This window comes from Pseudomonas neustonica, assembly GCF_003797945.1.
In the GTDB taxonomy this organism is placed as follows: Bacteria; Pseudomonadota; Gammaproteobacteria; order Pseudomonadales; family Pseudomonadaceae; genus Halopseudomonas; species Halopseudomonas neustonica.
Map to the genome: position 1 here is coordinate 1 of NZ_RKKU01000031.1, position 43,495 is coordinate 43,495.

At 55.6% G+C, this 43,495-nt stretch carries 33 protein-coding genes, 1 pseudogene and 1 other annotated feature; of the genes and pseudogenes, 19 read left to right on the forward strand and 15 right to left on the reverse strand.

The genetic code is table 11. The features are described from left to right. Positions 1-169, reverse strand: a pseudogene (locus EF096_RS17540) (electron transfer flavoprotein subunit beta/FixA family protein); the annotation flags it as partial. Between the two features lie 291 nt (positions 170-460). Here EF096_RS17540 and EF096_RS17545 point away from each other — a divergent pair. After that, positions 461-2,125, forward strand: coding sequence for an electron transfer flavoprotein-ubiquinone oxidoreductase (locus EF096_RS17545; RefSeq protein ID WP_123891086.1), 1,665 nt, complete (start codon positions 461-463; stop codon positions 2,123-2,125). Between the two features lie 257 nt (positions 2,126-2,382). On the opposite strand, the gene EF096_RS17550 is transcribed toward EF096_RS17545, so the two are convergent. From EF096_RS17550 to EF096_RS17565, 4 genes are all read right to left on the reverse strand, one after another. After that, entirely contained in the window at positions 2,383-4,521 is a 2,139-nt protein-coding gene (locus EF096_RS17550) for a TonB-dependent receptor family protein (protein ID WP_123891087.1), read from the reverse strand. Between the two features lie 332 nt (positions 4,522-4,853). Continuing rightward, complete coding sequence (locus EF096_RS17555) at positions 4,854-5,756, reverse strand: transglutaminase family protein (RefSeq protein WP_123891088.1); 903 nt, start codon at positions 5,754-5,756, stop codon at positions 4,854-4,856. Between the two features lie 11 nt (positions 5,757-5,767). Beyond that, a complete protein-coding gene (locus EF096_RS17560; RefSeq protein WP_123891089.1) occupies positions 5,768-8,359 on the reverse strand; it encodes a circularly permuted type 2 ATP-grasp protein in 2,592 nt (863 codons plus the stop codon). Between the two features lie 60 nt (positions 8,360-8,419). Beyond that, positions 8,420-11,755 carry a transglutaminase family protein gene (locus tag EF096_RS17565; protein ID WP_123891090.1) on the reverse strand — a complete coding sequence of 1,112 codons (3,336 nt, stop codon included), beginning with the start codon at positions 11,753-11,755 and terminating at the stop codon, positions 8,420-8,422. 241 nt (positions 11,756-11,996) lie between these two features. Between EF096_RS17565 and EF096_RS17570 the strand changes: the two genes are divergently transcribed. From EF096_RS17570 to EF096_RS17580, 3 genes are read left to right on the forward strand one after another with little or no spacing between them, the layout of a single operon-like run. Then, on the forward strand, positions 11,997-13,451 hold the full coding sequence (locus EF096_RS17570) for a circularly permuted type 2 ATP-grasp protein (RefSeq protein WP_123891091.1): 1,455 nt from the start codon (positions 11,997-11,999) through the stop codon (positions 13,449-13,451). A 3-nt stretch (positions 13,452-13,454) separates the two neighbouring features. Further along, complete coding sequence (locus EF096_RS17575) at positions 13,455-14,423, forward strand: alpha-E domain-containing protein (RefSeq protein WP_123891092.1); 969 nt, start codon at positions 13,455-13,457, stop codon at positions 14,421-14,423. A gap of 37 nt (positions 14,424-14,460) precedes the next feature. Further along, the gene (locus tag EF096_RS17580; protein ID WP_123891093.1) at positions 14,461-15,621 is read left to right on the forward strand and encodes a zinc-binding metallopeptidase family protein; all 1,161 of its coding nucleotides are present in this window, start codon (positions 14,461-14,463) and stop codon (positions 15,619-15,621) included. Positions 15,622-15,640: 19 nt separating this feature from the next. On the opposite strand, the gene EF096_RS17585 is transcribed toward EF096_RS17580, so the two are convergent. Next, the gene (locus tag EF096_RS17585; protein ID WP_123891094.1) at positions 15,641-16,018 is read right to left on the reverse strand and encodes a YkgJ family cysteine cluster protein; all 378 of its coding nucleotides are present in this window, start codon (positions 16,016-16,018) and stop codon (positions 15,641-15,643) included. A gap of 205 nt (positions 16,019-16,223) precedes the next feature. On the opposite strand from EF096_RS17585, the gene EF096_RS17590 reads away from it, so the two are divergent. The 4 genes from EF096_RS17590 (at position 16,224) to EF096_RS17605 (ending at position 22,106) form a co-directional block, all read left to right on the forward strand. Beyond that, positions 16,224-17,441 carry a serine hydrolase domain-containing protein gene (locus tag EF096_RS17590; RefSeq protein ID WP_123891095.1) on the forward strand — a complete coding sequence of 406 codons (1,218 nt, stop codon included), beginning with the start codon at positions 16,224-16,226 and terminating at the stop codon, positions 17,439-17,441. Between the two features lie 803 nt (positions 17,442-18,244). After that, positions 18,245-19,291: a DUF2817 domain-containing protein gene (locus EF096_RS17595; protein ID WP_123891096.1), complete on the forward strand. Its 1,047-nt coding sequence runs from the start codon at positions 18,245-18,247 to the stop codon at positions 19,289-19,291. A gap of 104 nt (positions 19,292-19,395) precedes the next feature. After that, positions 19,396-21,156, forward strand: a complete 1,761-nt coding sequence (locus tag EF096_RS17600; protein ID WP_123891097.1) for an alkaline phosphatase D family protein — start codon at positions 19,396-19,398, stop codon at positions 21,154-21,156. A gap of 92 nt (positions 21,157-21,248) precedes the next feature. Continuing rightward, the gene (locus tag EF096_RS17605; protein ID WP_123891098.1) at positions 21,249-22,106 is read left to right on the forward strand and encodes a PA4780 family RIO1-like protein kinase; all 858 of its coding nucleotides are present in this window, start codon (positions 21,249-21,251) and stop codon (positions 22,104-22,106) included. A 50-nt stretch (positions 22,107-22,156) separates the two neighbouring features. Here EF096_RS17605 and arfB read toward each other — a convergent pair whose 3' ends face one another. The 4 genes from arfB to EF096_RS17625 all read right to left on the reverse strand — a co-directional run bounded on the left by arfB (position 22,157) and on the right by EF096_RS17625 (position 24,865). Then, positions 22,157-22,570: an alternative ribosome rescue aminoacyl-tRNA hydrolase ArfB gene (arfB, locus tag EF096_RS17610; protein WP_123891099.1), complete on the reverse strand. Its 414-nt coding sequence runs from the start codon at positions 22,568-22,570 to the stop codon at positions 22,157-22,159. Between the two features lie 97 nt (positions 22,571-22,667). After that, positions 22,668-23,375 (reverse strand): glutamine amidotransferase-related protein, encoded by a 708-nt coding sequence (locus EF096_RS17615; RefSeq protein ID WP_123891100.1) that lies wholly within the window; start codon positions 23,373-23,375, stop codon positions 22,668-22,670. Positions 23,376-23,439: 64 nt separating this feature from the next. After that, positions 23,440-23,835, reverse strand: coding sequence for a hypothetical protein (locus EF096_RS17620; protein ID WP_123891101.1), 396 nt, complete (start codon positions 23,833-23,835; stop codon positions 23,440-23,442). 49 nt (positions 23,836-23,884) lie between these two features. After that, entirely contained in the window at positions 23,885-24,865 is a 981-nt protein-coding gene (locus EF096_RS17625; RefSeq protein ID WP_123891102.1) for an Lnb N-terminal periplasmic domain-containing protein, read from the reverse strand. A gap of 243 nt (positions 24,866-25,108) precedes the next feature. Between EF096_RS17625 and EF096_RS17630 the strand changes: the two genes are divergently transcribed. The 6 genes from EF096_RS17630 (at position 25,109) to EF096_RS17655 (ending at position 34,232) form a co-directional block, all read left to right on the forward strand. Beyond that, positions 25,109-26,188, forward strand: coding sequence for a cache domain-containing protein (locus EF096_RS17630; protein WP_123891103.1), 1,080 nt, complete (start codon positions 25,109-25,111; stop codon positions 26,186-26,188). Beyond that, positions 26,148-27,299 carry a sensor histidine kinase gene (locus EF096_RS17635; protein WP_124014365.1) on the forward strand — a complete coding sequence of 384 codons (1,152 nt, stop codon included), beginning with the start codon at positions 26,148-26,150 and terminating at the stop codon, positions 27,297-27,299. Before EF096_RS17630 ends, EF096_RS17635 begins: the two co-directional genes overlap by 41 nt. Next, entirely contained in the window at positions 27,296-27,721 is a 426-nt protein-coding gene (locus EF096_RS17640) for a response regulator (protein WP_123891105.1), read from the forward strand. The genes EF096_RS17635 and EF096_RS17640 overlap by 4 nt, the downstream gene beginning before the upstream one ends. Positions 27,722-27,734: 13 nt before the next feature. Beyond that, positions 27,735-30,200, forward strand: coding sequence for an EAL domain-containing protein (locus EF096_RS17645; protein WP_123891106.1), 2,466 nt, complete (start codon positions 27,735-27,737; stop codon positions 30,198-30,200). A 100-nt stretch (positions 30,201-30,300) separates the two neighbouring features. After that, positions 30,301-31,953 carry a VRR-NUC domain-containing protein gene (locus EF096_RS17650; RefSeq protein WP_123891107.1) on the forward strand — a complete coding sequence of 551 codons (1,653 nt, stop codon included), beginning with the start codon at positions 30,301-30,303 and terminating at the stop codon, positions 31,951-31,953. Then, positions 31,950-34,232, forward strand: a complete 2,283-nt coding sequence (locus EF096_RS17655; RefSeq protein WP_123891108.1) for an ATP-dependent DNA helicase — start codon at positions 31,950-31,952, stop codon at positions 34,230-34,232. Before EF096_RS17650 ends, EF096_RS17655 begins: the two co-directional genes overlap by 4 nt. A gap of 75 nt (positions 34,233-34,307) precedes the next feature. Here EF096_RS17655 and uraH read toward each other — a convergent pair whose 3' ends face one another. Together uraH and EF096_RS17665 are read right to left on the reverse strand one after the other, a co-directional pair. Then, complete coding sequence (gene uraH, locus EF096_RS17660) at positions 34,308-34,718, reverse strand: hydroxyisourate hydrolase (RefSeq protein WP_123891109.1); 411 nt, start codon at positions 34,716-34,718, stop codon at positions 34,308-34,310. A 17-nt stretch (positions 34,719-34,735) separates the two neighbouring features. Then, entirely contained in the window at positions 34,736-35,233 is a 498-nt protein-coding gene (locus tag EF096_RS17665; RefSeq protein ID WP_123891110.1) for a GlcG/HbpS family heme-binding protein, read from the reverse strand. Between the two features lie 141 nt (positions 35,234-35,374). Here EF096_RS17665 and EF096_RS17670 point away from each other — a divergent pair, with 141 nt between their 5' ends. Continuing rightward, positions 35,375-36,046 carry a heavy metal response regulator transcription factor gene (locus EF096_RS17670; protein WP_123891111.1) on the forward strand — a complete coding sequence of 224 codons (672 nt, stop codon included), beginning with the start codon at positions 35,375-35,377 and terminating at the stop codon, positions 36,044-36,046. Further along, positions 36,043-37,422 carry a heavy metal sensor histidine kinase gene (locus tag EF096_RS17675; RefSeq protein ID WP_123891112.1) on the forward strand — a complete coding sequence of 460 codons (1,380 nt, stop codon included), beginning with the start codon at positions 36,043-36,045 and terminating at the stop codon, positions 37,420-37,422. The genes EF096_RS17670 and EF096_RS17675 overlap by 4 nt, the downstream gene beginning before the upstream one ends. A 133-nt stretch (positions 37,423-37,555) precedes the next feature. On the opposite strand, the gene EF096_RS20475 is transcribed toward EF096_RS17675, so the two are convergent. Continuing rightward, on the reverse strand, positions 37,556-37,702 hold the full coding sequence (locus EF096_RS20475; RefSeq protein ID WP_182249812.1) for a hypothetical protein: 147 nt from the start codon (positions 37,700-37,702) through the stop codon (positions 37,556-37,558). A 116-nt stretch (positions 37,703-37,818) separates the two neighbouring features. Here EF096_RS20475 and yghU point away from each other — a divergent pair, with 116 nt between their 5' ends. Continuing rightward, entirely contained in the window at positions 37,819-38,670 is an 852-nt protein-coding gene (gene yghU / locus EF096_RS17680; RefSeq protein WP_123891113.1) for a glutathione-dependent disulfide-bond oxidoreductase, read from the forward strand. Positions 38,671-38,819: 149 nt separating this feature from the next. Further along, positions 38,820-40,655: a putative bifunctional diguanylate cyclase/phosphodiesterase gene (locus EF096_RS17685; RefSeq protein WP_123891114.1), complete on the forward strand. Its 1,836-nt coding sequence runs from the start codon at positions 38,820-38,822 to the stop codon at positions 40,653-40,655. Here EF096_RS17685 and EF096_RS17690 read toward each other — a convergent pair. After that, a protein-coding gene (locus tag EF096_RS17690; protein WP_123891115.1) for an IS3 family transposase occupies positions 40,631-41,859 on the reverse strand; the annotation gives its coding sequence in 2 pieces (ribosomal slippage) (positions 40,631-41,571 and positions 41,571-41,859; 1,230 coding nt in all). The two genes, EF096_RS17685 and EF096_RS17690, sit on opposite strands and share 25 nt — an antisense overlap. Continuing rightward, positions 41,465-41,581, reverse strand: a sequence feature (AL1L pseudoknot). It overlaps the preceding gene by 117 nt. Between EF096_RS17690 and EF096_RS17695 the strand changes: the two genes are divergently transcribed. Beyond that, entirely contained in the window at positions 41,794-42,306 is a 513-nt protein-coding gene (locus tag EF096_RS17695) for an EAL domain-containing protein (RefSeq protein ID WP_123891116.1), read from the forward strand. The two genes, EF096_RS17690 and EF096_RS17695, sit on opposite strands and share 66 nt — an antisense overlap. Here EF096_RS17695 and EF096_RS17700 read toward each other — a convergent pair. Next, positions 42,301-43,433, reverse strand: a protein-coding gene (locus EF096_RS17700; protein WP_123891117.1) for an IS3 family transposase whose coding sequence is annotated in 2 segments (ribosomal slippage) — positions 42,301-43,193 and positions 43,193-43,433 — 1,134 coding nt in all. Because the reading frame shifts where the segments join, the coding sequence is not laid out codon by codon here. The two genes, EF096_RS17695 and EF096_RS17700, sit on opposite strands and share 6 nt — an antisense overlap. Positions 43,434-43,495: the final 62 nt, after the last annotated feature.

A 43,495-nucleotide genomic window follows, 5' to 3' on the forward strand; every position in this document is an offset into this window, starting at 1 on the left:
CAGTCGCGATGCCTTTTTCTTTCAGGCGAACGGCCTCTTCTACAGCGATTTCGCAGAAGGGGTTCATCGACATTTTGACGTTGGCGAGATCGACGCCGGAGTTATCCGCTTTGACGCGAACCTTGACATTGTAATCGACCACGCGCTTAACCGCTACAAGTACCTTCATGATTGCCTCATTTTTGGATGTATCCAAACCAAACCCACCAGAACGTGACTTTAATATGTGCTTCGTTCACGTTTAGACTAAAGTGAGCAAGTCATTCAAAAGCCCCTTATGATGACTCTCAGCCCAGAGACGGTCAACAGTTGCAAGTCGACCATAGCCGCAAAGGCGAGACAAATAGCCATCTTTGCATTGGAGCCGAAACAACTGGCTGATATACTTCGCGGCTGATCGATCATGGAAGATCATACGAAAATCGATACTTGTGACCGGCCTAAAAGTAGGAGATAAAAAGTGGAACGCGAATTCATGGAGTTTGACGTTGTCATCGTAGGTGCTGGCCCTTCCGGCTTGGCAGCTGCATGTCGAATCAAGAAGCAAGCAGCTGAATCCGGCCAGGAAGTCAGCGTTTGCGTGGTAGAAAAAGGCTCTGAAGTTGGCGCCCACATTCTCTCTGGTGCCGTATTCGAGCCCCGCGCATTGGAAGAGTTGTTTCCTGATTGGAAAGAACTCGGCGCGCCACTGAATACACCGGTTACGCGTGATGACATCTACATGCTCACCAGTGCCGAAAAAGGTACCAAGATACCTGACCTTTTTGTGCCCAAGACCATGCACAACGAAGGTAACTACATTATTTCTCTGGGTAACCTGTGCCGCTGGCTTGCCGAGCAGGCTGAAGCGCTTGAAGTTGAAGTTTATCCCGGCTTTGCAGCGCAAGAAGCCCTGATTGATGAAAATGGCGTGGTACGGGGCATCCTCACCGGCGACCTGGGTGTCGACCGCGAAGGCAACCCGAAAGAAGGCTTCTACACCCCCGGGATGGAGCTGCGTGCCAAGTACACCTTGTTCGCGGAAGGCTGCCGTGGCCACATTGGCAAGCAGCTGATCAAGCGCTTCAACCTGGATTCAGAAGCAGATGCCCAACATTACGGTATCGGCATCAAGGAAATCTGGGATATCGATCCTGCGAAGCATGAAGAAGGTCTGGTCGTGCACACCGCTGGCTGGCCGCTGGAAGTCTCCGGCACTGAGAACACCGGTGGTTCGTTCCTCTACCATATTGAGAACAACCAGGCTGTGGTTGGTCTGATCATCGATCTGTCCTACGCCAACCCGCATCTTTCGCCCTTCGATGAATTCCAGCGCTACAAGCATCACCCAGTAGTCAAACAGTACCTGGAAGGCGGCAAGCGTGTTTCTTATGGTGCACGTGCGATTTGTAAGGGTGGTCTGAACTCACTGCCGAAGATGGTCTTCCCCGGTGGGGCACTGATCGGCTGCGATCTGGGTACACTGAACTTCGCCAAGATCAAGGGCAGCCACACCGCCATGAAATCGGGCATGCTCGCCGCTGACGCCGTCGTTGAGGCGCTCAAAGCTGGACGCGAAGGTGGTGACGAACTGACCGGTTACGTCGATGGCTTCAAGGCCAGCTGGTTGTATGACGAGCTGTTTGCAGCACGTAACTTCGGCCCCGCCATTCACAAATTCGGACCTCTGTTCGGTGGCGCGTTCAACTACATCGATCAGAATTGGTTCGGCGGCAAGATTCCGCTGACGCTGCACGACAACAAGCCTGATTACGCGTGCATGAAGAAAGCGTCCGAAGCGCCCAAGATCGACTATCCCAAGCCCGATGGTGTGCTCAGCTTTGACAAGCTGTCTTCCGTGTTTATCTCCAACACCAACCACGAAGAAGATCAGCCGGTTCACCTGACGCTGAAAGACCCCAGCATCCCGCTGGAGAAGAACTTGCCGATGTACGATGAGCCGGCGCAGCGTTATTGCCCTGCTGGCGTGTATGAGATCGTGACTGAAGACAACGGCGACAAACGCTTCCAGATCAATGCGCAGAACTGCGTGCATTGCAAAACCTGCGACATCAAGGATCCTTCCCAGAATATCAACTGGGTGGCGCCTGAAGGTACTGGCGGCCCGAACTACCCGAACATGTAACGCGCAAGCGCGTTACAGCGGCACGTTTCACGCTGCAAGCGACAAGAAAAACCCGGCCTCTGTGCCGGGTTTTTTGAATGCGGCTGGCAGCTGGAAGCCTTTCCTCGGTGTGATAGTGAAGGTGTCCGGCTGGTCGCGACGCTTTATTTACTCAGAGACGACGCGCGCCAAGCTACAAGAACGAGCCATCCACCAAGAAAAGGACTTCCAGCTTCGAGCCTTAAGCTCAAAGCTACAAGCCCGCTCATCCCCTGCCCTTACAGCCAGCTCCAGGAAAACCCGGTATAAACACCAAAACTCTCGCCGGGTGTTAGGCGCGCGGCCTCAACGCCGTTGTCGTTGTACCCCGGCGTCACCGTGGCAGCATAGTGCTCGTCAGTCAGGTTGCGTAGCTCAAGCCACGCTTGCCAGTCCTGCTGGGGCGCATCGTAGCCCAGGGTCGCACCGAAGGTAGTGTAGGAATCGGCGGACCAGGAGTTGGCGTAATCTACCGGCACCTTGGAGGCATATTGAGTATTCAGCCCGACATAAACACCCGTTGGGTGCTGATAGCGTAGCTCGCCTTGATAATAGTGACGCGGCAGGCCCGGCAACGGGTTACTGCCAAAGGTGTCATCGTCACGATAGTGGAAGTCGCTGAACGTATATGCCTGTCGCAGAGCCAGCGCACCCAACTTATCACCCTGCCACAGGGTGCTGGTCAGGCCCGCCTCAACCCCCTGATGGACGGTGGCGCTGGCATTGGTTTCAGGCGAGAAGCCTGGCTCAACCTCAACGCTTAGCAGCTCATGATTAACCCGCGAGTAGTACCAGGCCAAGTCCCACAGGCCGATTATCGAGTCACCGCGGGCACCAACCTCAAAGGTTGTCGCGGTCTGGTTATCCAGACTGACCGGGGTACTTTGCCGCCGACTCCAAGGTTGGGTGTTTTCTACGAAGCGGATTGGCGAACCCCAGATCATCGACCAAGCATGCGGCGGCTCAACCGAGCGCGACAGGTTGCCGTAGAGCTCTGTACCGGACTCCAGCTGGTAACGCAGGCCAAGGCGTGGTGCGTAATCCCAAGTGCCTTCATTCAGCTTCTGGTCGGTATCTGGCCAGGTTACTTCGACTTCGCGCTCGGTATAGATCAATGCCAGACCACTGGTCAGCCAGAGATTAGGCGCCAGCTCCAGGTCGTTGCTGACATGCAGTACGTTATCCGAGCCCTGGTGGATATATCTGCGCATCAGTGTGCCAATAGGATAGGTGACCGAGGGCTGAGCCCTGTCAGGCGTCCACACTTCATACGCCGTTTCTTTCGCGTCGCTGCTGGGCAGGTTGGTGGTGGTGCGCCAGCCAACGGTGGTGTTCGAATTCAGCCCAAACAGCTGGTGCTCACGCGTGTAGTTGAGGGTGGCACTGATGTCGCTGTAGTCCACCCGAATACGATACGGGCTCTCCATCAGATCCATCGGGTAGTGGTGATAGACCAGCCCCACTTCCAGCGTACTGACGTCGTCCAGACGCAGCGTGGTCTTGTTCGCCAGCCAAGTGCTACCCGGCTGCTCGCGTTTTGCATCGCGGGCAATGTTGGCGGCATTGGCCTGGGTTGGGTCATCATCGATCTGCGACTGGGTCAGACGACCCGGCGTCTGGTGTTCGGTTTCACGGTAACGCAGGTAAAAGCGGGTCTCTAGATCAGGGGTTAGCTGCAGTCCGACATTGGCCACCACGCCCTTGCCGCTACCAGCCGAATGGTCCTGCTGCCCATCATAGTGCAGGTCGGTCAGACCAACGTAGTAATCCAGATTGCCAATCACTTGGCCTGAGGCGATATGGCGCTTAAGGTAGCCATCAGTACCCGCCTCCATGCGCAACTGAAGGCGCGGCGCATCGAATCCGCTGCGAGTGATGTAGTCCACCGCACCGCCCAGTGCCAGCGCACCGCGCTCAAAACCATTGGCGCCCCGTAGCACTTCGGCACGACTGAGCCACAGCGGCTCAAGCAATTCGTAAGGGGTGCCGCCAGAACCGGTCAGCGGTAGGCCATCGAGCATAATATGATTGCCGGAAGCATGCGCGCCGGGGCCGCGGTTGATGCCTGAGCCGCGGATGCTGATTTTTACACCCTCGTTGCCGGGCGACTGGGCGTAAACGCCCGGCTGATAGGCCAGCACATCAGCCACACCGGCCACCCTGCCCTGCGCTACCTGCTGCATGTCGACCACGTTGGTAGCACCCGGCACTTCATTCAGCTGCTCGCGCGCTAGATCAACCTCATCCAGCGTCATACCAGAGATAGTCATGGCATCGAGTTGCACTGCGTCCTGCTCCTGTGCCAGCACAGGAGAGGCGAATAGGCACGCCAGATATAATGGCGCCAAACGGGTCGGCGGGGTTAACAGATGAGACATGCGGCAACTCCAGCATCAGGTAAACAGCACATAGACCTTGGCCTGCGGTGATATAGGACTGGCGCATTTTACTGGATTACCCGGAGCCGACAACCAGCGCGTGGGCTAGCCGTCTGTTCATGGCCTTGTTGGGTATTCAGCCGGTTCAGGCCTGGAGTTTAAGATTGAACGGCAGATAAGACGCGCCCTGGCGCGGGCGAAAACGCCAGCAGACCTTCACCTGCTTGCCCGCTAGCGCCGCTAACTCACGTCCCAGCGCTATCTGCTGGGCAGCGCGGTGCCCGCACCGGCCAGCTGACAGAATGCCCGCAGTCCGATACCGCCCTATGCCGTCAAAGTAGCGAGGCTTCTTCACGCAGCGGTATTACATCTACCGCCACACTAAGCACATGATCTCCGCCACCGGTCATAACTCCTTTCAGCGGCGTGACATCAGCAAAATCTCGGCCCCAGCCCAACACGATATAGCGTTCATCAGGTACGCAGCCGTTGGTAGGATCAATCTCCAACCAGCCCCATCCCGGAATAAACACCGCAGCCCAGGCGTGGGTCGCGTCAGCGCCCAGGAGCTTAACTTCCCCAGGCGGCGGCGAGGTTTCCATATAGCCACTGATATAGCGTGCCGCTAACCCCAACGAGCGGAGGCAGCCAATAATCAGATGAGCAAAGTCCTGACAGACGCCACGCTTGCTACTGAGCACATCAGCCAGCGGTGTGGCTACGGTAGTAAACTCGGGGTCGTAGATAAACTCGTTAAATATCTTGCTGTTGAGCTGCAGCACGGCATCAACCAGATTGCGCCCCGGCGTAAAACAATCGAGTGCATAGTCTGCCAACCAGCCTTGCTGGTGAATAAACGGCGAGCTCAGCACATACAGACGCGCTTCGAGACAGTCCCGGTTAGTCATGCGTGGGTCCTGTTGCAACTCCCCCACAGCCGACTCCCAGGCAATACTGCTGAAAAAATCAGACGCCAGCCGAGGGCGTGTCACGATATCGCTGCTGACGGTGACATCCAGACTGTCATGCAGCGATTCGATAGAGAAGTAAACAACTCGGTTACCAAAGAAATCCGTGCGTTCGCGCAGTCGGTCGGGGGTAGGTGAAATCACCAGGCGCGTGTTATTGCAATCCTGCCAAGGCAAACTGCGCGGCAAAATACGCGCCTCGTTGTGACTTAGGGTGACCGAGCCGCTGTATTCGTAATGGGTGGTGTGGCGTAGCTGGTATTTCATTACTGCCTCGGTCAGTTTTGCCCGCTGTAATGCATACTTACCAGCTGACGTGGGGCTTCAACGTGGCTGAAATGGCTGTGCGAAATAGCATTGGACAGCTCCGACATCGGCTCGATCAGTTGATCCAGCAATTGAGCAAGCGCTTCCCGTGCAGTCTCGGAACCTTCGATATCAGCCAGCACGGCAATATCAACCAAATGCAGTGTACTGGTAGCCTGAATAACCAGGCGCTGCTCGGTATTGCGATAAGGCGAGCTGCCCGGCGAAGGTAACTTGGCAATCTGCTGGCCCAGTCGTTTTAGCATGTACCCAATCGAACGCGGATTGGTTTCATCAAAGAGTAACAGATCGAGAATCGCCAGCGGGTGTAATTGCGAGCGATAGCGACGACGGTAAACCGTCAGGTTGTCGGTAGTTGCCAGCACTACCTCCCACAAGGGTATACCTGGCTCCTCTGCGGTCAGCAGCGCCAGTTTGAGCAATTCCAGCGAACCAAGCGTGCGCTCAATGAAGCGCCCGATATCCAGAAAACGCCAGCCGTAATGGTGCGGCATGGTCTCATTGCACAAACCGAAGAAGGCGGCCAGGTCCAGCACCATGGCTTCCAGGTGTCTTTGGCCAACCACCACACCGCGCGTGCGCGAAATACTGTTGAACTGTTGCCTGAGGCTGTTAATCGCGCGCCAGGTATCGTCTCCGAGATGGTCGCGAACGGCTCTGCTGTTGCGTACAAAATGACCAAAAAGCGCCGGCAGGCCATCCGGCAAATCATCCGCAAACATCTGCAAAAGGCGGTCGCGAGTCACCAGGTATTCGCGGGAGACACGCCCAGGAACGCCCGCCACATCTGCCACTTTCAGGTCTTCCGGATCTAGAGGGATTTCGAGCGCTCTGAGCAAATCCGGTAATAAAGTCGAGCCGCTTTCCTGTCTATCATCTTGCAGCAACCGCGCTAGCGACTCGCGCAATAGGCGCCCCCTGCTGTCCAAACGCTCACCGTAGCGCCCAAGCCAGAATAGACTTTCTGCCACTCGACAAGGCAGATCCTTACCGTCACGAGTGACCACTATGGGCCCCAGCGCCTGACGCAGTAAACTGATGTGTGGTTGCGGAACGGGTGCCAATACCCAGACGTCTTTAACCAGGCGACTTTTCATCAGGGGCGCACCGGCCTCCCCAAGCCAGGCAAGGCCTCCTGGCATAACACGATAGTTACGCTCGACCACAGGCTTCAGCAAATCATCCGGCTCAACCAGGCTAAAAAACCGCAATGTCGTTGTTTGTCGCTCCAGCTTGCGTGTTTGAGTGTTGAAGCCGGGCGTAACCGAACCCGCTATCTGCCGCTGAGCGGTAAATAAATAGGGATGATGTTGCAGGCTCGCACGCAAATCACGCAAGGAATCGAGACCCATTTGATCTGCGCGGTAAACCTTACCGGGACGACTGACGTCACGCAGTATCCAGGCATCCAGTTCACTCTCCACCCTGGCGAGCGCATCAGCCGAGCCGCACCAGAGCGTTTCACGGCACGGCAGCAGCAGCTCTTCACCGAGCAGCGCGCGACACAAATCAGGCAGAAAAGCGGCAAGCCCTGGGTGCTCAAGGATGCCAGCACCCAGCGCATTAGCGATATGCACATTGCCGCAGCGAGCCGCCTGCATCAAACCGGGCACCCCGAGAAGCGAATCAGGGCGCAGCTCAAGCGGGTCACACCATGGATCGTTGATTTGCCGCAAGATGACATCCACTTGCGTAAGTCCGCCCAGAGTGCGCATTGAGACCTGGCCATCACGCACGACGAGATCATCCCCCTCGACCAGGGAAAAGTTCATGTAGTTGGCTAACCAGGCGTGTTCAAAATAACCCGGGCTGCCAGGGCCGGGTGATAGCAGCACAATATTGGGTTGCTCACGCTGTGTCTTGGCCAAGCTGGCAAGACAGCGATGCTGTGCCTGCAAGAATCCCGCGAGCCGCTTAATTGGTGCATCACGGTAGATGCTAGGCAGCGCACGCGCCAGGGTAATACGGTTTTCCAATGCATAGCCAACACCCGCCGGCGATTGCGTCCAGTCGCCTACCACTTGCCAACCGCCCTGCTCATCGCGAATCACATCTGTGCCATGAAAAATCAGCAACGGCCGATCAACCTGCGGCGGATCGTCTGCGGCGGAAAACAGAAAACCGGGATGGGTAAATATTAGCTCGGCCGGCAGCAACCCCTCTTGGATGACCCGACGAGCTCCATAGAGGTCATCGAGCAAATGCTCCAATAAGCGGCTACGCTGCTTTAGCCCCGCTTCCAGCAGTTCCCATTCTTCGGTGCTGATAACCCAAGGCACACAATCCAGCTGCCAAGAGCGGAGTTGGCCCGGATCATCTTCGTAAGGATTAAAGGTAACGCCGTTTTCGTGCAGCAGGTTTTGTGCTTCTTCGCTGCGAGCAACCAGGGTATCCGCCCCCAAGGCGGCGATATCGTCCAACAAGCCCTGCCAGTGCGCACGGGGCTGCCGGTCGGCATCAAGAAGCTCGTCATGGCCGGCATGGCCCGGGTAATCACCCAGCAAGGCTTGAAGCGGGGTTACTGCATTAGCTGCCTGTTGCATGCAAAGCTTCCTGAAGGCCGCTGACAACAGCGGCCCAGCACTAAGGGAAAGAAGCTCCCATTATAAACCAGGGTCGGCGACTCCGGCACGACGCAAATCCAGGGTATGCGGATATTCTTGTCCTGGAGCCTGCCGAATATTGGCCATCGAGCCCTGCGTATGTCCATAGTGCCAGAAACGCGTCATGCGCCGTGCCTCTGCCTCGTTCGCATTAACCGGGAAGGTTTCATAGCCGCGGCCGCCCGGATGAACAACGTGATAGGTGCAGCCACCCACAGAGCGCTGATTCCAATTATCTACCAGGTCAAACACCAGCGGTGCGTGGATAGTAATCATCGGGTGTAAGGCTGAAGGCGGTTGCCACGCGCGGAAGCGCACCGCGGCAACTGCTTCGCCGCTGACGCCGGTTGGCTGTAAGGGCACCTTGAAGCCATTACAGGTAAGGGTATAACGGGCGGCATTGAAGTCACGTACCTTAACTTCCATCCGCTCGACCGATGAATCTACGTAACGCGCAGTCCCGCCGCCGCTTACTTCTTCGCCTAGCACGTGCCATGGCTCAATCGCCTGGCGCAACTCAATACGGGTGTCGCCATACTGTACTTCACCGGCATGCGGAAAACGGAACTCCAAGAAAGGCGCGAACCACTCGTTCTTGAATGCAAAACCGTGAGCGCGTAGATCCTCCAGCACATCACAGAGATCACCCCAGATGTAGTGCGGCATCATCCACTTGTCATGCAGAGCAGTACCCCAACGCGCCAATGGCTGTCGATAGGGCTCAGCGAAGAAGCGAGCGACCAACGCCCGGATCAACAACTGCTGCATCAAGCTCATGCGCGCATGCGGCGGCATTTCAAAGCCGCGCAACTCCAGCAAACCCAGCCGGCCTGTCGCGCTATCCGGCGAATACATTTTATCCACACAGAACTCGGCGCGATGGGTGTTGCCGGTGATATCGGTGAGCAGGTTGCGTACCAGCCGATCGACCAGCCAGGGCTGCGGCACTTCGCCTTTAGGCATTTGCGAAAACGCGATTTCCAGCTCATACAAGGCCTCATATCGCGCCTCGTCAATGCGCGGCGCCTGACTGGTAGGGCCAAGAAACATGCCGGAAAACAGATAAGACAGACTCGGATGGTGCTGCCAGAACGTCAGCATACTGGCCAGCAGATCCGGACGTCGCAGGAAAGGCGAGTCAGCCGGGGTGCGCCCACCCAGGGTTACGTGGTTACCACCGCCCGTGCCGGTATGGCGACCATCAAGCATGAATTTCTCGGTACCCAAGCGAGTCAGGCGCGCTTCTTCGTAGAGGGTTTCGGTGTTCTTGACCAGGTCTTTCCAGTTTTCAGCTGGCATCACGTTAACTTCAATCACCCCCGGGTCGGGTGTGATCATGAACTTCTCAATACGGGTATCCGAGGGTGGCGCGTAACCTTCTATGCAAATAGGCATTTTCAGCTCGGCCGCGGTCTGTTCCAGCGTGGCGAGCAGCGAGAGGTAGCCTTCCAGTTGCGTCAGCGGCGGCATGAATACAAAGAGCTTGCCATCGCGTGGCTCGATACACAGGGCAGTGCCAATAATCCCTTCTTCCTGCAGTGTCGGGATTTGTTCTTGCCATTCCTGCCCGGCAGCGACGTGATGACTCCCTTTTCCGCTTGCGCCCACGTTCTGTTGCTGTGTCGCACTGTACAAGCGCGCGACCTCGCCATGGATATCGGTCAACTCCTTGACTGGCTCGAACAGAGAAGTAGGCTGCGGCTCCTCTCGCCTCCTTTCAGGTAGCGCCGAGAGAGGCAGACGCAGCCCCATTGGCGAGTCGCCGGGAACCAGATACAGATGCTCACGGCGCAGCGGCCAGTCCCCCGTTTGCCACACATTTTTAGCCTTGCCCGCAGCCAGCGGCAGAGCAAACCCGGTTATTTCATCCAGTCCGCGCTCAAGCAGGCGAGCCAGGCGGCGACGGGTTTCCTCGTCTTTCAGGTCCGCCCCGATCAGGTCGACATCTGACGGCAGTGTTTGCTCAATCCAAAGGTAGTAATACGCGTCTTCGTAACAGGGAATCAAATACTGTGCGGACAACCCCAGACGCTTGACCAGTGTCTCGGCGAACAGCTGCGCCTGCGCATTCGAATGGCCATAATCTTTTTCTATATCAGCAAGCCACTGGTCATCCTGCCACATGGGTTTACCATCGCGGCGCCAATAACAGGCTAAAGCCCACCGGGGCAGCGGCTCACCGGGATACCACTTGCCCTGCTGATAATGGATCAACGAGTGTGGTGCATAGTGTGGTTGCAAGCGCCTTAATAGGGCCTCGGAAAGCCCTCTTTTGGTGGGCCCTTGCGCTGCAATGGTCCATTCTGGTGCATCCATATCGTCGATTGAGACAAAAGTAGGCTCGCCGCCGATGGTCAAACGCACGTCTTGCTCATCCAGGCTGGCGTCTACAAGGGCACCCAGAGCGTTAATTTCCTGCCACTGGTCTTCGCTATAGGGCAGCGTCACGCGTGGATCTTCATGCACCCTGGTGACGCTCATCTGGAAATCGAAGGTCACTTCGCATTTATCGGTTGCCCCGGTAATGGGCGCTGCACTGCTGGGCTCAGGCGTGGCTGCCAGCGGCAGGTGGCCTTCACCGGCAAAGAGTCCAGAGGTGGGATCAAGACCAACCCAGCCCGCGCCGGGTAAAAACACCTCAGTCCAGGCATGCAGATCGGTGAAGTCGACGTCCGTGCCAGAGGGACCATCCAGCGCCTTCACATCCGCTGTAAGCTGAATCAAATAACCGGAAGCGAAACGCGCGGCAAGCCCCAGATTCCGCAGTATCTGCACCAGTAACCAAGCCGAGTCACGGCAGGAGCCACGCTTGAGTTTTAGCGTTTCTTCCACGCCCTGCACCCCTGGCTCCATTCGAATCAGGTAATCAATATCCTGCGATAGACGCTGATTGATTTCGACCAGAAAATCGCTGACCGTCATCTCCTTGGTGCTGACACCGGCCAGCCATTTTTTCAATAACGGCCCCGGCTGTTCGGCATCCAGGAAGGGCTCCAGCTCTTTTTTCAGGTCTTTGTCATACTGAAATGGAAAGGTTTCTGCATACTCTTCGACAAAGAAGTCAAAGGGGTTGATAACCGTCATTGGCGCAATCAGCTCAACATCGATATGCAGCTTTTCCATCTTTTCTGGAAACACCAGACGCGCAATATGGTTACCGAAAGGATCCTGTTGCCAATTGATATAGTACTCACCTCCGCTAACCTTGAGGCTATAAGCATCAATCGGTGTGCGACAGTGCGGAGCGGGCTTGAGTCGGATCTGATGAGGAGCAACATTGATCGGTCGATCAAAGTCGTAATGCGTGGAGTGCCTGAGAGCTACGCGGATAGTCATGCTTCATGATCCCGGTTGAGTATTCGGCAAGTGCGTTACCAAAGCAAAGCAATGGCTATGCCAACAGCTTAGGCGATGTCTTGTGTAACGCACAGCATCTGTTATCAGGTTAATGTGACACTATCCTGAAGCGCGGCTTAAAGTAGTGCGAAGCGCGCCTAGCGAAAATTTCAACTAACGTTATCTGGTATGGCAATTGCAGCGTATCGACCATCCCTCCTCTAGCGGACAGAGTAGCTGAATGAGCAAAGTAAACTGGGACCAGTATCTATCCAAAGGCTTCTACGACGAACTCATCAAGGCGCCCGGACAGCCTAGACCGGAAGCTGACTTGCTGTGCCAGTACCTGGCCAATCTTGACGCGCACGAACTGGCCGAACACAAGACGGCGGCTGAGGTTGCTATCCAGTTGATGGGCATCACTTTTACGGTCTATACCGAAGGCAATATGATCGACCGTGCCTGGCCCTTCGATATAGTACCGCGCATCATACCGCTGGCCGAATGGCAGAAGACCGACGCTGGCCTGAAGCAACGCGTCCAAGCGCTGAACATGTTTATTGACGACCTGTATCACGATCAGAAAATCATCAAGGATGGCATTTTTCCCGCCGAGGTTCTCGCCCAGTCAGTTAACTTCAGGCCCCAATGCGTAGGCATCTCGACCCCGCATAACGTATGGGCGCATATCTGTGGTTCAGATCTGGTGCGCGATAATGACGGTACACTTTACGTACTGGAAGACAACCTGCGCGTCCCGTCTGGCGTTTCCTACATGCTGGAGAACCGCAACGTAACCAAGCGCGTGTTACCAGACCTGTTTGCCGGTGGGCGTATTCAGCCGGTAGATGATTACACCTCACAACTTTACGACATGCTCGCTTCGCTATCTCCGCGACCTGGCGACGATCCCAACATCGTTATTCTCACGCCCGGCATTTACAACTCGGCCTACTACGAACACTCCTATCTCGCAGCACAAATGGGCGTGCAGCTGGTGGAGGGACCTGACTTGATGGTGGGCGATGACGATTGCGTCTACATGCGCAAGATCGATGGACTCCAGCGCATCGATGTAATCTATCGACGGGTTGACGACATGTTCATCGATCCAGAAGTATTCAATCCTGATTCGATGCTCGGGGTGCGCGGCTTGATGCGTGCCTGGCGCAAGGGCAATGTTGCTCTGGCCAATGCGCCCGGCGCCGGGGTCGCCGACGACAAGGTCGTGTACGCCTTTGTACCCAAGATTATCGAGTATTATCTCGACCAGAAACCCTTACTTCCCAACGTGCCCAGTTACCTCTGCATGTTTGAGGAGGATCGCAAGTATGTATTGGCCAATCTCGACAAGCTGGTGGTCAAGCCGGCGAACGAATCCGGTGGCTACGGCATGTTGATAGGCCCGCACGCCAGCAACAAGGAGCGCGCGAAGTTTGCCGAATTGATCAAGGCGGATCCGCGCAACTATATGGCCCAGCCTACCCTGAGTCTGTCTACCTCACCGACGCTCTGTGGCAAGGTAATGGAGCCACGCCACGTTGACCTGCGGCCGTTTATTTTATCGGGTGAAAGCAACTGGGTTACCACTGGCGGGCTTACCCGCGTGGCATTAACCAAAGGCTCACTTGTCGTCAACTCTTCGCAGGGCGGCGGCAGTAAAGACACCTGGATCGTCGACCTGGCGGGGAATTGAATCATGCTTTCACGTGTAGCCGAAAATGTGTACTGGCTGGCGCGCTATCTGGAGCGCGCAGAAGACACCGCGCGCCTGCTCAGCGTTAACAGCCACCTGTTGCTTGACCTGCCACGCCCTACTCAGCTTGGCTGGTCTGAAATCATCGCCATCACGGGCAATGATGAACTGTTTGACGAACATTACCCCACAAGAGACGAGGCCAGCGTGCTGTCGTTCATGTGTGGGGATCGCCGCTACCCCGGCTCCATTCTTAGTTCACTGAGTGCTGCGCGCGAGAACCTGCGTACCACACGTGATGTTATTCCAAGAGAGATTTGGGAAGAGGTCAACCAGCTGTACCTGAATGTTAAGGAGCAAGTTGGTTCGGGCATTACACCCCGGCGCCGTGATGCTTTTCTTGGTCGGGTTATCCGTAGCTGTCAAACCGTCAACGGCCTGATCGAAAGCACCCTGAGCTATACGCAAGTGCGGTCGTTTCTGATGCTCGGTCGGCAACTTGAACGCGCCGACATGACCACCCGCATTCTCGATGTGCGTTCTGCCAACCTGCTGCCTCGCACTGCCGAAGACCTCACTCCCTTTGAGACGCTGCAGTGGATGAGCGTGCTCAAATCATTGAGCGGCTATCAGATGTATCGTCAGCACGTTCGGTTACGTATCCGGGGCCCGGATGTGCTCCAGTTTTTGCTTCAGGACCGGCTCTTTCCGCGCAGTGTCGCCTGCGCCCTGGAACGCCTGGCAAACACCCTTTTGACACTACCCCGACACGCTGCCGCACTGGATGAAGTAGAAACCTGTCGCCAGGACCTGGCCAAGGCAGAGATCGCCGTATTGGCGGCAGAACCCGACCGCCTCCATGCCTTCGTCGATGACATCCAGGTCGACTTTGATGATCTGCACGAAGCCATCCGGCAGACCTATTTTGCGCAGTTGGAAGAAAACGCGCAGACTCAGGCCCAATCGCAATAGTTAGGTGGCGCGCAGCGGCGCGCTCAGGCAGGGGTAGATGAGTTACTTTGATCAGTTGGTCCGAGCGACCCAGGGCCAACAGTTATTCGACTACCAGCCAACCGGCCAGGTACAGCGCTGCCAATGTGGGCAAGCGGTCTTTTTCAACAACAGCCGATGCCTGCGCTGTGGCGCTGAGCTGGGCTATCAACCGTTGCAGGGTCGCCTGTTCAGCCTGGAACCAACGCCTGATGCAGATGACCTCTGGTATCTGCAAAAAGACATAGAGCAACCGAAACGCCGCTATCGACGCTGCGGGAACCTGACTGCGCCTGCGGCGTGCAACTGGCTGGTAAACCATGACAGTCCGTCGCATTTTTGCCTCGCCTGCGTATTAAACGAAACCATCCCCGATCTCAGTCTTAACGAGAATGCGGAGCTCTGGCACGAGACTGAAGTAGCCAAGCGACGCCTCGTCGCCCAGCTGCTCATGCTGGGTTTACCCGTCATACCGCGCAGTGCCGATCCGCAGCAAGGGCTCGGTTTCAATTTTCTGCGTCAACAGCCGGGCGCAGAGCCTGTGATGACCGGACACATGGATGGCATCATCACCCTGGATATCGATGAGGCCGACCCTGCACATCGTGAGCGCGTACGCCAAAACATGCACGAACCCTACCGCACATTGTTAGGGCATTTCCGGCATGAAAGCGGACACTACTATTGGGACCGTCTGGTCCGAGACACGCATTGGCTGGAGCCCTGCCGTGTCCTCTTCGGTGATGACCGGCAGGACTATCAAAAGGCCCTGGAACGACACTACCGCGACGGCCCGCCTGCCGACTGGAAAGACCATTTCATCAGCAGCTATGCCGCCACTCATCCCTGGGAAGACTGGGCCGAAACCTGGGCACATTACCTGCATATGACCGACACCCTGAACGCTGCACTGGATTTCGGCTTGCAAATCGACACCCTGGCGCTGCAGACCGACCCATTTGATAGCAGCCAATTAAGTGCACATAAACATAGCGAAGATGACCGGCAGCGATTCCTCGCCTTCATCAACCGCTGGGTACAGCTGAGCAGCGTGCTCAACGTTCTCGCGCGCAGTATGGGTCAGGCTGATATTTACCCCTTCGTGCTGACCATCGACAGCATGCGCAAGTTGTACCTGGTGCACTCTGTGGTTGCCAGCGCAGGACAGGCGGCGAACTGAGATGCCACCTGCCACGACGTTACGCCGCGATAATAGGTATCAACGAGGGCCGGACGGGGCTATCGGGCAGCGGGGGCAAGCCATGTAAGGCTCTGGCGCGCTGGCAACCGGGGCTGTCTTCACCGTTTTCGCCGTGATAAGGAAAGTCACGGCAAGGACTGGAGCGTTTTTCGTAAATACTGCAACGTACGCCCTCACCCACAGTGCCAAGTAGCGCAACGCAGCGCGGCTTGGGCTGATTAGTGCCTTGCATACAGGCGCGGTAAGGGGAGATCTGTTCGGTAAGCTGGGTGGGTACGTCACCGCCGGGCGCACTATCAGTCTCGCCCCAGTAAAAAGAAACCCTGAAAGTGGCGCAGCAGGCACCGCAATTCAGACAGGGCGATTGTTCACTCATTTCATCGCAATCCTCATTTTGCTTGGGTGCTGCTCTTTTACACCTAGTACGGGCACTTCCACAATGAAGTTATGCGTGTACTGCAAAGTATTTTATTACCTAGCGTACCGGGGCCGCCTGCTCTCTCATTCATGACCTGCGGGGGTTTCTGCTCGGCGGCTTTACAGGCTAGTATCAAGTCTTTGATCAACCTATGGAATTTCCAATGGCGCAGAGCAATATTATCGCGGGTATGGACCTGAACCGACTGGATCGTATCGCCGAGCACCTGGATCGGGCGTACCTTCATCCAGGCAAGCTAGCAGGCACCATGACCCTGGTCGCCCGCCGTGGCGAGGTAGTCTACTGCCAGGCTCAGGGGCTGCGTGATGTGGAGCGTCAGTTACCAGTAGAACGCGATACGCTGTTTCGTATCTATTCGATGACCAAGCCGATTACCTCTATTGCCTTGATGCAGCTCTACGAACAGGGCCGTTTTCTACTGGATGAGCCAGTTCACAAGTACATTCCGACCTGGAAAAACCTGCGCGTATATAAAACCGGCAGTCATCCGCAAATGCTGACTACGGCACCGCAGCGTCCGATGACCATTCGTGACCTGTTAACCCACCAGTCCGGCCTTACCTACGGCTTCATGAATCGTACCAATGTGGACGCGGCCTACCGCAGCCTCAAGCTGGATGGCGGCCCGGGGCACACGCTCGATCGCTTGATCGACGAGCTGGCTCGATTGCCTCTGGAGTTTTCACCCGGCACGGCCTGGAATTACTCCGTCGCAACCGACGTGTGTGGCTATCTGGTGCAATTGCTCTCCGGTATGAGTCTGGACGATTATTTCAGCAAGCACATTTTTCAGCCGCTGGGCATGCCAGACACCTTCTTTACCGTGCCAGCAGAAAAACTGAGTCGCTTTGCCGCCTGTTATGAGTATCAACCGGGTGACAGCTTCAGCCTGCAGGATGATCCGCAAGGCTCAGCCTTTGCCAAGGCGCATGGCTATCTGTCTGGCGGCGGCGGCCTGGTCTCGTGTGTCGACGACTACTACCGCTTTGCTCAGGCCCTGGCCAACGGCGGCGAACTCGATGGCGCGCGTATTATCGGCCGCAAGACTCTGGAATTCATGCGCATGAACCATCTCCCCGATAACAAGGGCTTGCCCGACGTCGCCATTGGCTCCTTTAGCGAGACTCCCTACGACGGCACCGGTTTTGGCTTGGGTTTTTCGGTCAAGCTCGACGTTGCCAAATCCCAGACCGTCGGTTCAGTGGGCGAATACGGTTGGGGTGGCATGGCGAGCACCAACTTCTTCATCGATCCAGAAGAAGACCTGTTGATGGTGTTTATGACGCAGCTGATTCCTTCTTCTACCTATGCGGTGCGGCAGGAGTTACGGGCGATCATTAATGGGGCGTTGGTGGATTGAGTTTTTGATTGCGGCATGAATATATGCCGAATGTCGTAGGGCGGAACACGCCGTGGCGGGTGGCTTCAGCCGCCCACCCTGCGGCTAGGATGCAGTGGTTCGGCATTTTCTTCCCAGGCTTCGAGCCTGCGGTGGTTAGCTCACTTTCGTTTTCGCCACTAGGCGAGTCAAGGGGGCATGCTTGCCCATGCCCCCTTGACAATCCCCCAGGGCACCCAGCTGCGCGGCCCTTCGGGTTCGCTGCGTTGCTCGAGCTGCCGGGGACGCGCGCAAACTCGGCGCTACGCACCTCAGACACCGCACGCGCCTTTTTCCCGGCAGCTCTGCACTACTCGCCCGCTCAGATGGGACATTCTAGTCCGTGCAATCGGCTGATTTGTGGTTTTCAAACTTAGACCAAATCACGAGACCTGAAAATCACGCCTTTCTCCGGCCGTTCATCCCCAACCAAGCTGTCGAGTAACGCAGGGGCCGAGCGATAAAGCGTCGCGACTTGTCTGAGCGAAGCGAGTTTTCGTGCGGCCGGCTAGGTGCGGCCGGCTAGGCGACGCCGCTCAACACCGAGTAACGCAGAGAAGCCGAAGGCCAGCAAGGCGAAAAGCGAGCAATTCCGAAGCATAAAAATCTTATATAACAGCGCATTAGCCGAGATTTTTCATCAAAGACAATACAGCATATGTAACTCATGTATTTGAATGGCGAGCCACCCAAAAGAAGGACTCGATAGAGCACCAGCAACACAATCTTCATCCAACTGTCATGAGTTACCTCTATGGTTAAATCACACCTTGGCCGGCCCCATCATGACCGACGCACTACACCAAATCCAACGCCACCTGCCTGAGCACACCCAGCTTGAGCGGCTACTGCATCAAGCAGCACGCCATATTCGGGTGACCACCCCGCTACACGTCCCCATCGGCGATATCAGTATCCCGGTAAGGGTGATTGAGCTGGGCAGCCGCTCAGCCAACGCACCAGTAATAGGTTTTTTTGGTGGTGTGCATGGCGTCGAGCGCATAGGTACGCAGGTGCTGATTTCCTGGCTGCACAGCCTGGTGCACCGTCTTGACTGGGATGATCAGCTACGCGAGCAGCTGGAGCGTGTGCGGCTGCTGTTTATGCCCATGATCAACCCTGGTGGCATCTGGCATCACAGGCGCAGCAATCTTAATGGCGTGGACCTGATGCGTAATGCGCCCGTTGAAGCCATGGGGCCAGCACCGTGGCTGGTTAGCGGGCACCGCGTTAGTAAACGCTTGCCCTGGTATCGCGGCAAACTGGGTGCACCTATGGAGGCCGAGTCTGCCGCCGTATTGCGGGTAGTTAAGGAGCGCATGCACCAATCGCCCTTCGCTATCAGCGTAGATTGCCACAGCGGCTTTGGCCGCCGTGACCGACTCTGGTGCGGCTATGCACGCAGCCACAAACCCATCGCCAATATCGCTGAAGTGCTAAGTCTAAAACGGCTGTTCGAGCAGACATACCCCAATCACCATCCTTACATCATCGAGCCGCAGTCGATCAATTACACTACCCACGGTGACCTCTGGGATCACCTTTACGACAGCTCTCTGGATAGCCATCCCGAGAACCTGTTCATCCCTTTCACATTAGAGATGGGATCCTGGCTCTGGGTACGCAAGAACCCTCGCCAGATGTTTGACTACTTCGGCTATTTCAATCCGGTCATCGACCACCGCAAGCAACGGGTGCTACGCCAGCATCTCCCGTTGTTCGAGTTCCTGACCCATGCCACGCGCTGCTGGCGAAACTGGGCGCCCCGTCCAGAACAACGTGAAGAGCTTACGCGACAGGCTATTGAGCAGTGGTTTGTTGATAAAAACTAGCCTGTAATGCCCGTCCTTAAGCTGTAACACAGTCTTGCCATCATCCTTAGCATTCTTCTCAACCATGGACCGTCTCAATTCGAGGTCAGCAAAGGAGTAATAGCATGGCTGGTTTTACTCGGCGGGATTTTTTACGCGCATCGGGATTGGCGCTCGGTGGGATCGTTGTCTCTACCGGCTTACAGGGATGTTTGAGCAGCGGCTCTTCATCATCACCGTCAGCAGAGAACCGGAGTCTCGCGTTCGAGCATGGAGTAGCCAGTGGTGATCCGCTGGCTGACCGTATCATGGTCTGGACCCGGGTGACCCCAAAAGACGCAAACGCTGCGAACGTTGAGGTCAGCTGGGAAGTAGCCAGCGACGCTGCTTTCACCCAACTCCTGCATAGCGGGAGTGCCAGTACCGGGCCGGAACGCGACTATACGCTCAAGGTAGACGTACAGAACCTGCTACCCGGCGAGACCTATTTCTATCGATTCAAGGCGGGCAATACCGTATCGGCAACCGGCAAAATGAAAACGCTGCCAAGTGCGGGCGTTCAACAGGTTCGCTTTGCCGTGATGTCCTGCGCTAATTTCCCGGCCGGCTACTTTCACGCTTATGCCGAAGCGGCTCGTGAATCAGAGCTGGATGCGGTGCTGCATCTGGGTGATTACATCTATGAATACGGTACCGGCGGTTACGCCACGGAGGATGCCGCAGCGCTAGGTCGCAGCCTGTCCAGCGACAACAACACTGAACTGCTGAACCTGAGCGATTACCGCAAACGCTATGCCTTGTATAGAACCGATACCGACCTGCAGTCCTTGCACGCCGCAGCGCCCTTTATCGCCGTATGGGATGACCATGAAGTCGCCAACGATACCTGGAAGGACGGCGCCGAGAACCACAACGAGGGCGAAGGCGATTTCACCGAACGTAAACTGGCGGCGCTGCAAGCCTATTTTGAGTGGTTACCCGTTCGTCCTGCCAGCGCAGACGATGAACTGACCATTTATCGCAGCTTCGACTTCGGCGACCTCGTCAGCCTGCATATGCTCGATACCCGCATCATTGGTCGTGATGAGCAGCTTGATTACGCCGACTACACCAGCCAAAGCGGCTTTGATGCGGTTGGGTTTACCGCGGATGTAAGCTCCAGCAGTCGCAGTCTGCTCGGCCAGACGCAAATGAACTGGCTGCAAACCCAGCTGGCAGTTTCAACCGCTACATGGCAAGTGCTGGGGCAACAGGTATTGATGGGCCGCATGCTATTACCGGCCGAAATGCTGACAGCACTGTCGAACCCTGCCGCGGCAGACCTGGGTACGCTCCTTGGTGAACTGGTGCAGCTTAAAATACGTGTCCAGCAAAAAGACCCCTCCCTCACCAGCGAAGAGATCGCGCGAATCACCACAGTCATCCCCTACAACCTTGACGCCTGGGATGGGTATGTCTATGAGCGCGAGGTGATATTCGGATTGGCCCGCAGTCTCGACAAAAACCTGGTTGTGCTGGCAGGCGATACGCACAATGCGTGGGCCAACAACCTGAAAACCCAAGACGGTGAAGCTGTGGGTGTCGAGTTTGCCACCGCCGGTATTACCTCACCTGGTTTGGAAAGCTACCTTGGGTTACCCGCTGAAGCCATGCCGCAGGCAGAACAAGCGATCACGTTGCTGGTCGATGAACTCAAGTACCTTAACGCCAACCAGCGCGGTTACTTGCTGGTGACCTTTACGCCGGACGAGGCAACGGCTGACTGGCGCTATGTCAGCACCGTAAAGGCGCGCGACTATACAGTGGATGCTGCGCGCGGGCTGACCCTGAGCACCTTGCCCGGCAGCGCGAACCGTACTCTGATTGAAGATATGGTAATCGGCTAATCCGGCCCGTTTTATTAGTTAATTCAACACCGTAAGGGCTACATTTACAGTGCCACTTAACACCCCGTATGCATTTAGGGTATAACGGCGCTATGAAGATCCCTAAGCGTTTGCAACCTCTGGTAGAAGACGGCCTCATCGATGAGGTCATACGTCCCTTGATGAGCGGCAAGGAAGCCGCCGTCTTTGTCGTGCGCTGCGGAAATGAGATCCGCTGCGCCAAAGTCTATAAGGAAGCAACCAAGCGTAGTTTCAAACAGGCAGTGCTCTATCAGGAAGGCCGCAAGGTGCGCAACTCCAGACGTGCACGTGCGATGGAGAAAGGCTCCAAGTTTGGCCGTGACCAGCAGGAGTCTGCTTGGCAGAACGCCGAAGTGGACGCGCTTTACCGCCTCGCTGCTATCGGCGCCCGGGTGCCGACACCTTACGGCTGCTTCGACGGCGTCCTGCTGATGGAGCTGGTAACCGATGACGAAGGAAACGTTGCGCCGCGCCTTAATGATGTCTCCATGTCCGCAGAACAGGCCCTTGAAGACCATGCCGTGGTTATGGAGTATGTAAAGCTGATGTTATGCGCCGGCCTGGTCCACGGCGACTTGTCGGAGTTTAACGTGCTAGTCGATGCCTACGGCCCGGTAATCATCGACCTGCCTCAGGCGGTGGATGCCGCTGCCAACAACAACGCCCGCAAGATGCTTGATCGTGATGTGCGCAATATGACCGAATATTACGCGCAATATGCGCCCGAACTGCTGGAAACGCGTTACGCAGCAGAAATGTGGTCACTCTATGAAGAAGGCAAGCTTACCCCTGAGAGCGAGCTGACGGGCCATTTTGCTGACCCTGAGGGCGAAGCGGATGTAGACAGTGTGGTGGCCGAGATTCGAGCGGTACTGGAGGAAGAAGCAGCTCGACAGGAGCGCTTGCGAGACGCAGAAGACGAAGAGTAATCGTTTTAGCAATCTGCACGCCTGAGGCGGGCAGTTAAGGACAGGTCAGGTTAAATATCCACCTTGCCCCTTAGCTGCTTGGACTGCCCTCTCTTCACCTTACTGTCTACTCGGCGTACCTGGGAGCCGCGGGTCGGACGCGTTGGGCGACGCTTTTTCTGCACCACGACAGCGCCATTGATCAGTTCGCGCAGACGCTCCACGGCATCGTCACGATTCAGTTCCTGCGTGCGAAACTGCTGTGCCTTGATAACGATTACACCATCCTTGGTGATGCGCTGATCAGAGAGACGTAACAGGCGCTCTTTATAAAACGGCGGCAAGCTGGAACGACGGATATCAAACCGCAGATGAATAGCACTGGCGACCTTGTTCACGTTCTGGCCACCCGCCCCCTGCGAGCGGACGGCAGTGATCTCTACCTCCCAATCTCCCAGTTGTACTTCGTTGGACAGAACTATCATGCGACCGCCTCCAGAGCAGTAAAAACAAGGCTCCGCAGAGTGCCGAGCTGACTTATAGGATACCCACAAGCTGTGCTGCGGGCAAAAGGCGGCCCTATCAGTGGTTCTGCTGTAAAAAATTAACTATCCAGTCCAGCATCAATCCGCCATTCACATCAGCACTCAGGGAAGCCTTTCCTGCGCGATAGCGCGCGGCAGGTAACGCATCACGGCGCGAATCCATGAGCTCATGCGAGAAGGCTTTGCAAAACTCCGGATGCCCCTGCACGCTCATGAAGTGCTCGCCGTACTGCAGTAGATAATAGGGGCAGAAATCACTACGCCCAAGAATCTCGGCCTGTGGCGGCAGGCGCACGACCTGGTCCTGGTGGCTGACAATAAGGTCCAGGCTGTCGCGCGCTGGCTGCATCCAGGGTTTGTTAACCAACACATCGTTGAATGACAAGCCGATACCCCAGCCCTTGGGTGATTTGTGCACTTCACCGCCTAGCGCCTTGGCCATCAGTTGGTGACCAAAGCAGATACCGACAAGGGGTTTGCCCGCCTCCCAGAGCTTAACCACAAAGGCCTCCAGCTCAGCGATCCAGGGTAAACCGTCATTCACGCCAAACTTGCTGCCGGTACTCAGGTAAACGTCGCACTCATCAACACTGGAAGGCAGGACACCGTCCAGTACACGGTATACCTGGTAGTCCATGCCGGGCAGCCGCTGGCGCAACAGGGTTTCAAACATCTCCGGGTAGTTCCCCTGCTGTGCCTGCAACGCCTCACTGACATCATCACACTGCAATAAACCCAGTTTCATAGTCACCTGCTTATCAATAACTCAGCACATCATAAGGCCCAAAGTAGCCGTTCAAATGCATAAACTAGTCGAGCACCCGGTCCTCAGGTAGCTCCTTGGCACCGTCAAGCTGAGCCGCGCTTTCGGCAAATACCAATGCCGTTTCGCTGTCACCTGCGTCAGCGGCCTCTGCGGCTTGTGCTGCGAGTTCAGCGGCCTCGGCTATTGCCGGTGCTTGTAGCAAATAGTTCACCGATTGCTCTAGACGGTCAGCACCCGCGCTGTTGTCACGCTGGCGCTCAACCTGGGCACGCGCTTGCAACAGCGTAACGCTGCGTTTTATACGCAAATTCGGTGCCAGACGCGCATCGCCGACAATTTCCTCCACGCTCTGCGAGACCTCAGGCGCGTTTTGAGCGCTGGCCAGGTTTGGTAGTAGTAACAAACCCGAGAGCAATAAGGTTATTCCGATCCTATGCATCATTCCTCCTCAGGCGCGACAGCCTGTCAATGTATACAGGGCAGCAGTGCTAGTCACAACCGGGTACACCTTCGCGGATGCGCCTGGAAAACTCGGCGCAATCCCCTGCTTCGCGCGCGCGGTCGGTTATCCGCCCACGCTCTCGTAACTCTGCCAGCGAGTAACCAGGCTGCAGGCCGCCAAGGCCGTAAATGTATTCATCGAGATAGCCGCTGAGCAACAACCGATAATCCAGTGGCAACTGGGGATGTATGCGCCGCGCCAGAGCAAAGACTATCGTCGTACAGTTCGCTTTGAGCGTGTGGTAAAACCGGGGTTTTGCTGCCAGTTGATTGGCTGCAGCTACAAACCCCAGCAGTAGCTCGCAGCCTTCATCGGGGCCAATGCGCGTGCGATACAGAAAGGCGTCCTCATCTCTGCAATTGGTGCGAACAAGCACTATATCGCGCTCCTCACTCGCCACAATATTGAGTTCAAAGTGTTTGAAAAAACCACCTAAAATCGAAAAGGACTCGTTACGTAGTCGACGAATTTCAACAGAAAATGTCAGATAGCGGTCATTGCCAAAACCAAACGATACCAGCACATGCGCAATGGGCCTCAGTCCCCAAAAAGAGGTAATCATATCCACCGTTTGCAGATCGGATAGATCGTACTCACGGCTCACCCAGTTCTGCTGGTAAATATCGTTTGTGGACCAATTGAAGGATCGCACGCGCTGCAAGGCAAGCCGGTCGCTATCTACGACTCCCGTCGTGGTATAGGCCATATCATCAGCCCAGTCGCCCTGCCCTTTAGGTAAAACACCAAACCACCAGATGAGCACGGGCGCCAGCCCGGAGCACAGCCATAGTGCAGCCGGCAGGTAATGCGCCCGGAACAGATACATTACCGCCGTGCCCCAAATGAGCACCCAAAGGCCTATTGGTACATAACGCAGCACAGCCCCATGTGGACGATGGAACCATAACGCCAGCAGCACCCAGACATTTACCAGTAGCGCAATGATCAACGCCAGACTCAGAAGCATTTCACACCCAAGGCCCTCTATATCGGCGGCCAGCCGCTTTATTGGCGCAGTCTACCTGAGTGCGGTTTTTACCGCACCAGAGCTCTGACAGGTACCGGGCCTCCGCCATCACCAATCGCCTAGGCTTACCACAATCTTAATTAGCTCGAAAGATCGTCAAATTGGGCATCTCTTCTATACTTTCATGCAAATGCAGTAGTCAAAAACATACCAGGACGTAGTCAAAGTCATAAGGACGTTAATATGCACTTTCTGCACAGGTCGCCCAAAAGCATACTTTATTACTTTCTGCTGATCTGGCTTCCTCTGGCGTTAGTCGCCGCATTGGTGGTTGCACTGCTGGCCAATAGTCAAATAAAGGCGAGTACTGTTATCGCCGGCGCTGGGCAAAGAGCTCAGGTTGAGCGAGCGGTTTCTTTGCTGCAAAGCAGCATTGATATTATCCGGGGCGATGCGCTTTATCTCGCAAATCACGTTGAATTTCAGCACAGCGAAGCCTTCGGTTTGACACAGTCGGATCAACGCGCAAGAAGCTTCGCCGACTTTCTCCGGTTTCACGCAAAATACGAGCAAATAAGGTTCATTGATACCCAGGGCCAGGAGCAGGTCAGAGTTGAACGGCAAACAGACGGGCTGGTTATAACGCCAAAAGAGTTATTGCAGGACAAAAGCAACCGCTACTACTTTCAAATAGGCATGCAGCAGCCACAGAGATCTGTCTATTTTTCGCCTTTCGACCTCAATGTAGAGAACGAACAAATACAGCAACCGCTGAACCCGACCATTCGCGTTGCCACACCCATCTTTGACAAGCAGCGTAATCACAAAACGGGCTTGTTGGTCATTAACTACCGGGGGGCAGAGATACTTGAGGCGCTCGCTGAGATGGACAACAAAAACGGAGCTCAGCTATGGCTGGTTAATCAAAATGGCTATTGGCTCAAAGGTCCCTCCCCCGAACATGAGTGGGGGTTTATGCTGCCCGCGCGCAGCGCCCATAGCCTCCCCGTAGAGCACATCAAACTGTGGAGCAAAATCATCAATGCGCCTGAGCTTGGCGAGCTGACCATTAACAATGATCATTACAGCTTTACTCCCGTCGAGCTTTCCAATGCCACCATCAAAGAGTCAGAGCAAACATTGGGTAAGTTGTACCTGGTTTCATACCTTGCGGGTGAGCAAGTTAAGCAGGCGGTTGCGCCCCTGAAAAAAAAGGTTCTGGGCTGCAGGCGCGGTGGTTGTGTTTATCCTGGCCGTCTTGGCATTCTTGCTATCACGCTCGATGGTGCAGCGTTCCCAGGCCGAAGCCGAACTGCAGGCTAGCGAAGCCAAGTTCCGCGCCATGATTGAAGCTGCGCCAGATGCCATCATTATTACGGATGATGCCGGTACTATCGTTCTGATTAACGATCAGGCCATCAAGCTGTTTGAGTACGCGAAGCATGAGTTATTAGGGGAGAAAGTGGAAACGCTTCTGCCTGCAACGCTTAGAAACAAACACCAGAAGCATCGCCAGCTTTATGCCGAAGCACCTAAAGCACGGCTTATGGGCGTAGGGCTCGATCTCAAGGCGTTGCGCAAGGATAAAAGCGAGTTCCCGGTTGAGATCAGCCTGAGCCCTATACAAACCGACTCGGGGAAGCTGACTTTCTGTGCAATCAGAGATGTAACCGAGCGCCGTGAACTAACGCGCAAAATAGAGAAGCTGAACCAGGGGCTTGCTTCGAGAAATAACGATCTGCAACTAGTCAATAAAGAGCTGGAAGCATTCAGCTACTCTGTATCTCATGACCTTCGCGCCCCTTTGCGAGCGATCGACGGTTTCAGCAACATACTGTTAAGCAGTTTGTCTGAAAAACTGGATGAGCAAGAAGCGAACTACTTTAATCGAATTCGCGCTGCCGCAAACAAAATGAGCACATTGATAGACGATCTTCTGATGCTCGCGCGCGTCACCCAGGCTGATGTCAGCCTGACTGAGGTCAATCTGAGTGAGGTAGCCGAAAAAGTCGTACAGAACCTGCGAGAAGCCGAGCCGGAGCGCAACGTGCAAGTTTACGTGCAAAAGAACCTGTGGGTTGACGCTGACCCTGTGCTATTACAAGTGACCATCGAGAATCTGATCAGCAATGCCTGGAAATTTACCGCCAAAGTAGGCGAAGCCCATATCAACATAGAGAGAGAGACACGCGACGGTGGGGAGGTTGTCGCTATCCGCGACAACGGCGCAGGTTTTGACATGGGATATGCCGACAAGCTCTTTACGCCCTTTCAACGCCTGCACAGTGCCAGTGATTTTCCAGGTACCGGTATCGGCTTGGCCACCATTGCTCGCATCATGGCAAAACTGAACGGTCGTGTGTGGGCGGAAGCAGAACCCGGAAAAGGTGCGAGCTTCTATCTGAAGTTCAACTCGGTCAGGAATACCCTATGAGAAACCAATCTATACTTTTGGTAGAAGACAATCCGGATGACGTAGCATTGATGCTACATGCGTTGAAAAGCAACAACATGTCTAATGACATCGTTATTGCTGAAGATGGTCAGCAGGCGCTCACCAAGCTATTTGGTAACGTTGAGAACCCCATTAACCCTGCACTGATTTTACTTGATCTTAATTTACCTATTATCAGAGGACTTGAAGTACTAAAAAAAGTCCGTGATAACGAAAAAACGCGATTAACTCCAGTCGTAGTAATGACTTCCTCGTTAGAACTGAGTGATCGGTACAGTTCCTATAGATGCGGCGCCAATAGCTATATTCGCAAGCCTGTAGACTTTGACGAGTTCGTAAAAGTCATCCACGAGCTAAGCCGTTACTGGTTGCAAATAAATTGTCCCGCTTTGGACGCTTAAACAGGAGGTAGTCATGCTGCAGTCACACGCCGCCCATCAATGGCACATCCTGATGCTGGAGGATAACGAAGATGACGCGCTACTCGTTATCCATCACCTGGAAACACAGGGCTGGTCGATCAAGTGGCAACGTGTCGAGACCCAAAGTTCGCTTGAGCAAGCACTGTCTGAGTTTAACTGGGATGTAGTGCTCTCCGACTACAGCATGCCGCTCTTTGATGGCGCAGCCGCGCTAAAAACAGTGCGCAAACACAGCGAAGACCTCCCGTTCGTTTATGTGTCCGGCACCCTGGGTGAAAAAGCGGCAGTCGAAGCGATTAAAGCGGGCGCACAAGACTATATCGTCAAAAATGACCTGCAACGGCTGGCTCCGGTCATTCAACGTGCCGTTGCAGAGCGTGCGGCGCAAAAGCAACATCGGCTATCCAGTGAACTGCTGCGCAAGCTCTCGCAAGCAGTAGATCAGACTGAAGACAGCATTTTTATCACCAACAGCGATGGCCGTATCGAGTATGTCAATCCGGCATTCGAGCAAATGACGGGGTACAGCGCTGCCAGCATAACGGGACTGTCGCCGGATGTATTGAAAGCCACCGAGCAGGAGCCGGACGCTTATACAGACCTGTGGTCAACCCTCAAGCAACACCGTACCTATCGTGGCACGCTGATTAACCGCAAACGATCTGGTGAATTATTTTACGAGGAAAAGGTAATAACGCCTCTGGTTGATGCCGATGGGAAAATTACGCACTTTGTATCAACTGGCCGCGATGTTAGCGAGCGGGTTAAAGCAGATGAAGAAAGGACGCGCCTCAACGCCATTCTGGAGGCGACCACAGATGTAGTGGCTATCAGTGACCGGGATGGCAAGCTTCTGTATCTGAATCGCTCCGGTCAGGAGTTGCTCGGCGACGTCTCCTACCAGACACCCTATCGTCAGCAAGCACCGACCAGCCATGGTATGCGAATAGCTGAAGAACTTATTCTCAGCGCACTGAAACAAGCAGAAAAACACGGCATATTCGAACGCGAATCCATGCTGACCGATGCCAAGGGTAATGAAATTTACCTCTCCGAGGTGGTGATCGCACATCGTGACAAAACGGGGCAAACGGCCTATTTCTCGAGTATTGGGCGCAATATAAGCGAGCGCAAACAGTTTGAAGCGGAGTTACAACATCAGGCCACCCACGATGAGTTAACCGGACTTGCCAACCGGGTGCTGCTGGCCGAACAGCTACAAACCGAGATCCAGCGCGCTCAAGAGCATGGCTCAAAGATGGCGGTGCTGTTTCTCGATATGGATAATTTCAAGCGGGTTAACGATAGCCTCGGACACAGCCTAGGTGATCAATTATTACAACAAGTCAGTGTGCGCATGGCTCGCTACCTACGTCCTAACTACCTATTGGCGCGCTACGGTGGCGATGAATTTGTCATTGTCGCCATTGACCTCACGGCACCACAAGCAATCGTCGGTGTACTAGACAAGCTCAAGCGTGCCTTCGAGCAACCGGTACGCGTTAATCAGCGGGATATCTTCGTCAGTTTCACGACCGGCGTATCAATCTATCCAGACGATGGCAGCAGCGTTGAGGCCTTGCTACGCAACGCCGACTCAGCCATGTACCAGGCAAAAGCGGCTGGTGGCCGCTCGTTTCAGTTCTATGCTCCGGAGATGAATGAGCGCCAGCAGGAGCTTCTGGTGCTGGAGTCGGAATTGCACTGGGCCCTTGAACGCAATCAGTTCGTTTTACACTACCAACCGCAGGCAGACACGCGCACTGGCAAGGTTATTGGAACAGAGGCGCTACTACGCTGGAACCACCCTACCCGTGGCCTGGTTCAACCAGATAACTTCATACCGTTATTGGAAGAAACCGGACTTATCGTCAAAGTTGGCCTTTGGGTACTCAGGCAGGCTTGCCTGGATACCATGGCGATGCAGGTGATCGGACAGCATCCAGTGCGGGTATCCGTCAACCTATCGGCACGCCAGTTTGCCGAAGGCGATCTGGCCAGCAAAGTGGCAGACGTGCTGAAAGAGATTGGCTTCCCCCCCGAGCAATTGGAGCTCGAAATAACCGAGCAAATGCTTATTCAGGATCTGGACACCTCTGCCAGCACCTTGTATGCCCTGCAGCAACTCGGTATCAGAGTCGCCATCGACGATTATGGTACTGGCTACTGCTCGCTTGCTTACCTTAAACGTTTCCCATTACACACATTGAAGATTGACCGTAGCTTCGTCAGTGCGCTACCTGACAACGCCAGTGACGCTGCTATTGTCGAGGCCACAATACTACTGGCGCACAAACTAGGGCTGCAGGTCGTCGCCGAGGGCGTAGAACAATCAGCGCAACTGCATTTCTTGCGTGATCAGGGCTGCGACATGGTGCAGGGTTACTATCTCAGCAAACCCCGGCCAGTAGCGGAATTACAGCAAATGATGGAGTTGAATCTCAACGACTACCTGTAGGCCTTGAATCAAAGTATCGAAGAGCTTTCTTGTTATACCGGGCTTGCAACCCGCTTTTTGTAGACGGACAATACTGTACGCACAACCAGTATGTGACCGTATGCCGATACCTCAAGCTGCCGATTTCTATTATCTGAAAAACTTCCAAACCGTATTGGACTGGGTTTCAGGACGTTATTCTGACCTGCTGTCTACGCAGGAGGTCTCTTTCGTTGAACAGTTCCGCACCCTGCCCCAGTCCGCTCAAGCGCTGCTGGTGCGTATGGTCATGCGCAAGGGCTCGCATTTTCGCTTGAGTAAACTGGCGTACGACGAGATAGGCTGCACAGAAACGGCGGCACAGCCACTGCTTGATCTAGGCTGGTTATCCACCGAAAACCCGCTCAGTGCGGCAGAGCTGGCTAAACTGCTGCTCAAACACGAATTGCTTGGCGTGCTGACAGAGAGCGACAGCGGGTCCAAGCTCAGCAAGGCTGCGCTGACCGAGCAACTTGAGCAACAACAAAGTCTGGCGATGGCCTGGCAACAATGGCCTCAGATTCCAGCTGACACGCTGTACAGCCTCACTTTGGGCGAACTGTTTGATCGCTTCCGGCTGCTATTCTTTGGCAACCTAGCGCAAAGCTGGTCCGAGTTTGTATTGGCCGATCTTGGCGTGTTTCGTTATGAGCAGGTCAGGTTTTCAGCGCAGTCACGCGGCTTTCATAGTCGCCGTGACATTGACGACTACCTTCATCTGCGGCGCTGTCGTGAAGCCTTTGCCGATGGCGCCAGCGTCGCCGATACGCTGGCGCAGCTAGGTCAGTTCCAAAGCCAAAACCCTTGGATCGAGCAGCGCCATCAGCGCTTGCTGTTTCAGCTCAGCCAACAGCTCGAGCGTGACGGCGCATTGGATGAAGCGCTGCTTTTGTATCAACAATGCCGCTACACAGGTGCTCGTCAACGGCAAATCCGTATTTTGGAAAAGACCCAACAATATGACGCCGCCTACAAGCTTGCGGTACAGGCGGATGCCAGTCCTGAAAACGAGGCCGAGCGCCAACTGGTGGAGCGTGCGCTCAGGCGCTTGGAGCGTAAATTGAAGCACGCATCCAGCAAAGAAAAAAAAGACATAGCCACTCCCGAACAGCGGCTGCAGCTCCCCAGACAACCTGACACAGGCGTTGAGCAGGCCGTCGCGATGCACTTTGCGGAACATGACGCGCCAGTGTATTACGTCGAAAATACCCTCATTTGCAGCCTGTTTGGCCTGCTTTGCTGGGATGCCGTGTTTACTCCGCTGCCGGGTGCCTTTTTCCACCCATTCCATAGCGCACCCGCTGACCTGCACAGCAGCGACTTTTATTCACGCCGGCGGGATCTGTTCGACCACTGTCTGGCGCGACTGGAAAGCGAAGAGTACCTGGACTGCATACGTGCCGTATTTCAGCAAAAACAGGGTATCCAGTCGCCCTTCGTGGTCTGGTCCATGCTTAGTGACGAGCTGCTTGAGCAGGCACTGACGTGCATACCCGCTGCCCACCTCAAGCACTGGTTTGAGCGCTTACTGGGTGATATCAAGGCGAACCGCGCGGGCATGCCCGACCTGATTCAGTTCTGGCCGGCAGAACAGCGCTACCGCATGATAGAAGTGAAAGGCCCCGGAGATAGGCTGCAGGATAATCAGCGCCGCTGGCTGGCCTTTTGTGCACAGCATGCGATGCCGGTGGAGGTCTGTTACGTGCAATGGAGTGAGCAGGAGCGCGAACCATGACCTACCGCGTAGCAGTGCGAGCGCTCTGCGAATTCACCGCCAAGGAAGGCGATCTCGACCTGCGCTTTACCCCTGCACCCACGGCACAGGAAGGCATCGCCGGTCATCAAACCGTCGTCGGCCGTCGCGGTCCCGACTATATCAGCGAGCTGGTGTTGGCCGGCAGTTATCCCGGGCTGCTGGTCGCCGGACGCGCAGACGGGTTTGATCCAAGCCAAAACCTGTTGGAAGAAATAAAGACCCACCGGGGCGATGTCAGCCGTATTCCGGACAACCACCGCAGTCTGCACTGGGCCCAGGTGAAGATTTACGGCTGGCTGCTGTGTGTCGAGCTGGAGTTGGCAGAGCTGGATCTGGCCGTGGTGTATTTCAACGTCATGACCCAACAGGAAACGCCTTACCGCGAGACCTTCAAGGCTGACGACCTGCGCCGCTTCTTTGCGCTGCAATGCGATCGTTTTATCGCCTGGGCCAGACAGGAAACCGAGCACCGCGCCGAGCGCGACCTGTGCCTGCAAGAGTTGCGCTTTCCGCATGCGGGTTTTCGTACCGGGCAGCGCCAGCTGGCCAAAGCGGTTTACCGCGCCGCGCGCGATGGTGAGACCATCATGGCCCAGGCCACCACCGGTATTGGTAAAACCCTGGGCACGCTGTTCCCGCAGCTCAAGGCTTTCCCTGAGCAGCAGTTGGATCGACTGTTCTTTCTCACCGCCAAAACACCGGGCCGGCAGCTGGCACTTGAGGCGCTATCAACCCTGCGTAGCCAGCAACTAGATATGCCATTGCGTGTGCTCGAACATACTGCCCGCGACAAAGCCTGCGAGCATCCAGACAAAGCCTGCCATGGCGACTCCTGCCCACTGGCGCAAGGCTTTTATGATCGTTTGCCAGCCGCGCGTGCAGCGGCCGTAGAGGCGAAGTGGCTGGACCAACCCAGCGTACGGCGAATCGCACTGGAGCATCAGGTCTGTCCTTATTATCTGAGCCAGGAATTGTGCCGCTGGAGCGATGTAGTGGTTGGCGACTACAACTATTACTTCGACATGACCGCCCTACTTCATGGCCTGACCGTACTTAACGATTGGCGTATTACGCTACTGGTAGACGAGGCGCATAACCTGATTGACCGCGCGCGCGGCATGTATACCGCCGAGCTTGATCAGCAGGTGTTCAATGTATTGCGGCGCAACGCGCCAAAGTCTCTGAAAACCGTGCTCGACCGGGTTGCGCGCCACTGGAATACCTTGCATCAGGACCAGGTGGACGACTATCAGATCTACCCGACTATTGCTGACCTGTTCATCGCCAGCCTGCAAAAAGCAGTCAGCGCCATCACCGACCACCTGACCGATCAGCCCACAGGCAACGACGCCGCCTTGCTGCGGTTTTATCTGGACGCCATGTTGTTCTGCCGTCTGGCGGAGGCCTATGGGCCGCATTCGTTGTTTGATATTACCCGGCATGAAGAATTTGCCGGACGCAAGACGCTGTCAACCCTGTGCCTGCGCAACATAGTACCCGCGCCCTTTCTCAAGCAGCGCTTTCTCACCGCGCACAGCACAACCCTGTTTTCCGCCACCTTGAGCCCGGCACAGTATTACTCCGACCTGCTCGGATTGCCGGAAGAGGCAGAATGGATCAACGTGGAGTCGCCCTTCAAGGCTGAGCAATTGAGCGTCTCGGTGATCCGCAACCTGTCCACCCGTTATCAGCATCGCAGCGCCAGCCTGCGCCCGATCTGTCAATTGATAGCCGATCAGTTTGCGCGCAAGCCCGGCAACTATCTGGCATTTTTCAGCAGCTACGCCTATCTACAGCAAGCGCTGGATCAATTCACTGCGGATTACCCAAACATCCCGACCTGGGCCCAGTCGCGCAGCATGAATGAAGCCGAGCGCCATGGCTTTCTTGCTCGCTTTGCCGAGCACAGCAACGGGGTAGGTTTTGCCGTGCTGGGCGGTGCCTTTGGTGAAGGTATTGATTTACCCGGCAAGCGCCTTATCGGCGCTTTCATTGCCACTCTGGGGCTGCCACAGATAAATCCGGTCAACGAGGAAATGAAGGAACGGATGCAGGCGATGTTTGCTGACAGCGGCGGCAACGGCTATGACTACGCCTACCTTTATCCTGGCTTGCAGAAAGTAGTGCAGGCAGCGGGACGAGTGATTCGTAGCACTGATGACAGCGGTGTGGTTTATCTGCTGGACGACCGCTTTGGACAACGCGCGGTGCGTGAGCTACTCCCCAACTGGTGGGACGTCGGCAGCGAGTTGGTTTGAGTAGCCTGCAAAAAGATAGCGGTTGAAACATGTGAGCCTTGGCGTACTCAGTTACCCAAGTACGCCAGGCATAAGTCAGTTACCGCGATAGGTAGAAAACCCGTAAGGACTCAACAGTAGTGGTATGTGGTAATGCTCTACCGAAGCATCCACAGCAAAAATCACCGGCACCTCGGGGAAAAAGGTCTTGGCTTCATGCTGTGCAAACCAGTCGCCGGTTTTGAAGGTAACCTTGTAGGTACCATCCTGCAGCGTCTGGCCCTGCGGGAAAAGTTCAGTAATGCGGCCCTGCTCATTGGTGACGCCCTCGCTCAAGGGCTGCCAGCTTTGGCCTTGCAGACGCTCAAGCGTGACGTGCACGTCAGATGACGGCAAACCATCTTCAAGGTTAAGGACGTGCACGCTGAGCGGGTTACCCGCTGCCATAGCGAGGGTTGTGCAACTGGCAAGTAAAATACCACCGGCGATGCGACTAATAGCGTTCATACAGATTCTCCTGGAGCTCAGTTGGTTTTGATCAGCTTATCGATGGCGCTTTGCGCACATCCTTCATCCGTGCTGGCACCGCCAGCACCGGCTACCCCAAGCGCGCCAACAACCTGCCCGTCGATGGCAACAGGTAAACCACCGCCAAGCAGTAGCAGCTCATCCAGGGTGTTTAGATTGGCTGCATCGGGATTATTGCGTGCACGCTCGGCCAAAAGTCCGGTTGCCGTTTTGGTTGAGAGTGCGGTAAATGCCTTGCGTTGTGCCGCTAGCGTATTGTGTGGGCCGACGTTATCGTCGCGTTGCAGCGCCATCAGGTTGCCGCCGCGATCAACCACGGCTACCACCGCAGTGCGTTGCTGTGCATGACAGGCGCTGAGAGTTGCATCAGCCAACTGGTTGGCCAGGGTCAGCGTCAGATCTGGACGTTCGGCAATGCCGGACACCTCAGCCTGAACAGCCGTCGCGCCCAGGCTGCCGAGCAGTGCCAATGCGATTGTCAGTTTGTGCGCCATACGGTTATCTCCTTGGTTTGCGTAAACACCAGGCAATAGTGCAATCGACACAACTACCGCAGCATTGCCGCTGCATTACGCTTTTGTAATGGGCAGGCCGCGCCTTTACCTCTAACCTGAAGGCCTGAGAAGGAGACACCGATGCGCATACTGGTAGTTGAAGACGAACGCAAAGCAGCCGAATACTTGCAGAAGGGACTGAGTGAGTCCGGCTATCAGGTCGAGGTGGCGCTCGACGGGCTGGATGCGCGGCACCTGATTGAAGAGGAGCGCTTCGACCTGGTCATTCTTGATGTCATGCTGCCCGGCATCGATGGCTGGCAGTTGATCAAGCTGATCCGCCGCCATGGCGACACGCCGGTACTTTTCCTGACGGCGCGCGATAGCGTTGAAGATCGGGTAAAAGGCCTGGAACTGGGCGCCGATGATTATCTGGTCAAGCCCTTCTCCTATGCTGAGCTGTTGGCGCGGGTGCGGAGTCTACTGCGGCGCTCACCCTTGCGTGAGGTAGAGCATTATCGACTTGAGGATCTGGAGGTAGACCTGTTGCGCCGACACGTCAGCCGCAACGGTCAACGCATCACGCTCACCAACAAGGAGTTTGCGCTGCTGCAGCTGTTGATCAGTCATCCGGGTGAAGTCATGTCACGTAGCCGCATCGCCTCGGTGGTCTGGAATATCAACTTCGAAAGTGACACCAATGTGGTGGATGTCGCTATTCGCCGTTTGCGGGCCAAGCTGGATGATCCCTTCCAGCTGAAACTGGTACATACCGTGCGCGGCATGGGCTATAAACTGGATAGCGTCGCATGAAGCAATTCAAGCGTTCACTCAGCATGCGCTTGGCGCTGGCCTTCGCGCTGATCAGCATGCTGTCGCTCGGCATCATTGGTGTGTATTTGTACCGCTCCCTGCAGCAGGAGATCGCCTGGCGCGACGATCAGGCACTACTCGGCCGACTTGAACGCATGCAGTTGCTGCTCAAGAACACCCCTGACATTCAGGCGCTACTGGAAAGACCGGAACTCTATGCCAATATGCTGGGTAATACTCAGCACTTTCTCTGGGTATTGGATACTCAAGGCAAGCCTCTGCTGAGCATCAACCCGGCCGCCCTGCCCTTGCCAGAACTGCAGGCCTCATCCCAGCCGACCTTCCATCAAGACCCAGCAGTACCCTACCGCCTGGTGGCACAGCGGATCAGCCTCCACGACAAACAACTGGTATTGATTGCCGGACACCTGCTCACCGAGCGCCAGAATATGCTCGCGTCCTATCGCAACACCCTGATCATCGCCCTCAGCCTGGGTGGTTTGGTGACGTTTCTACTGGGTAGTTTCATCAGCCAGCGTGGCCTGCGCCCGCTCCGGCAGTTGGCCGCACAGGCAGGCGCCATCGACAGCGGGCAACTGCACCGCAGACTGCATGCAGACAGCGATTATCTGGAGCTAAGCTTGCTGGAGACCAGCCTTAACCAGACCCTGGCCCGGCTGGATGAGGGCTACCAGCAGTTGGCACGATTCTCAGCTGACCTCGCGCATGAAATGCGTACACCACTGAACAACCTCATGGGCCAAACACAACAGGTGCTGAGCCGCTCGCGTACCACGGCGGATTACGAGCAGTTGCTGGAGTCAAATCTGGAGGAGTTCGAGCGCCTGGCGCGGATGATCGACAGTCTGTTATTCCTGGCCCGTAGTGAGCAGCCGGAACGCTCGCTAGCGCTCCAGCCGACTGACCTTAACAAGCTGGTTGAAGACTTGTGTGAGTACTTCGAGGGCATGGCGCAGGAGCGTGATCTGCAGCTGGTCAATCAATGCAGCGGCACCCTGAGCGCCGAACCGGATATGCTCACCCGCGCCCTAGCCAACCTGATTGCCAACGCTATTCGCCATGCCGACCCCGGCAGTCAGATCATGATCGCCAGCGCAGAGCAGGATAATCAGCACATCGTTAGCGTACGTAACCAGGGTGCACAGATTAAACCGCCGCATCTGTCCAGGCTGTTTGAGCGGTTCTATCGGGCCGATCCATCAAGAAGTCAGCCAGGCCACAGTGGTGGGTTGGGATTGGCTATAGTACAGGCCATCATGCGCCTGCATAGCGGCAGCGCGCAGGTCTTCAACGAAGAGCAGGGAGTGCGCTTCGAACTGCGCTTTCCTCAAACTCTGCAGATGACAGATATGTAATCTGCAGGTCATGCTGGCATCAGTGCTGCTCCCTTACTCTGTACAGGTCAAACGGCGACACCAGTCGCCATTCCAACCTGCAATCAGAAGGACTGCAACCATGAAATTCGCCATCGCCCTACTCTTCTCACTCTCAGCCCTGACTACCTTCGCCGTCCATGCCGAAGATGGCAGCAAGCGTCTGCACGAGCTTCATCAGCAGCACATCGAGCGAGGTTGAGCCAAACCGCTGCAGGGAGATCGCAACTGATTCGTCCTGCAGCGCTCCTTTACCAATCATCTAACTCTCACTAAATAACGTCACTCCACAACTGCTTGCTCCGTGCTAGGCTTGGCAATCAGCCACATAACTGTGGCCCCTTGACGCCAGCCAATCACTGTTCGGGAAACCGTAAAATGAGCAATGACAAGCAGTATGAGCCACCTAAAGTCTGGACCTGGGACGCCGAAAGCGGCGGCAAGTTTGCCAACATCAACCGCCCCATCGCAGGCCCTACTCATGACAAGGATCTGCCGATAGGCAAGCAGCCTCATCAATTGTATTCCTTGGCCACGCCCAACGGCGTCAAAGCGACAGTGATGTTCGAGGAACTGTTGGAGCTGGGTTACAGCGACGCTGAATACGATGCCTGGTTGATCAACATTGGTGAAGGCGATCAGTTCTCCAGTGGCTTTGTTGAGGCCAATCCCAACTCGAAAATCCCTGCGCTGGTAGACCACAGTACTGACGTGCCGACTCGGGTGTTTGAGTCAGGCTCTATCCTGCTGTATCTCGCCGAGAAATTTGGTGCGTTCTTGCCGACCGAGCGCTCCCAGCGTACCGAAGCGCTGAACTGGCTATTTTGGCAGATGGGGTCAGCGCCCTACCTCGGTGGTGGTTTCGGACATTTCTACGCTTACGCGCCGGAGAAGTTCGAGTACCCCATTAATCGCTTTGCCATGGAGGTCAAGCGCCAGCTTGATGTGCTGAACCGCAATCTGGCAGAGCGCGAATTCATGGCCGGTGCCGACTACAGTATTGCTGATATCGCCATTTACCCCTGGTATGGCCTGATGGTTGAAGGCAACCTCTACAGCGCAGGCGAGTTCCTATCGGTCCATGAATATACCCATGTACAACGCTGGGCTTCGACCGTTGCCGCGCGAGCGGGCGTTAAGCGCGGGCGAATGGTCAACCGCGTATGGGGCGAAGCCTCTGAACAGTTGGCGGAGCGTCACGCGGCGAGCGATTTCCCCGCGCAGGTTTGACTAAAAAGGGCGGTGTCGCAAGCGGCACCGCCCTTTTTTAGCACCCGATTGTTTAATCCATAAAGCGTTTTTATCCAAGCCCTGGTACCTGTAGCTCTGCTAATATCGCGCTATAAATCATGCTGGATCAATGAGACGGGCGTCCCTATTTGAACGATCAAATTGCCAACATTCGTCAGCTATTCGCTGACATCTCGACGATGTACTCGTCAGATGACACCGATATGGCTCGCCTGCGCGGGGCTCAAGTCACCTCCGTGACGCGCGTCACACTGCCGATGATGCTAGCGAATATAGGTAGTGGCTGCTGTCTCCTTATTGCCTACGCACCCAATATTCCGCTAGGGCAATGGATATGGCTTGCCGCGCTTACCTGCTTGTGCCTGATCTCCTGCAAGGGCTGGTACCGTATCCGCAAGAACCCGGTTGTCTATGCTTCATCCAAAAGCGCACATAGAGCAACGATCTACTCATCCTCCCTGGCCGCACTTTGGGCATGCATGATACTTATCTGGTTTCCTGACGCGTCCAGAGGCCAGCAGATGGCCTTCGCAACCATTGTGACCGGTATGATCAGCGCCGGAAGCTTCGTCCTTAGCCCGCTGCCCTATGCGAGCATTTGCTACACCCTTATCTACTCTTTTGCTGCGGTTGGTGCCTTGTGGTTAACCGGACACCTGGCCTCTCTTGGTGTAGCCCTGCTGGTGTGCATCTACTCACCCATGGTGCTGGTTGGCTCCTTGAGCGCATGGCGCAAATCGACTGATCTGATCGCCGCCAATGCACGCTCTGAGCGACAGGAGCAAGCCCTTGCCGTGTTGCTGCAGGATTTTGAACACAACGCTGGCGATGCGCTCTGGGAAACCGATATCGTCGGCAAACTCAACCATGTCTCCAATCGCCTCACCGACGTCCTGGGACTGAAACAGAATGAAGATAACCAGCACAGTTTTCAGGCGTTGCTGGCAGAGCGGTGCCCGGATGACGCTGAGCGTCTGCAAATACTCTCGGCTGAGGGCCAGCCATTCCGTGATATGAGACTGACCATGACTACTCCGAAAGGGGTTGCCTACCTGGTCATGGCTGGCAAGAGCCTGTACTCAGCTACGGGTATATTTCTGGGCTGGCGTGGTGTTTTGACAGACGTCACCGAGAAAGTGAGAAGTGAACAAAAGCTTCGCGATCTGGCGCACACCGACTCGCTGACCGCATTGTCCAATCGCTTTCACCTGCGTCAAGCGTTGAATAAAGCGATTGAGCAAAATGGGCCCATTGCACTGCTGTGCATTGATCTCGACCGATTCAAAGCAGTTAACGACAATTACGGCCATAGCGTTGGCGACTCTATACTTCGTGTTATTGCGCAACGCCTACGCTCCTGTGTGGATCAGCAAGCACTGATAGCCCGCATGGGAGGCGACGAGTTTGCCATCCTGCTCTGGTCACAGGCCGCTGTAAAAAAGGTAGATGAGCTCGCGCACAACGTGGTCGATACGCTGTGTGAACCGATCATGATTAGCGAACGCCAGTTCCGTGTCGGCGCCAGCGTCGGTTATACCGTTAGCAGTGGTTCCCATCCTTCACTTGACGACTTACTGATACAAGCAGACATCGCCATGTATGCAGCAAAAGAGTCCGGCCGGGGGCGCTGGGTGGCCTACTCACCGCAACTGGGAGAGGTGAGTCGACGAAGACTCAGTATCGAAAACGGTTTACGCAGTGCCATCGACAACAACGAAATATCTCTGCACTGGCAACCCAAAGTCGATTTACAAACGTGGCAAGTCGTCGGTGTGGAAGCGCTGATGCGTTGGCATCACCCTGAACTTGGGCACATTGGCCCGATAGAGTTTATTCCGATAGCCGAGCAATGCGGGATGATAGATAAGCTTGGAAGGTGGGCGCTAAGTGAAGCCTGTCGTGAACCGCCCCGGGTTTCGCGGAGGCTGTTTGGTTTAAGTCAAGCCGCCACCTTGGAAGCCTGACTGGCTAGTTGCCGATAGTAGTTTGCCTCAGCCTCTGCGGGCGGTATATATCCGATGGGTTCGAGCAGTCGCTGGTGATTGAACCAATGCACCCATTGGAGCGTGGCCAGTTCCACCTGCTCACGATTGCGCCACGAGCGTCTGTGGATCACTTCGGCCTTGTACAGGCCGTTAATCGTCTCAGCCAGGGCATTGTCGTAGCTGTCCCCTTTGCTGCCTACCGACGGCTCCACGCCAGCCTCGGCCAACCGTTCGCTGTAGCGGATACTGACGTATTGCGACCCGCGATCGCTATGGTGGATCAGATGGCTACCGCGTTCAGGCTGACGTGCGTATAAGGCCTGTTCCAGCGCATCCAGCACGAAGTCGGTTGTCATCGATGGGCTCACCCGCCAGCCGACAATGCGCCGGGCAAAGACGTCCACAACGAAGGCCACGTACAGCCAGCCTTGCCAAGTGGAAACATAGGTGAAGTCGGACACCCACAACTGATTCGGTCGGTCGGCTCGGAACTGCCGGTTCACCTTGTCCAGCGGGCACGGAGCCTTGTGGTCGCTGACTGTGGTGCGGACGATCTTGCCACGCCGGACTCCGCGCAGGCCAAGTCGTCGCATCAACCGCTCGACCGTGCAGCGGGCCACGGCGTCTCCTTCACGGTTCATCTGCTTCCAAACCTTGTCAGCACCGTAAACTTGCAGGTTCGCGTTCCACACAGCTTCGATCTTTGGCATCAACTTGCTGTCGCGCCGGGCTCGGTGGCTTTGCAAATCCGGATTTCGACGGCGGGCGGCATATCGGCGATAGGCTGACGGGGCAATCTGCAGCACCGTGCAGATTGGCTCGACCCCAAAAGCATCCCGGTGTCCATCCACCAGAGCGTAGATCACTTCAGCCGGCGGTCGAGCTCCGCCTGGGCGAAAAACGCACTGGCCACCTTGAGTATTTCGTTGGCCCGGCGCAACTCCTTGACCTCGCGCTCGAGCTCTTTGACGCGTTGCGCGTCGGCTGTGCTGACGCCCGGCCGTACGCCGGCATCGACGTCTGCACGCTTGACCCATTCCAGCAACGTTTGGGGTACGCAGCCGATCTTGGGTGCAATCGACTCGACCGCCGACCACAGCGAGGGATAGTCGCCGCGATGCTCTTGCACCATCCGCACGGCTCGTTCACGGACTTCAGGGGAAAACTTGTTTGTCTTGTTCATGGCTTCATCTTCTCAGGAGTTGAAGCCTCCGCGAAACCCGGGGCGGTTCAGATTGATGATGCAGATAAGGCGCTTGCCATACTCAACGAGATACGAAGCACCGGTGTAAGACTCGCGCTGGATGATTTTGGCACTGGCTACTCTTCACTGTCGTATCTACGCCGCTTTCCATTCGATACGCTAAAAATAGATCGTTCTTTTGTTACCGAACTACTGACCAAGGACGACGCCAAATCTATTGTAAAAATGATTACTGACTTGGCCAAGGAGCTTGGTAAGCACACCGTCTGTGAAGGGGTGGAAACCGTGGAGCAGCTTGACCTGATCTGTACTGCAGGCTGCCATCAAATCCAAGGTAACCTGATAGCTGAGCCCTGCCCACTCAACGAGTTTTCGCGCACCATAAACCCTGATCGGGTTCTACCCCGTTTCCACGGACGGTTATAAAACAGCTAAGAGCTTTTGATCCTGCGCAGCAACTCTACGTCGCATCCTAGGATTATGGAACCGCTCGATGTATTCAAATAGGTCTGCTCTTGCCTCGTCTTGAGTACGGTAACGTCGGTGATGTACTCGCTCTCGCTTCAGCATCCCAAAGAAGCCCTCACAGGCGGCATTATCGCCACAGTGGCCAACGGCACTCATGCTGCTGACTAACCGATTGCTGCCCAGATAACGCTGGTAATCGCCGCTGGTGAACTGCGTACCCCTGTCTGAGTGCAGTATCACCGGGGTTTCGCCCTGGCGTTGCCACACAGCCATTTGAACAGCTCTGATTACCATCTGCCGATCCTGTCTGTGATGCATGGACCAGCCCACAATCAGCTTACTGAACAGATCCAGGACCACGCATAGATACAGTTTTCCTTCCTGAGTGGAGATCTCCGTAATATCCGTGACCCACTTGGTATCAGGCTCAAGCGCTGAGAAGTCCCGCTGTAGATGGTTTTGAATACCCTGTGGCCGACTCGACGCTCGCCCCATTCGTCCCCGCTTTTTGCGAGGCCACCCCTGGATACCGTGCTTAGCCATTAGCCTTGCAACCCGATTCAGGCTCGTAGAAGTGCCTTCGGCAGCCAGGTCTTCATGCATCCGGGGCGAACCAATCATGCCACCACTATCATCATGAATCTCTCTGATTCGCGACAACAGATGCTGATTAGCCATAGCCCTGCTGGATAGAGGTCGAGATGCCCAGGCGTAATAACCGCTGGCCGAGACCTTCAGGCATCGACACATAAGGCGTATCGGGAAAAGACTGCGACAGCGTTGAATCGCCTGATACCTCAGGACGACTCCTTTGCAAAGAACACTGCCGCTTCGCGCAAAAAATCGCGCTCCTTTTTTACCCGCGCCAGTTCGCGTTTCAGATTGGCAAGCTCCTCGTCACGAGGCGTACCAGAGCCCTTGAACGCTTTGCTTGGCACATCGTCCGCTTCACGGACCCACCGCGACAACAAATTGGGGTTAATGCCAATCTCTAAGGCCACCTGACGACAGTTGGTACCAGGCTGGCGAGATAGCGCGATGGCTTCGCGCTTGAATTCAGGGCTGTATTTTCTGCGTTTGGACATGAACACTCCTTTGGCACATTGTGCCTCTTTTCAAGAGTGTCCGCAGTAACGGGGTAGAACCC

Coding starts and splice junctions, on each gene's coding strand:
- EF096_RS17550 (WP_123891087.1), bottom strand. CDS start 4,521: ATGTCTCATCTGTTAACCCCGCCGACCCGTTTGGCGCCATTATATCTG.
- EF096_RS17555 (WP_123891088.1), bottom strand. CDS start 5,756: ATGAAATACCAGCTACGCCACACCACCCATTACGAATACAGCGGCTCG.
- EF096_RS17560 (WP_123891089.1), bottom strand. CDS start 8,359: ATGCAACAGGCAGCTAATGCAGTAACCCCGCTTCAAGCCTTGCTGGGT.
- EF096_RS17565 (WP_123891090.1), bottom strand. CDS start 11,755: ATGACTATCCGCGTAGCTCTCAGGCACTCCACGCATTACGACTTTGAT.
- EF096_RS17570 (WP_123891091.1), top strand. CDS start 11,997: ATGAGCAAAGTAAACTGGGACCAGTATCTATCCAAAGGCTTCTACGAC.
- EF096_RS17575 (WP_123891092.1), top strand. CDS start 13,455: ATGCTTTCACGTGTAGCCGAAAATGTGTACTGGCTGGCGCGCTATCTG.
- EF096_RS17580 (WP_123891093.1), top strand. CDS start 14,461: ATGAGTTACTTTGATCAGTTGGTCCGAGCGACCCAGGGCCAACAGTTA.
- EF096_RS17585 (WP_123891094.1), bottom strand. CDS start 16,018: ATGAGTGAACAATCGCCCTGTCTGAATTGCGGTGCCTGCTGCGCCACT.
- EF096_RS17590 (WP_123891095.1), top strand. CDS start 16,224: ATGGCGCAGAGCAATATTATCGCGGGTATGGACCTGAACCGACTGGAT.
- EF096_RS17595 (WP_123891096.1), top strand. CDS start 18,245: ATGACCGACGCACTACACCAAATCCAACGCCACCTGCCTGAGCACACC.
- EF096_RS17600 (WP_123891097.1), top strand. CDS start 19,396: ATGGCTGGTTTTACTCGGCGGGATTTTTTACGCGCATCGGGATTGGCG.
- EF096_RS17605 (WP_123891098.1), top strand. CDS start 21,249: ATGAAGATCCCTAAGCGTTTGCAACCTCTGGTAGAAGACGGCCTCATC.
- arfB (WP_123891099.1), bottom strand. CDS start 22,570: ATGATAGTTCTGTCCAACGAAGTACAACTGGGAGATTGGGAGGTAGAG.
- EF096_RS17615 (WP_123891100.1), bottom strand. CDS start 23,375: ATGAAACTGGGTTTATTGCAGTGTGATGATGTCAGTGAGGCGTTGCAG.
- EF096_RS17620 (WP_123891101.1), bottom strand. CDS start 23,835: ATGCATAGGATCGGAATAACCTTATTGCTCTCGGGTTTGTTACTACTA.
- EF096_RS17625 (WP_123891102.1), bottom strand. CDS start 24,865: ATGCTTCTGAGTCTGGCGTTGATCATTGCGCTACTGGTAAATGTCTGG.
- EF096_RS17630 (WP_123891103.1), top strand. CDS start 25,109: ATGCACTTTCTGCACAGGTCGCCCAAAAGCATACTTTATTACTTTCTG.
- EF096_RS17635 (WP_124014365.1), top strand. CDS start 26,148: ATGGTGCAGCGTTCCCAGGCCGAAGCCGAACTGCAGGCTAGCGAAGCC.
- EF096_RS17640 (WP_123891105.1), top strand. CDS start 27,296: ATGAGAAACCAATCTATACTTTTGGTAGAAGACAATCCGGATGACGTA.
- EF096_RS17645 (WP_123891106.1), top strand. CDS start 27,735: ATGCTGCAGTCACACGCCGCCCATCAATGGCACATCCTGATGCTGGAG.
- EF096_RS17650 (WP_123891107.1), top strand. CDS start 30,301: ATGCCGATACCTCAAGCTGCCGATTTCTATTATCTGAAAAACTTCCAA.
- EF096_RS17655 (WP_123891108.1), top strand. CDS start 31,950: ATGACCTACCGCGTAGCAGTGCGAGCGCTCTGCGAATTCACCGCCAAG.
- uraH (WP_123891109.1), bottom strand. CDS start 34,718: ATGAACGCTATTAGTCGCATCGCCGGTGGTATTTTACTTGCCAGTTGC.
- EF096_RS17665 (WP_123891110.1), bottom strand. CDS start 35,233: ATGGCGCACAAACTGACAATCGCATTGGCACTGCTCGGCAGCCTGGGC.
- EF096_RS17670 (WP_123891111.1), top strand. CDS start 35,375: ATGCGCATACTGGTAGTTGAAGACGAACGCAAAGCAGCCGAATACTTG.
- EF096_RS17675 (WP_123891112.1), top strand. CDS start 36,043: ATGAAGCAATTCAAGCGTTCACTCAGCATGCGCTTGGCGCTGGCCTTC.
- EF096_RS20475 (WP_182249812.1), bottom strand. CDS start 37,702: ATGATTGGTAAAGGAGCGCTGCAGGACGAATCAGTTGCGATCTCCCTG.
- yghU (WP_123891113.1), top strand. CDS start 37,819: ATGAGCAATGACAAGCAGTATGAGCCACCTAAAGTCTGGACCTGGGAC.
- EF096_RS17695 (WP_123891116.1), top strand. CDS start 41,794: ATGCTCTTGCACCATCCGCACGGCTCGTTCACGGACTTCAGGGGAAAA.